We start from the raw sequence: 55,958 nt of genomic DNA, 5'->3' as shown, positions 1-55,958 counted from the left end.
GACCCACCGGCTGCAGGGCCACGACGCCCTCGCCTTCCTGCGCACGCGCCACGGCTTCGGCGACGGCAGCGACCTCGGCCGCATCCAGGCGCAGCAGGCGTTCCTCGGATCGCTCGCGCGATCGGTCAAGGACGCGGGCACGCTGACGAACCCCGTCGCGCTCTCCTCGCTCGCCGACGCAGCGGCGCAGGCCGTCACGGTCGACCAGGCGATCGCCGACCCCGGCAGCCTCATCGCGCTCGCAGGCACTCTCGCCGACATCGACCTCGATCGCCTGGTGATGGTGCAGCTGCCCGTCGCGCCGTGGGCGCCGGATCCGAACCGCGTCGCGCCGCTCGCCGACGAGAGCGCCGCGCTCTTCGCGGCGCTGCGCGACGACCGACCCGTGACGATCGCGAGCGAGTCGCCCGAGGAGCCCGCCGACGAGGCGACGTCGACGACGGCGCCGGAGCCCGAGACGAGCGCGCCGGCCACGAGCGAGGCACCCGGGCTCGAGCTCGACGACACCGCGGTCGCGCAGAGCGCCGACGTCGTCCACTGCGCCGGCTGAGCCGCACGGCCCGCGCCGCCGTCGGCGTGGACGACCTGGCAGGGTGGTGGGGTGTCGCGGCACGATCCGCGCGACGCCCACCCGACGCCGCCGACCTCCCCAGGAGGGCTCTCATGCCTGCCATCCGCACCCTCGTCGACCTCCTGCGAGGCGCCCTGATCGGCGTCGTGGAGGTCATCCCGGGGGTGAGCGGCGGCACGGTGGCGCTGCTCATCGGCGTCTACGAGCGACTGCTCGCCTCCGCGTCGTCGCTCGTGCGCGGCGTCGTGCACGCTGTGGTGGACCCCGTTCGCGGGCGCGGCCTCGCCCGGGCGCGCGGCCACCTCGCGCAGGTGTCGTGGCGCGTCGTGGTGCCGGTCGGGCTCGGGATGGTGCTCGCGCTCGTGACCGCCGCGCGGGTCGTCGAGCCGCTGCTCGACGAGCACCCCACGACGTCGCGCGCGCTCTTCGCGGGCCTCATCGTCGCCTCCCTCGTCGTGCCCGCGCGCATGCTGGGCGCGCGATGGCGAGCACGCGACGTCGCCGTGGCCGTCGCGGCCGCCGTCGGCGGCTTCCTCCTCACCGGCCTGCCCCCGGCGACCGTCGTAGATCCCTCGCCGTTCGCGATCCTCGGCTCGGCTGCGCTCGCGGTCTGCGCGCTCGTGCTTCCCGGCGTCTCCGGCTCGTTCGTCCTCCTGTCGACGGGCATGTACCAGCCGGCGCTCGCCGCCCTCAACGGCGGCGACGTGCCGACGATCGCGCTGTTCATGGCCGGCGGCGTGCTCGGGCTCGCCGTGTTCGTGCACGTCCTGCGGTGGCTGCTCGCGTCGCATCGGCGTGTGACCCTCGCCGTCATGACGGGCCTGATGGCCGGTTCGCTGCGCGCGCTGTGGCCGTGGCAGTCGGACGATCGCGACCTGCTCGCGCCGTCGGGCGACGTCGCCATCGTCGTCGCCTGGTTCGTCGTCGGCCTCGTGCTCGTCGGGGCCGTGCTCGCGATCGAGCACGCCGTCGTGCGTCGACGACGCTCCGCCGCGGGCGCCGAGCGGCCGGCCGACGCCTAGCCGCCGGCTGCGGCGTCGAGCGCGTCGACCTGGAGGGCGACGTCGGCGACGGCCGCCTCGTCCCGGCCCCGGGGAGGTCCTCTCCGCCGGCGCCATGACGACGAGGGTCACGCGCCGCGATCGTCACGGGTGACAGCGGCGCGCATCCGGCGTAGTGTGAGGTCTGCTCAGTTCATCGCGACGCCACGTCGCCCTACGTGAGGCCATCCGATGGACGCAGCAGTCCGCGCTCGAACCCCGTTCCCTCCCCTGCGAGCGACGATCGCGCTGAGCCTCGCGACGATCGCCGCCCTGGCGGGCGTGATCATGGCACCTGCGACGCCGGCGATGGCGGTCGGCACCGTCGACGTGTCCAACACCGAGACGACGGGGGCCGCGCTGAACACTGTGCCCGGCCATCTCGTGCAGCAGTCGTTCGTGGCAGGACGCACCGGACGGCTCACGAGCGTCCGCATCCTCGTCACGCGCGCGACCGCTCCGCTGACCGTCTCCGTCCACGGCGCCGGCGGCCAGCTCGCGCAGCCCGTCACCGTCCCGCCGTTGGCGGACGACTGGGTCGACACCTGGGTCGAGATCCCACTCCCCGAGGCCCCGCTCGTGGAGGCAGGACTCCCCTACCGGCTGGAGATCGCGTCGACCGGCTTCACATCCTTCCCGCTCAACGATCGGTACGCGGCGGGCGCCCTGAACTGGCCGGATTGGATGGACCTCCTGTTCGAGACGTTGGTCGAGTCCGCCCCGGCGGCCCCGTCGGACGTGCACGCATCCGTCATCCATGGCACGGACGGCGGCGTGCTGGAGGTGACGTGGTCCGACCCGGTCGGCATCGGTCGCGGCGACGTCATCCAGCTGCGTGCGACGCAGACCGGCTCGCTCACGACCGTGCCCGCCGGCGTCGGCTCGACGCAGATCGACCATCCCGGCATGGTCGCGGGTCAGACGGTCTCCGTCGACGTGCGCGCCGTGACGGCGCTCGGCCAGACGAGTCCGTGGACGACGGTGTCGACGATCTGGAGCACGTCGGCCGACGCCCCATCCGGGCTCACCGCGTCGCCGGCAGGGGACCGTCGCGTCGCGCTCGTCTGGACCGCACCGCCGTGGGACGGGGCATCGGCCATCACCGGGTACGTCGCACAGGTCCGCGCGGTCGGGACCCAGGACTGGGTCGACGCTCCGCTGACGGACGTCGACGGCACGACGGGCGCGCTGACCGGTCTCGAGCCGCTCGTGCCGCAGGAGGTGCGCGTCGCCGCGGTGAACCAGCACGGCGCGGGGGCATGGAGCGCGGAGGCAGCGGTCGTGCCGCAGACGGTGGCGGGCGCGCCGACATGGGCGAGCGCGACCGCGCTCGACGGGGCCGTGGCGCTCGCGCTCGATGCGCCCACCGTCACGGGCGGCGGCACCACGCTCGGCTACGTCGTCGAGCACCGGGCGACCGGGTCCGAGACGTGGTCCGTCCCGTCCGAGCTCGCCGTCGTCGGCGACGACGTCGTCGTCTCCGATCTCGAGAACGGCGTCTCCTACGACTTCCGTGCGTCGCTGACGACGTCCGTCGGAGCCGGAGCGTGGTCAGAGGTCGTCGCGATCGCGCCCCGCACGACGGCCGGCGCGCCGACGGCGCTCGCCGCGCAGCCGGGGCCCGGCTCGATCGCGTTGTCGTGGTCGGCGCCGACGTCCGACGGCGGCGCTCCGATCACCGCCTACCGCGTGCGCTACGGCGTCGACGGCACGTGGGTCGAGGACGGGATGGGCGTCACGGTCTCCGGCACGAGCGCGGTCATCACGGGCCTCCCCGACGGCGTGGCGGTGGAGGTCGAGGTCGCCGCGATCAACGCCGCCGGCCTCGGGTCGCCCGCGACGGCCATCGCCACGCCGTTCTCGCCCGCGTCGGCCCCGACGGACATGACGGCGACGCCCTTCGACGGCGGCGTGGACGTGACGTGGCGTGCGCCCGCGGACGACGGCGGAGCCGCGATCGCCGGGTACGTCGTCGAGCATCGCGCCGGCGATGGGCCGTGGTCGACCGACGGCGTGCTCGTCGGCGCCGACGGCGCGACGATCGACGGGCTGGCGAACGGCACCCCCGTCGAGGTCCGCGTCGCCGCGACGAACGGCGCCATCGGCGCATGGGCGTCGATCGTCGCGACGCCGTTCGTGCTCGATCCCAGCATCGTCGGCCCGTCGGGCATCCCGCTCGGTGGCACGACGCTGCGGATGGGCGACGAGATCACCGTGACCGCGGAGCGCCTGCCCGCGGGAGCGGTCGTCGAGCTGCTGCTCCAGCCGGCGTCCGAGTCGGAGACGGACGGATCGCTCATGGCTGCGGTCGCGTCGCCGAGCGCGCTCGGTGCCGCGGCGATCGATGCCGGTGGCCTGTCGATCGGTCGGGCCGAGGTGGACGCGGACGGGACGCTCTCGCTGGCCGGCGCCCTGCCGTCCGACCTCGCTCCGGGCTCCTACGTGCTCGTCGTCGACCTGAGCGACGGCGACGTCCGCGCATCGGTGTCGAGCGCGCCGTTCGCGGTCGAGGCCGCGCCGGCGCCCCCGCAGCCGCAGGAGCCCAGCATCCCCGCTCCCCCGCCCGCGCAGGCGCCCGCCCCGACCGCCCCCGCACCCACGGCGGTCGCGGGCGCAGCGCACGACGCGCTGCCGCAGACCGGCGCGGAGCCCCTCGCGCTGCTCGTCATGCTGGGCGTGGCTCTCGCCGCCGCAGGTGGGCTCGTGCGACGACGCGCCGCGCGCTGAGCCGCGCATCGGCGCGGCGGCGCGGCCTGGCCGTGCTCGATCGACGGGTCGGTGACGGGCGGACATCGCGTGCCCTGGGTCGGTCGCCGCGCGCGCGGGCCGTCGCGTCGTGCACCGACCGATGCCGCGTCGTGAGAGGACGTGCGGGGAATGGCCCCTCGGCAGACGGGATCGCCTCCGCGCCGCACGCCGACCCTGCCGCTACACCTCGAGCGTGGCGAACGCCTCGTCGGGGTTGCCGAACCGGTGCGCCGTGATCGACACGGCCTGCTCGCGCAGGAAGGGCATGAGCTCCAGCCGCCCCTCCACCGTGATCGGCGCGTCGTAGACCGCGATCGTCGGGTTGCCGGCGAGCAGCGGTCGCAGGCCCGCGTCCGTGCCGCACAGTCGGATGCGCCGCGTCGGCTCGCCCGATCGCACGAGGCCGTCGTCGACCTCGCGGCCGCGCTCGTCGAGCGCGGGCGGGGCGACGGGTGCGACGGCGGCGCCCGACCGCAGCCGCTCGTGGAAGGCGGCGTCGGGCTCGACGACGATCTCCTCGACCCGCAGGGCCGGCGCGGGTGCCGTGACGAGCCGCTCGAGGCCCGGCGGCAACGGCTGCGAGGAGGAGATGCGCACCGTCGCGCGTGCACGAGCGGCGGCCGCGAGCACGCGCACGAGCTGCCCCATCGTGCCGTCGTCGGCGAGGCGCACGAGCGTCTGCGTCGGTCGATGGCGCAGCACGTTGCGCTCGACGCCGAGCGACGACACGTCGAGCGACAGGCCGAGCTCGGCCTCCCAGGCGCGCTGGTCGCTGTTCGCGCCGGCGCGGATGCGATCGAACTCGAGGAAGTCGAGCTGCGGCGTCGCCGACTCGATGAGGTTCGACACCCGCGGGTGCAGCCCTGCGAGCTTCACGTTGGCGCGCGGCGGCTGGAACACCGGCTCCCAGTCGACGAGCGTCGACAGGTAGGAGGGTCCGCCTGCCTTCGCTCCCGGTCCGACCTGCGACAAGCGCCAGCCGCCGAAGGGCTGCCTGCGCACGATGGCGCCCGTGATGCCGCGGTTCACGTACAGGTTGCCCGCCTGCACGCGCCGCAGCCACTCGTCCACCTCGTCGACGTCGAGCGAGTGGATGCCGGCGGTGAGGCCGAAGTCGGTGCCGTTCTGCACCTCGATCGCCTCGTCGAGCGTGCGAACGCCGATGAGCGACAGATGCGGGCCGAAGAGCTCGGTCCTGTGGGTGAAGGAGCCGGGCTGCACGCCGACGCGCACCCCGGGGCTCCACAGCCGGCCCTCCGCGTCGAGCTGCCGCGGCTCGACGAGCCACGACTCCCCCTCGCCGAGCGTCGTCAGCGCCGTGAGGAGGCGACCCTGCGCGGGCTCGATGACGGGTCCGACATGCGTGCGCGGATCCATGGGCGACCCGACCCGCAGCGTCTGCACCGCGTCGACGAGCTGCCTGCGGAACCGCTCGGAGGTGGCCACCGACCCGACGAGGATGCCGAGCGACGCGGCCGAGCACTTCTGCCCCGCGTGGCCGAACGCGCTGCGCACGAGGTCGCCGACGGCGAGGTCGAGGTCGGCGGACGGCGTGACGACGATGCCGTTCTTGCCGCTCGTCTCGGCGAGCAGCGGCAGGTCGGGGCGCCACGACGAGAAGAGCGCGGCGGTCTCGGACGAGCCGGTGAGGATGAGCCTGCCGACGGCCGGATGCGCGACGAGGTGCTTCGAGACCTCGCCCTCGACCATGTCGCACAGCACGAGCACGTCGCGCGGCACGCCCGCCTCCCAGAGGGCCTCGAGGAGCACGGCCGCCGAGCGGCGCGCCTGCGGCGCGGGCTTCACGATGACCGACGAGCCGGTCGCGAGCGCCGCCGTGATGCCGCCGCACGGGATCGCGACGGGGAAGTTCCACGGCGGGGTGACGACCGTGAGGGCGACCGGCACGGGCCTGGCGTCCTCCGTCTGCTCGAGCCGGATCGCCTGGTCGGCGTAGTACCGGGCGAAGTCGATCGCCTCGGACACCTCGGGGTCGCCCTCGGCGATCGTCTTGCCGGTCTCGGAGGCCATGACCTCGAGCAGCCGACCGCGGTACGCGCCGAGCGTCACGGCGGCGTCGCGCAGGATGCGCGCGCGTGCCTCGGCGCCCTGCGCCGACCACGCGGCGGAAGCCTCGACGGCCTTCTGGATGCGGCGCTCGAGCGTCGGCACGTCCTCGATGCGGTTCAGCTCGAGCGTGCGCTCGCCGAGCGTCGACGACGCCGCGCGCTCGAGCACCTGCCTCGCCCACGCGCGATTGGGCGCGAGCGACGGATCCGTGTCGGGCTCGTTGTCGAAGCCGTCCTCCGGCACGGGGCCGACGGCGACGGCGAGGTCGCCGCCGCGGTCCTGCCTGCGGTTCGGGGCCGGCGCATCCATGCCCTCGTCGTGGAGGATCGCGACGGATGCGAGGAAGCGGTCGCGCTCGCGCGTGAACACCTCGAGGTCGGTGCCGAGCTCGAACATGCCGGACATGAAGTTGTCGCCCGAGCCGTTCTCCTCGAGCCGACGCACGAGGTAGGCGACGGCGGCGTCGAACTCCCGCGGGCGGACGACGGGCGTATAGAGCAGCACCTCGGGCACGTCGCCGCGGATGGCGTCGATGTGCTCGGCGGCCATGCCGAGCAGCATCTCCACGTCGATCGCGCGGATGGTGCCCGTGCGCTGCGCGACCTCGACGGCGAAGGCGAGGTCGAAGAGGTTGTGGCCAGCGACGCCGATGCGCACGGCGCGCGTGCGCTCGGGCGTCAGCGCGGCGAGCAGCACGCGCTTGTAGTTGGCGTCGGTCGCGGCCTTGGACGGCAGCACCGTGAGCGGCCAGCCGTGCACGGCGGCGTCCACGCGCTCCATCGCGAGGTTCGCGCCCTTCACGACGCGCACCTTGATGGGCGCGCCGCCGGCGTCGACGCGCTGCTGCGCCCACGCGGTGAGCCGGTCGAGGGCGCCGAGCGCGTCGGGCAGGTACGCCTGCAGCACGATGCCGGCGTGGAGCCCGCGCAGCTCGGGCTGCTCGAGGATGCGCTGGAAGACCGCGATCGTGAGGTCGAGGTCGCGGTACTCCTCCATGTCGAGGTTGATGAACGCGGGCGCCGGGCCGTTCGGCCCCTGCTTCGTCGCGGCCATGCGGTACAGCGGCAGCAGCCGCTCGACGACGGAGGCGACGGTCTCGTCGAACGCCCACGGCTGCAGCTGGGGCGCCATGCTCGAGACCTTGATCGAGACGTAGTCGACGTCGTCGCGCTGCAGCAGCTCGATGGTGCCGCGCAGCCGCTGCTCGGCCTCCTGCTCGCCGAGCACCGCCTCGCCGAGCAGGTTGACGTTGAGGCGCGTGCCGTCGGCCCGCAGCCGCGCGAACGACTTCGTGAGGCGCTCGGGCGTCGCGTCGAGCACGAGGTGCGACACGAGCGAGCGCATGGCGCGCTTCGCGATGGGGATGACGGCGCCGGGCGCGAGCACGCCGAAGCCGCCGCCCATCGTGACGCCGAGCTTGAGGTACCAGTCGAGGAAGTCCGGCAGCTCGCGGCTGAGCCGATCGAACGCGCGAGCGCTCACCGCGGGATCCTCTGGGCGTACGACGCGGTCGACGAAGCCGATGGCGAAGTCGAGGCCGCGCTCGTCGGCGAGCAGCCCCGCGAGTCGCTCGGCGGAGCGGTCGCGCCTGCGGGGGCGGTCGCCCTCGCGCGCGAGCCAGCCGCGCACGCGATGGATGGCCGCCTGCGCGAGCTCGTCGTCCGTGTCGGGCGCCGAGGGGTGCAGGATCGCGGCGCGCGCGGCCGCCTTCGCGTCGAGGGGTGCGGCGGGCGGCTGCTGCGGCGGCACGGACGGTGCCGGGCCCGTCGGGATCGGTGCGGCGGGCATGGTCCCGTGGGGCGTCGCCGCGGCGGACGCGACGTCCGGCGGCAGCGGCGGCAGCCCTCCCGTGCCCGCATGCGGCGGGACGATGCCCGGTGCATGGCCCGCGACGGGCTGCGCGATCGCGGCCTCCTCGACGACCGACCACTCGGCGTCGCGCTCGTCGACGTCCATCTCGGCGGCCGTGGGCTGCGGCTCGGCCGCGGCGCGCTCGGCATCGTGCTGGGCGGCGACCCATCCCTCGGGCGGCGCGACCGACTGACGCGGGTTGCCGGGCTCGACCTCGAGGATGGGGTCGACCTCGAGCGGCTCGACCTGCTGCGTGCGCGCGATGGCCTCCCACCCCGGTGCGGAGCCGTGCGCGTGGTCCGACGCCGAGAGCATCCACCCGCGCGGCTCCTCGTCCGCACCGGCGTCGGATGCGCCCTCGGCGAGCGGGTCGGCGTGCGGCTGCGACTGGGACGACATGTCGGGCTCGTCCTGCGGCTGCGACTCGGCGGGCAGCTCGACCTCGAAGGGCGGCAGGCTCGCCTCGTCCTGCGACAGCATCCAGCCCGATCGCTCGCCGTCGTCGGCCGGCTCCACCGCAGCGGCGGCCTCGTCGGCCCCGGCCGCCTGTGCGGGTGCGTCGACGACCTGCCAGTCGTGCGCGGGCGCGGATGCGGCGCCGTCCGCCTCCGGCTCCGGGGACGCGGCGCGCGCCGCCTCGCCCGCTGCCGTCCACGGATCGGCGGCCTCGGCGTCCGGCGCGGGCTGCGGCTGCGCAGGCAGGACCTGCGTCGGCGGGTCGACCGGCTCGGGCTCCGCGACCCAGAAGGGCTCCTCGGGTGCCGCGTGCGGCGCGGAGGAGGTCTCGACGGCCGGCTCGGCATCGACGCTCGTCGCGGGCGTCACGACGGTCGGCGCCGACGACGGCGTCACGGGTGCGTCGACGTCGACGACGTCCGTCTCGCCCGTGCGCGGCGCGTGCTGCTCGTCGAGCACCTCGACGTCGTCGCCGAAGAGCGCGTCGAGGTCGTCGATGCCCTGCTCGTCGGCCGAGCCGACCGGCTCGCCGCCGTGCTCGTCCGGCCCTGACCGGGCCGCGGAGCCCTCGTCGACCTCGGCATCCGCCTCCGCCGCGCCCGCCCGGAGGATGTCGTCGAAGTCGGGCGCGTCGCCGCGCTGGGCATCCGTCATGCGCCCATCGTACGCAGCGCTCCTTGGCCGCTCCCATGCCTTGCGGCGGCGCGCCGCCGGCCCCGACCCCGGCCGCGAAGCCGCCGCGCGCGATCGCCTCGGGGACGGCGGCGCGTCGCACCGGCTAGCGTCGCCGCATGAGCCGCGCCACCTCCCGCAACCCTCGCGTCGCCGTCGTCGGCGGCGGCCACAACGCGCTCGCCGCCGCCGCGTACCTCGCGCGCGCGGGCGTCGACGTCACGGTGCTCGAGCGGCTCGATCGCGTGGGCGGCGCCGCGGTCTCGGCGCAGGCGTTCGCGGGCGTCGACGCGCGCCTCTCGCGCTACTCGTACCTCGTGAGCCTGCTGCCGCGGCGCATCCTCGACGACCTCGGCCTGCGCGTGCCGCTCGCTCGGCGACGGTACTCGTCGTACACGCCCATCCCGGGCTCCGACGTCGGGCTGCTCGTCGACGAGCAGGATGCCGCGGCCACCCGCGCGTCGTTCGCCGCGATCGGCGCCGCCGACGATGCCGATCGGTTCGCGGCGCTCTACCGCCGCACGGCGCTCGTCGCGCAGGCGGTGTTCCCCACGATGACCGAACGGCTCCCCCTGCGCACCGACGTCCAGGCGCGAGCGGGCGCGGCATCAGCGTGGGCGGAGCTCGTCGACGCGCCGATCGCGCAGGCGATCGAGGATGCCGTGGCGCACGACCTCGTGCGCGGCGTCGTCGCGACCGACGCCCTCATCGGCACGTTCGACGACCTGCGCTCGGGGCTCGCCGGGAACCGCTGCATGCTCTACCACGTCATCGGCGGCGGCACGGGCGACTGGGACGTGCCGATCGGGGGCATGGGCCGCGTCTCGGGCGGGCTCGCCGCCGCCGCCCTCGCCGCCGGCGCGCGCATCCGCACCGGGGCCACGGTCACGGCCGTGACGCCCGACGGCGACGTGACGTGGATCGAGGGCGACGAGGAGCACGCGAGCGGCTTCGACCTCGTGCTCTCGGGCGTCGCGCCCGCGGTGCTCGCCGGCCTCCTCGGCGAGGAGGGACGCAGGCCCGAGGGCGCGCAGGTGAAGGTCAACATGGTGCTCTCCCGCCTGCCTCGGCTGCGGGGCGGCATCGCGCCCGAGGCGGCGTTCGGCGGCACCCTCCACGTGCAGGAGTCGTGGACGCAGCTCGAGGCCGCCCATCGCGTCGCGGTCGGCGGCGAGGTGCCCGAGCCGCTGCCGTGCGAGATCTACTGCCACACGCTCTCGGATCCGAGCATCCTCGGTGCGGACCTCGCCGCCTCCGGCGCGCACACGCTCACGGTCTTCGGCCTGCAGACGCCGGATCGGCTGCTCGGCGAGGCGAGGCCGGGCACGCCCGAGCACGACGCGCTGCGCGACCGTCTCGAGCAGGCGGTGCTGCGCTCGCTCGACGCCGTGCTCGCCGAGCCGATCGCGCCGCTGCTGCTGCCCGACGCCGACGGTCGCCCGTGCATCGAGACGCGCACGACGCGCGACGTCGAGGAGGCGTTGTCGATGCCGGGCGGGAGCATCTTCCACGGCGAGCTGTCGTGGCCGTGGCTCGACGAGGCGCCCGGGTCGATCGCTCAGGCGTGGGGCGTCGAGACCGCGCACGAGCGCATCCTCATGGCCGGCTCCGGCGCCCGGCGCGGCGGCGCGGTGTCCGGCATCGGCGGCCACAACGCGGCGCACGCGGCGCTCGAGCTGCTGCGCGTGTGAGGGCTCAGGCCCAGACGCTCGGGTGGTCGGCCTTCGCACCCGGGAGGGCCGACCAGTCGGCCCACGTGCGCACCTCGTCCGGCACCGGGTGGTTCGCCTCGAAGTCGTAGCCGCACGCCGCGCTCACGACGCTCATGCGCACCGCGCCGACGCCGCGCTGCACGAAGCGGCCGCGGACGATGGCGCGCGCCATGACCTGCCCGTCCGACACGAAGCGCTGCTCGATGAAGCAGCTGCGCTCGTCGGCGCCCACGAGCCTCGACTCGAGCGTGAAGCGCTGCAGGAAGCCGATGGAGCGGCGGTAGGCGATCGACTGCTGACCGACGACGGCGTGGATGCCGGCCTTCGTCAGGTGCGCGGCGATGCCCGTGCGCTTCGTGAGGTCGATGCGTCCGAGGTCCATGAACGACAGGTAGCGGCCGTTGTTCATGTGGCCGAGCAGGTCGATGTCGACGAGCTGCACGCGATGCTCGACGCGGCTGACGTCGTCGATCGCGAGCCGCGGTGCACGGTTGCCGCGGACGAGCATGGCGTACAGGAAGCGCAGGAGCATGTGCATGCATCCATCCTCGCGGGCGATCGAGGCGCCGGCGACGAGCGGCGCTGGCGCGCAGCGCCTCGCGGGCGTGCTCGAGCCCTTCCTAGCCGCGCGTCTCGTCCATCGAGCGCCACCGGTCGGGCGTCACGCGCAGCACGACGATGCTCGGATCGCTCTCGAGCCACCAGCGGGCGAACTCCGCGCCGCGCTCCGCGCCGAGGCTGCGATGCGACATCGAGCGCACGAGCGCCGGCAGGTCGACCGTCTCGTCGAGCTCGACCCGCCCCTCGCCCGCGACGAACCGGTAGGGCGCGTCCGTCGTCAGCGCCGTCACCCACGCACGGCCCGCGCCCAGCATGATCCGCGCCTTCTCGGACGCGCGCGGCGTCACCATGAGCACGCTCTCGCCCTCCACCCGGATCCAGATGGGCACCGACACGCTCTCGCCGTCGTGCGAGGCCGAGACGACGGCGACCGTCTGCTCGGACAGGAACCGCCAGCGATCGGCGAGCGGCATGGTGAGTGCGGACACGTGACCTCCTGTGCTCGTGCGCGAGCGCCGAGGGTCCGTCGCCCGCATCCTGCGCCAACGCACCGGTCGCCGCGCTCCTTCCCGCGGCACGCGCAGGTGCCGCCCGTATCCTGAGCGCATGGGTGCTCTCGAGGTGCGGGTGGCGACGCGAGACGACGTCGAGGCGCTCGTCGCGCTGCTGCAGCGCTGGGGCGCCGACGACGACCCGGACGAGAAGGTCGTGCGCTACCGCGAGCGGCTCGCGTCGAACGTCGAGCACCCGGCGCACCACGTGGTCGTGGCGCTCGTCGACGGGGAGGTCGCGGGCTACGCCGCCGCCCAGGACTACGGCCCCGCCCTGCACCAGGATCGCTCGATCGCGCGCATGCACGACCTCTGGGTGTCGCCCGCGGCACGCGGCCGCGGCGCCGGCACGGCGCTCTTCGAGACCGTGCGGGACTGGGCCGAGCGCGAGGCGCGCATCGGCATGCTGCAGTGGCAGGCGGGCACCGTGGCCGTGGGGTTCTACCGCACGCTCGGGCTCGAGGCGGAGGATGCCGACGCCGGTCGCGGCGACTTCGCGCTCGCCGTGCACCTCCCCGGCCGCGACGACGCCTGACCGGCTCGGCGGGTCGACGCGCCTGCCGTCAGCGGCGGCGCAGCACCACGAGGACGACGACGCCCGCGATCGCGGCGACGACGCCTCCGGCGACGGCGAGGAAGGGCGCGGGGTCCTCGTCGAAGCGCCGACGCGTGCGGTCGACGACCTTCGCCGGGTTCATGCGGTCCTCGATCTCCTCGAGGTGGCGCCGCAGCTCCTCGCGCTGGCGCTCGACGTCGCGCTGATCGGTCATCGCGGGGCTCCATCCGTGCGGGGCGCGCTGCCGGGCGTCGGCAGGTCGTCGAGCGGCGACGTGCCGTCGCCTGCGTGGCCGAGGCCGCGCACCATGTTGACGTCGTCCTTGATCGAGTCGAGGGTGTCGAGGTCCGTGAGGGCCGCGCCGCGCTTCAGCATCGGCAGCCCGACGAGCACGAGGATCAGGATGACGACGAGGAGGCAGGCCGCGGTGAGCAGCGCCGACGCCCAGTCGGGCACGAGCAGCTGCCACAGCGCGTTCACGGCCGCGAGCAGCCACGCGAGCATGAAGACGGCCATGACGCCCGCGACGGCGAGGAGCGCGCCGCCGACGCCGAGCTTCGCGACCTTGCCCTTGACCTCCGCCTGCAGGTTCTCGAGCTCGGCGCGGAAGAGGCCGACCACGAGCGTCGGCACCTCGGCGAGGAGCTCGGGGAGCGACTTGCGCTCCGACATCACGAGTCCTTCGCGCGACGCGTGGCCTTGCGGATCGCCTTCGAGGCCGCGTCGGTGGCGGCGTCGACGACCTTCGGCGTCTGCGTCTCGACGAACTGCTGGACCTCGGCGCGCGGCTTCGCGACGGCGCTCGAGTTCCAGAGCTTGTCGGCGGCGGACGCGATCTGCTCGTACCGCTGCCTGCCGGCCTTCGCGCCGAGCACGTAGCCGACGCCGATACCCACCACGAAGATGATCTTGCCGCGCATCACGTCTCCCGTCGTCCGTGCGCCGAGAGCATGCGGTGCTCCTCGACGCGACCAACCCTAGCGACCGTCGGCTGCGCCTCGCCTGGGCGATCGTGCCCCCTTGACCTCCCGCCGACGAGGGGGCACGCGCGCGTCACCAGATGATGACGCGCGCCTCGGGCGAGAGCCACAGCGCATCCCCCTCGCGCACCCCGAACGCGTCGTAGAACGCGTCCATGTTGCGCACGATCTGGTTCGTGCGGTGCTCGTTGGGCGCATGCGGATCGATGGACACGAGGCGGATGGCCTCCTCCGGACGGATCTTCAGCTGCCACGCCTGCGCCCACGACAGGAAGAAGCGCTGCGCGCCCGTCAGCCCGTCGAGCACGGGCGCCTCGGCGCCGTCGAGGTGCCGCTGGTACGCCTTCCACGCGATCCCGAGCCCACCGAGGTCGCCGATGTTCTCGCCGATCGTGAGCGCGCCGTTCACGTGATGGTCGGGCGCAGCCGACGGCGCGAGGGCGTCGTACTGGGCGATGAGCACGCTCGTGCGCTCCTCGAACCGGGCCCTGTCGGCCTCCGTCCACCAGTCGCGCAGGCGCCCGTCGCCGTCGTAGCGCGACCCCTGGTCGTCGAAGCCGTGACCGATCTCGTGGCCGATGACGGCACCGATGGCGCCGTAGTTCGCCGCGGGGTCGGCCTCGTGGTCGAAGAACGGCGGCTGCAGGATCGCGGCCGGGAAGACGATCTCGTTGAAGCCGGGGTTGTAGTACGCGTTGACGGTCTGCGGGCCCATGAACCACTCGTCGCGGTCGATCGGCCTGCCGATCTTGCCGAGCTCGCGGTCGTGCTCGTGCGCCGACGCGGCCTGCACGTTCGCCACGAGGTCGTCGCCCACCTCGAGCGCGTCGTACGAGCGCCACCGCACCGGGAAGCCGATCTTCGGCGTGAAGCGCTCGAGCTTCTCGAGCGCCGCCGCCCTCGTGTCGGGCCCCATCCACTCGAGGGTCTCGATCGAGCCGCGGTAGGCGGCGACCAGGTTCTCGACGAGCTCGTCCATCGCGGCGCGCGCATGCGGCGGGAAGTGCCGCTCGACGTAGACCTTGCCCACGACGTCGCCGAGCGCGCCCTCGACGAGCGCCACGCCCCGCTTCCAGCGGGCGCGCTGCTCGGGCGCGCCCGTGAGGGTCGTGCCGTAGAACGCGAAGGCGTCCGCCGAGATGCGCGTCGTCAGGTACGGCGCCCACGCCCGGACGATGCCGGCGCGCAGCCACGAGCGCCACGCCTCGAGCCGCTCGGGCACGAGCAGCTCGGCGACGCCCTCGAGGTACGACGGCTGGTGCACGACGACCTCGTCGTAGATGCCCTCCGGCGCCTCGACGGCCTCGAACCACGGCGCGAGCCAGCCGTACGTCTCGGCGAACGGCTGCAGGTTGTAGGTGCGGACGCTGTCGCGCGAGGCGACGCGGTCCCAATGGTGGCGCGCCATCGCCGTCTCGAGCCCGAGCACGGCGGCGGCCTCGCTCGCCGCATCCGGACGCTCGGCGTGCCCGAGCATCGTCTCGAGGTGCCGCAGGTACGCCTCGCGCGTCTGCGCGTGCGACTCCTCCCGGTAGTACGACTCGTCGGGGAGGCCGAGCCCGCCCTGCACGACGTTGACCACGTATCGGTCGGGGTCGCCCGGGTCGTTGTCGACGTACTGCCCGAACAGGCCGGGGCCGCCGATGCGCTCCATGCCCGCCAGCACGCGCAGCAGGTCGTCGGTCGAGGCGATGCCGTCCGCCTGCGCGAGCAGCGGACGGATGGGATCGATGCCGCGCGCGTCGATGGCCGCCTCGTCCATGAAGGAGGCGAAGAGGTCGCCGACCTTGCGCTGCTCGGTGCCGGGCTCCGCGTCCATCGACTCCTCGATGATCGTCCGCACCGCCTGCTCCGCCTCCTCGGCGAGCACCGCGAACGACCCCCAGCGGGCCTTGTCCGCCGGGATCTCGGTGCGTGCGAGCCACTTCGCGTGCACGTGCTGGAAGAGGTCGTCCTGGGGACGGATCTCCGGGCTGAGCTCGGCGATGTCGATGCCGGATCGGGCAGCAGTCATGGCCCGAGTCTAGGAGCGGCTGCCTGGCAGCCAGGCGGCGCTCGCGAGGTCGCTCTCGAGGATGCGTCGCATCGACGCGTGACGAATCGCCGACTCGTGACGTCTCCATGGTGAAGGCCCACCGAACGAGAGGAATCCGACCATGGCCCAGGACACCACGACCACCACCACCGCCGGCACGACCACGGTCGTCGACCCGGTCGTCGCGAAGATCGCCGGCATCGCCGCGCGCGAGGTCCCCGGCGTCCACGACCTCGGTGGCGGCGCCGCCCGCCTCGTCGGCTCGGTGCGCGACGCCATCGGCCAGCGCGACCAGGGCCAGGGCATCAAGGTCGAGGTCGGCGAGAAGCAGGTCGCGGCCGACGTGACCATCGTCGTCGAGTACCCGGTCCACATCCAGACGGTCGCGAGCGACGTGCGCCACGCCGTCGCCCGCGCGATCACGGAGCTCGTGGGCATGGAGGCCGCCGAGGTCAACGTCACCGTGACCGACGTGCACATCCCGAGCGACGACGACGACGAGGACGAGGAGCCGCGCGTCGCGTGACGCCCCGGCCGCACTCGGCGCGATGAGCGGCGAGGCACGGCATCATGCCGTGCCTCGCCGCTCGCGTCGATCCCGACGTCGCCCCTGGCGCGCAGCCCTCGCATCCGGCCAGGCTCGCCCACGAGCACGGCTGCAAGCCCCGCAGCGACACGACCATCCGAGAGGACCGCATCACCATGACCGACTCCACCCGACGCAGCGCCGAGGACATGCTCGAGCGCGGCCGCGATGCCGTCGAGCGCGGGGCGCGCGACGCCCGCGACGCGATCGACGAGGTCCGCGGCTCGTCGTCGTTCGACGACGCCGTCCGCTCGATCGGCCGACGCATCCGCACGCTCCGCCGCGAGCAGCCGTACGTCTTCGCCGCCGGCATCGCCGTCTCGGCGATCGTCCTCGCGGGGCTCGTGGCGCGCGCGCAGCGCTAGCAGGCAAGCCGATGGCCGCCGTCCGACGCGATGCGTCGGGCGGCGGCCATCGTCGTGCTGAGGGGGCGTCAGGCGCGGGCCGCCGCGCTCTCCCCCTCGACAAGCGCGTCCAGCTCGGCCTCCACGTCCTCGGACGCGGCGAGCGCGACGTCGTCGCTGCCGCCGTCCTTCGCGAAGACCGCCGCGACGGACGTCAGGAGCGCGTAGGCGCCGATGAAGACGCAGAGGATCCACGGGCTGCCGCCGCCGAGCTCGACGAAGACGACCGCGAGCAGCGGCGTGAGGCCGTTCGAGAAGATCGAGCCCACCTGGTAGCCGAGCGAGACGCCCGAGTACCGCAGATCCGTCGGGAACTGCTCGGCGAACCACGCGGCCTGCGGGCCGTAGATCGCATCGTGCAGCACGTTCATGCCGACGAGGAAGACGAGCCAGACGAGCGCGAGCGGCCCGTGGTCGAGGAAGGCGAAGAACGGCCACACGGCGACGCCGATGCCGATCGCCGCGCCGATCGCGATCCGCCGGCGGCCCCACCGGTCCGAGAGCCAGCCCCACAGCGGCGTCGAGACGAGGCTGATCGCGCCGACGACGAGCAGCGACTGGATGCCGACGGCCGAGTCGCCGCGCGCGTTCGTGAGGTAGGTGAGGGAGTAGACCGTGAGGATCGAGAACCACGCCGGCTGCACGAGGCGCAGGCCGATCGTCACGAGCACGCCGCGCGGGTGCCGCCGCAGCACCTCGACGACGGGCAGGCGACGCACGGCGCCCGCCTCCTTGATCTTCGCGAACTCCGGCGCGTCCTCGACGCCGAGGCGGATCACGAGGCCGATGACGACGAGCACGGCGGAGGCGAGGAACGGGATGCGCCACGCCCACTCCTGGAACGCCTGCGTGCCGAGGATGCCCTGCACGCCCCAGATCGACGCCGTCGCGAGCAGCAGACCGCCCGCCGAGCCCATCTGCGTGAAGGAGCCGAAGAAGCCGCGGCGGCCCGCCGGCGCATGCTCGACCGACAGCAGCGCCGAGCCGCCCCACTCCGCGCCGGCCGACAGGCCCTGCGCGAGCCGCAGCACGACGAGGGCGACGACGGCCCAGATGCCGATCTGCGCGTACGTCGGCAGCAGGCCGATGAGCAGCGTCGCGACGCCCATGAGCAGCAGCGAGCCCACGAGCAGCTGCTTCCGGCCGATGCGATCGCCGAGATGCCCGGCGACGATGCCGCCGAGCGGACGCGCGAGGAAGCCGACGCCGTAGGTCGCGAACGACGCGATGAGGGCGACGGCCGGCGTGGTCTCGGGGAAGAAGGTCGTGCCGAACACGAGCGCGGCCGCCTGCGCGTAGAGGTAGAAGTCGTACCACTCGATGGTGGTGCCGACGAGGGATGCGGCGAGCACGCGGCGGCGGCGCTGCTCGACGGTGCGCTCTGGCGCGGTGCTGGTCGTCTGGGACATGGGGGCTCCTGGGACTCGGGTGGACGCCACCGAACCGGCTCGCGCCGCGAAGCGCAACGCGCCGCCGTCACACGTCGTCACGCGTCGTCACGCGCCGTCACGCGTCGTGCGCGCCGCGCCGCGTCGGCGCAGCATGGCTGGGTCGCGCCGGCGAGCGGCGCGAGGAGGAGGAGCCGTGCCCGATCGCCCGCCGCTGCGGTACGCAGCGTTCGTCATGGACACCGTCTCGCACATCCAGCACGGGCTGTGGCGGCATCCGGACGCGCAGCAGCACCGGTTCGACGAGCTCGACCTGTGGGTCGACCTGGCGAGGACGCTCGAGCGCGGCGGCTTCGACGCCATGTTCTTCGCCGACGTCGTCGGGCTGTACGGTCCGGCGGGCGGCGACTACGCGCTCAACGCACGCGAGGGGCTGCAGGTGCCCAACGGCGACCCGTCGGTGCTCGTGTCCGCGCTCGCCGCCGCGACCGAGCACCTCGGCTTCGCGTTCACGTCGTCGGTGCTGCAGGCGCACCCGTTCGAGTTCGCCCGTCGCGTCTCGACGCTCGACCACCTCACGAAGGGCCGCGTCGGCTGGAACGTCGTGACGAGCGCCCTCGACGGCGCCGCCCGCAACTTCGGCAGCGACCGGCTCGAGGAGCACGACGAGCGCTACGCGTGGGCGCAGGAGTACGTCGACGTCGTCACGAAGCTGTGGGAGGGCTCGTGGGACGACGACGCCTGGCGCGCCGACAAGGCAGCGGGCGTCGTGTCGGACGCCGCGGGCATCCACCGCATCGACCACGTCGGGAAGCGGTACTCCGTCGCCGGCCCGCACCTGTCGAGGCCCTCGCCGCAGCGCACGCCCGTGCTCTTCCAGGCGGGCTCGTCGCCGGCCGGACGCGCCTTCGCCGCGCGCAACGCCGAGGCGCAGTTCATCCTGTCGTCGACGCCCGAGAGGACCGCCGAGCTCATCGCGTCGACCCGCGATCAGGTCGAGGCCGCCGGTCGCGCGCGCGACGACATCCGCTTCTTCCTCGGCCTCGCGTTCGTGATCGGCTCGACGGAGGAGGAGGCGCGGCGGAGGTCCGCCGAGATCGACGAATGGCTGTCGCCCGACGGCTTCCTCGTGCACTCGAACCTCGGCTTCGATCCCGACACGGGGGAGCAGCTCGACCCCGACACCCCGCTGTCGCAGGTGCGGACGCAGACGAACCAGTCGCACCTGCAGTGGCTGCAGGAGGCCGCAGGCGACCGCGAGCCGACGATCCGCGACCTCGCGGCGCTGTCCGCGCGCATCCGTTCGCGCGTCGTCGGCACGCCCGAGCAGATCGCCGACCAGCTGGATACGTGGCAGGAAGCGGGCGTCGATGGCGTCAACGTCATCAACTGGACGATCCCCGGCTCGTTCGAGGAGCTCGCCGACCACGTCATGCCCGTGCTGCGCGAGCGCGGGCTCGCCGAGCCGCATCCCGAGACGCCCGGCACGCTGCGCTCCCGGCTCTTCGGGCACGACCAGCTGCCCGACTCGCACCCGGCGCGGCAGTGGCGTGGAGCGTTCTCGTGAGCGTGGCCGGCGGCCTCGTGGCCGACTCGATCACGGACCGGTTCGCCGATCTCCTCGAGGAGATCCGTGCCGGCGCGGTGAAGCGGGAGCTCGATCGCGAGCTGCCCGTCGACCTCGTGCGTCGGCTGGCCGACGCGGGCGTGGGACGCGTGCGGCTGCCCGTCGCCGACGGCGGCCTCGGCGCGTCGATCGCCGAGTCGGTCACGCTCACGATCGCCGTGTCCGCCGCGGACGCGAACCTCGGGCATCTGCTGCGCTCGCACGCGGGATTCGTCGAGCTCGTGCAGCGACGCGCGCCCGGCCCCGAGCGCGATGCGTGGGTGTCGCGCATCGCGTCCGGCGCGCTCGTGGGCAACGCGACGAGCGAGCTCACCGGCACGACGCTCGCGGACATCTCGACCCGTGTGACACGGACGGACGACGGCTCGTGGCGGCTCGACGGTCGCAAGTTCTACTCCACCGGCACGCTCTACTCGGACTGGGTCTACCTCGCGGCCGCCGACGGCGACGCGCGCGTGACGTTCGCGATCCCGACGGACGCGCCGGGCGTCGAGATCCGCGACGACTGGGACGGCTTCGGCCAGCGCGCCACTGCATCGGGCACGACGGTGTTCGACGCCGTGCCCGTCGACCCGGCGTCGTTCGCGACGTACGGCGTCGGCCCGCTCACGCACATCCAGGCGTTCTACCAGCTGCATCTCGTGGCCGTGCTCGCGGGCATCGCCGAGGCCGTGGTGCGCGACGCCGGCGACTTCGTCCGGCCTCGCACCCGCTCGTACGTCCACGCGAACGCCGCTCGGCCCGCCGACGATCCGCAGGTGCTCGAGGTCGTCGGGCGGCTGTCGTCGACGGCGTTCGCCGTGCGCGCCGCCGTGCTCGAGGCCGCGCGGCTGCTCGACGTCGCCGCCGCGTCGGCGCCCGCGGGCGAGGCGCTCGACGCGCGGCTGCTCGAGGAGGCCGAGATCGCCGTCTACCAGGCGCAGGTGCTCGCCACCGATGCCGTGCCCGACGCCGCGACGCGGCTGTTCGAGGTCGGGGGCGCGTCGGCGACCGAGCGGACGCGCGCGCTCGACCGGCACTGGCGCAACGCGCGCACCGTCGCATCCCACAACCCCGCCGTGTTCAAGGCGCGCACGATCGGCGCGTGGGAGGTGTCGGGCACGGGTCCGCTCGGCGTGTGGCACCGATACGAGCGCGTGGGCCCGACGCCGTTCTGAGTCGCTCCGGCGGCGGGTCACGGTCCACCGCACGACCGAGCGGGCCCTCCCAACCGCTCCCTGAGGTGCGAGAGACCCTTTCGAGGCTCGCTTCGCTCGCACCTCAAGGGCCGGTACTGGGACCGTCCCACGCAGCCGGTCGAGGAGCGCGCGAGCCGCCAGGCGAGCACGCGTCACGAGACCACGCGACCGCCGCTCCCGCACAGCCATGCGCCTGTTCGCGCCGAGCAGGCGGGTCACGAGGTCTCGTGACGGCTGCAGCCTGCGGCTGCGGCCTCCTCGACCAGCTGGAGGTGGCGCATCTCGATGCGGTCGACCCTTCGAGGCTCGCTTCGCTCGCACCTCAGGGGCCGGGGCTCGGGCTGCCCCACGCAGCTGGTCGAGGAGCGCGCGAGCCACCAGGCGAGCACGCGTCACGAGACCACGCAACCACCGCTCCCGCCCGGCCACGCGCGTGGTCGCGCCGAGCGGGTACGTCACGTGGTCTCGTGACGGCTGCAGCCTGCGGCTGCGGCCTCCTCGACCAGCTGATGGGGGAGGCATGTCGATGCGGTGACCCGTTCGAGGCTCGCTTCGCTCGCACCTCGAGGGCCGGTAGTGCGGCAGTCGCCCCTGTCAGCCGGTCGAGGAGCGCGCGAGCCGCCAGGCGAGCACGCGTCACGAGACCACGCGACCGCCGCTCCCACTCGGCCACGCGCGCGGTCGCGCCGAGCAGGCGAGTCACGAGGTCTCGTGACGGCTGCAGCCTTCGGCTGCGGCCTCCTCGACCAGCTGGTGGAAGGCACGCCGATACTCGGGACCCTTTCGAGGCTCGCTCCGCTCGCACCTCGAGGGCCGGCAGTGCGGCAGTCGTGCCCTGTCAGCCGGTCGAGGAGCGCGCGAGCCGCCAGGCGAGCACGCGTCACGAGACCACGCGACCACCGCACCCGCCCGGCCACGCGCGTGGTCGCGCCGAGCAGGCGAGTCACGTGGTCTCGTGACGGCTGCGGCCTGCGGTTGCGGCCTCCTCGACCGGCTCGTGGAGAGGCGCGGTCAGATCGGAGCCGGACTCCCCCACCACCGCGTCCAGCTGCCGTCGCAGGTCGGGCATAGCCTCGATCCGTGAGCCAGGCGACCGCATCCACCCGTGCGGAGCGCCGGCGACTCGATCGCGACATCGTCGCGCTCGCGCTGCCCGCGCTCGGCGCGCTCGTCGCCGAGCCCGCCTTCCTCCTCGTCGACACCGCGCTCGTCGGGCACCTCGGTGCCGCGCAGCTCGCCGGGGTCGGAGTCGGCGGCGCGGTGCTGCAGACGGCCGTCGGCCTCCTCATCTTCCTCGCCTACGGCACGACGCCCGCCGTCGCGCGCCTCCTCGGCGCCGGCGACCGGCCCGGCGCCATCCGCGCCGGCATCGACGGCATCTGGCTCGCGATCCTCGTGGGGCTCGCGCTCGTCGCCGCCGTCCCGCTCGCGCATCCGCTCGTCGCGCTCTTCGGCGCCGCCGGCGACGTGACCGACCACGCGGCCACCTACCTGGGCATCTCGATCCTCGGCCTGCCCGCCATGCTCGTCGTCCTCGCGGCGACGGGCCTGCTTCGCGGGCTGCAGGACACCCGCACGCCGCTCGTCGTCGCCGGCGCGGGCTTCACCGCCAACGCGATCCTCAACGCCATCCTCATCTACGGCGCCGGGCTCGGCGTCGCAGGCTCGGCGATCGGCACCGTGCTCGCGCAGTGGGGCATGGCCGCGTTCTTCCTGGCGTTCGCGGTGCGCGAGGCGCGGCGCGAACGCGTGTCGCTGCGCCCCTCGCTCGCCGCGGTCGGCCGCGTCGCGAGCGTCGGCGTCTGGCTCCTGCTGCGCACGGTGTCGCTGCGCGTTGCCCTCATCGCGACGACGGTGGTGGCGACGCGGCTCGGCACCGACGTGCTCGCAGCGACCCAGGTGGCGTTCGCGCTGTTCTCGACGCTCGCGTTCGCGCTCGACGCGCTCGCGATCGCCGGGCAAGCCATGGTCGGCAAGGCGCTCGGGGCCGGCGACGCCGCGCTCGTGCGGCGCATCACGGGCCGCCTCGTGCGCTGGGGCGTCGTGGGTGGCGCCGCGCTCGGCGGTCTGCTGCTCGCGTTCGCGTGGCTCGTCGGCGGCGCGTTCACCTCCGATCCGGCGGTCATCGCCCTCCTGCCGTGGGCGCTCGTGCCGCTCGCCCTCGCGCAGCCGATCGCGGGCTTCGTCTTCGTGCTCGACGGCGTGCTCATCGGCGCCGGCGACGTGCGCTACCTCGCGTGGACGGGCATCGCGAACCTCGCCATCTGCCTCCCGCTGCTGCTCGTCGCGCTCCTGCCCGCCGTGCCGGGCGGCGCACCGGCGCTCGCCGCGGTCTGGCTCGCATTCTCGTTCGGGTACCTCGGCGCGCGTGCGCTCACCCTCGGCCTCCGCGCTCGCACGGATGCGTGGATGGTGCTCGGCGCCCGACGCTGACGCGCGGGCGCCGCGGGCCGCGCGGCGTCACACCGCCGCGTCGCGGCGGCGGAAGACGACGAGCGCGAGCGCGAGGGCGACGGCTGAGCCGGCGAGCATCCACCACGACGCCGACCAGTCGGGATGCGCGGCAAGCGGATCCGGGAGGTGGAAGAAGGGACTGACGTCCTGCAGCCAGTCCCAGCCGTCGCCGAAGAGCGGCGCGAGCTCGCCCAGCAGCATCGGCACGACGAGCAGCAGCCAGCCGAGCCATGCGCCGACCCCGGGCAGCAGCGCGACGAGCACGGCGCCCAGCGCGAGGTAGACCCCGAGCACCGGGAGCGTCGAGGCCGCGATGGCGACGACGGTGCCGGTGCGCGCCGCATCCGCCGACGCGAGCGACGCCGACGCGGCGGCGGCGAACGCCGTCATGACCAGCACGCCAGCGACGAGGGCGACGCCGAGCGTCGCGCCGAACCAGCCGAGCCGCGACGTCCTCGTGGCGAGTACCTGCTCGCCGTGCGCGAGCTCCTCGACGCGCATCCGCGTCGCGCCCTGCAGCACGGCCGCGCACGCGACGAGCGCGACGATGCCGGCGAGCGCGTGCACGAACGCGTCGATCGTGTCGCCGGACGATCCGCCCAGCGCCTGCACGAACGCCTCGAGCGTGGGGTTCGACGCGAGGGCGTCCGCCGCGTCGGGCGCGATGCGACCGATGAAGAGGCCGACGACGAGCGCGGCGACGATCCAGCCGATGGCGGCGCCGCGATGCAGGCGCACGGCGAGCCCGATCGGCGTGCCGAGCAGGGCGCCCGCTGCGCGTCGCCCACCCCGCTCGCGCACGAGCGAGGCGCCGAGCTCGCGCCGCAGCTCGAGCCCGACGACGACTACGACGAGCACCGCGAGCAGCGGGGCGAAGAGCGCGAGGGGTATCCACGACGGCGCCCAGCCGCCGGAGTCGGCGAACGGATGCGTCTGCGTGATCCAGCCGATCGGCGACGCCCACGCTGGCCATGCGGAGGCGACGTGCGCCAGATCCGAGCCGACGTCGGCGAGCGCGTCGCCGATGCCGCGCACGACGAAGGCGGCGCCGGCGATCGCGGCGGCGAGGCCGTTGGCGCCGCGGGACGTCGGCATGGTCTGCGCCGCGAGCAGGCCGACGAGGAGGAAGGTCAGCCCCGTGAGCAGCACGCCGAGCGCGACCAGCGCCGAGCCCTCGACCGGCAGCCCGATCGCGAGCGATCCGGCTGCGAGGGCCGCCGCCACGACCGCGACCTCGATCGCCCCGGCGACGATCGTGGCGGTCAGCGGCGCGAGGCGACCCGTCGGCGTCGAGCGCACGAGCTCGGTGCGCCCCGCATCCTCGTCCGCCCGCGTGTGCCGGACGGCGAGGAACGTGGCCATGAGCGCGATGGCGATGCCGAGGTAGGCGAGGGTCGAGACGACCATGACGGCGCCGAGGCTCGTGCCGGCTGGAGCACCGCGGAGCATCCGGAGGCTGGGGTCGGAGGCGATGAGCCCGACGAGGCTCGTGCGCGCCCGCTCGTCGAACGACGCACCGAGTCCCGCGCCGACCGCGGCCCACAGCCCGCCGAAGACGACGACCCAGATCGCGAGCGTGAGGCGGTCGCGGCGCAGGCGGATCGCGACGAGGTAGCCGATGCCGCGTAGCATCTCAGCGCTCCGGGCGAGCGTGGCGGCCGTGGTCGTGATCTGCCCGTGCCGCACCCGTCGAGGCTCGCTCCGCTCGCGTATCGCGCGGTCGGGAGGGCTCGTCGGCGTCGCCAGGCGCGTCGCCCGACGCGGAGGCGTCGTCGACGGGGCCGTAGTGCCGCAGGAACAGCTGCTCGAGGCTCGGCGGCTGCATCGTGAGACCCGGCAGGCTCCGCTGCGCCGCCCAGGCGAGGAAGCGCGGCGCGGCCTCGGGTGAGAGCGATCCGACCACGCGCCCACCGCGCACCGCGACGTCCTCGACGCCCGGCGCCTCGATGCGCGACGCATCCGCATCCGCATCGCCGACCTCCCACGAGACCTGGCTGTGCGAGAGATGCCGCAGTTCGGCGAGCGATCCCGCCTCGACGATGTGGCCGGCGCGGATGATCGACACGCGCGAGCACAGCTGCTCGACCTCGGAGAGGATGTGGCTCGACAGCAGCACCGTCGCCCCCGCGTCGGCGACGCGGCGCACCTCGGTGCGGAAGACCTCCTCCATGAGCGGGTCGAGTCCGCTCGTCGGCTCGTCGAGCACGTAGAGGTCGGCGGGCGTCGCGAACGCCGCGACGAGCGCGACCTTCTGCCGATTGCCCTTCGAGTACGCCTTGCCCTTCTTGCGCGGGTCGAGGTCGAAGGCCTCGAGCAGCCGCGCGCGATCGCGGGCGGGTGGGCGCTGGCCGCGCATGCGGGTGAGCACGTCGATCGCCTCGCCGCCCGTGAGGCTCGGCCACAGCGTCACGTCGCCGGGCACGTACGCGAGCCGCTCGTGGATGCGCGTGGCGTCGCGCCACGGGTCCATCCCGAGCACGCTCGCCTCGCCGCCGGACGCGCGCAGGAGCCCGAGGAGGATGCGGATGGTCGTCGACTTCCCCGCCCCGTTCGGCCCGAGGAATCCGTGGATCTCGCCCTGCTCGACGGACAGGTCGACCCCGTCGAGCGCCGTGGTGCGGCCGAAGCGCTTCTGCAGGCCGCTCGTCGCGATGACGCTCATGGGCGCGATGCTACGCCTGCGACGCCGCGGCGCAAGGGGCGATCCGATGGGTTCCCGCAGGGTCTCCCCGCAGCCGGTCGAGGGGCGCGCAAGCGCGAGCGAGCGAGCGTCCCGAGAACCCCGGGATCCGCCCCTCAGACGCCGGCGTCGAGCATCGCGCGGGTGCGGTCGCAGAGCTCCTTCGCCTCCGCGAGCCCCGCTCCGGTCTCGGCCCGCGTCTGCTTGATCGCCTCGATCTGCCGACCCTCGCGGAGGAGGTCGACGACCGCGGGCGAGACGGGATACGGCCACGGCGGCGTCGCCGGCGCGGCGATCGTGCCGTTGGGCGCCTGGTACCCCTGCTGCACGAACAGCCAGTCGAGCTGCTGCTCGAGCGTCGCGATCCGCTGCTGCAGCGGCGCGACCGCGGCGGCGACCGCCGCATCCATCTCGCTCGTCATGCCGCCCACGCTACGTCCGCTCGATGGGAGGATGGTGGGATGCGTGAGACGGTGCGGTGGCGGAACGCGGTGTTCGCCGTCTTCTTCGCGATGGGCTTCGGCTTCGCGTCGCTCGCAGCCCGGTTCCCGACCGCGCGCGACGCGCTCGACATCTCCGTCGACCAGCTCGGCCTCGCGCTGCTGGGCATCTCGATCGGGTCGATCGCGGGGCTGTCGACCGCGAGCCACGTCGTCGCGCGGCTCGGCACGCGCGCCGTCGTGTCGGTCGGGGTCGTCGTCGTCGGCGTCGGGCTCGCGATCGCTGGCTGGGGCGTCGAGGCGCGCTCGATGGCGGTGCTCGTCGTCGGGCTCGTCGTCACGGGACTCGCGAACGGCATCACCGACGTCGCGATGAACCTCTCGGGCGCCGCGAACGAGCGCGCCCTCGCGAAGCCGATCATGCCGATCTTCCACGCCTTCTTCTCGTTCGGCACCGTCGCCGGCGCCGGCTTCGGCGCGCTCGGCGAGGCGACCGGGCTCGGGATGGGGCCGCAGATGACGATCGTGCTCGTCGCGATCGGCGCGCTGTCGGTCGTCGTTCGACCGCGTCTCGTGGAGCAGCCCATCCAGCCCGAGGATCACGTCGGCTTCCGCGAGCGCCTGTCGGTGTGGACGGATGCGCGCACGTGGCTCATCGGCGGCCTCGTGCTCGGCATGGCCCTCACGGAGGGCTCGGCGAACGACTGGCTCGCGCTGCTGATGGTCGACGGCCACGACTTCGACCCCGTCGGCGCCGCGCTCGCGTTCGCGCTCTTCCTCACCGCGATGACGGCGGGCCGCCTCGCCGGCGTGCCGCTCATCGAGCGCTTCGGCCGCGTCGCGATGCTGCGCGCGACCGGCGCGCTCGCCGCCGTCGGCCTCGTGCTCGTCATCGTCGTCGACGACCAGGTCGTCGCCCTCGTCGGCACGGCGCTGTGGGGTCTCGGCGCCTCCCTCGGCTTCCCGATCGGCATGTCCGCCGCCGCCGACGACGCCCGCATGGCGACGGCCCGCGTCGGCGCCGTCGCGACGATCGGCTACGTCGCCTTCCTCGCCGGACCGCCCATGCTGGGCTTCCTCGGCGAGCATCTGGGCCTGCGCGACGCCATGTGGGTCGTGCTCGCCTTCGTCCTCCTCTCGCTCGCGACCTCGGCCGTCGCGCGCGAGCCGCGCACCGCATCCGGTGCACCCGATCCCGCCGCGGAGGTCCGCCCATGAGGCTCGTCGTCGCGACCTGCTCCGTCGACTACACGGGGCGGCTCACCGCCCATCTGCCGCTCGCCACGCGCGTGCTGATGCTGAAGGCCGACGGGTCGCTGCTCGTGCACTCCGACGGCGGCTCGTACAAGCCGCTCAACTGGATGTCGCCGCCGTGCACGATCGAGACGTCGGCGCCGAGCCCGGACCAGGCCGAGGCGGGCGTCACCGAGCTGTGGACCGTCACGCACCAGAAGACCGGCGACGCGCTCGTCGTGCGGCTGCACGAGGTGCACAGCGACTCCTCGCACGAGCTGGGCGTCGACCCGGGGCTCACGAAGGACGGCGTCGAGTCGCACCTGCAGGCGCTGCTCGCCGACCAGATCGAGCTGCTCGGCGAGGGCTACGAGCTCTGGCGCCGCGAGTACATGACGCCGATCGGACCCGTCGACATCCTGGCGCGCAACGAGGCGGGCGCGACGATCGCGGTCGAGATCAAGCGGCGCGGCGGCATCGACGGCGTCGAGCAGCTCACCCGATACCTCGAGCTCATGAACCGCGACCCGCGCATCGCACCCGTGTCCGGGATCTTCGCGGCCCAGGAGATCGCGCCGCAGGCGCGCACGCTCGCCGAGGACCGCGGCATCCGCTGCGTCGTGCTCGACTACGACGCGATGAAGGGCATCCAGAGCAAGCGGCCGACGCTCTTCTGACGCGCCTCGGCCCTGGGCCGTTCGCGTTTCGCAGGCGATCCCGGATCTCGAGGGGGATCTTCCCTTTGGAGGCGGAATCGCCTGCAGAACGCGCAGCGCCCGCGCGGAGTCGTTGCGTTTCGCAGGCGATCCCGGGCCTCGAGGGGGATCTTCCCTCCAGACGCGGAATCGCCTGCAGAACGCGCAGCGCCCGCGCGGGGTGGTTGCGTTTCGCAGGCGATCCCGGGTGGCGGAGGGGTATCTTCCCCCTGCCCACCGGCATCGCCTGCAGAACGCGCAGCGCCCGCGCGAAGTCGTTGCGTCTCGCAGGTGATCCCGGGCCTCGAGGGGGATCTTCCCTCCAGACGCGGAATCGCCTGCAGAACGCGCAGCGCCCGCACGGGGTGGTTGCGTTTCGCAGGCGATCAGGGGTGGCGAAGGGGTATCTTCCCCCTACCCACCGGCATCGCCTGCGAGACGCACAGCGGCTCGCAGACCGGCCGCTGGTGCGGCCGTCGGCGCGGCGGGTCAGTCGCGCGACGAGTACGGCTGCACGTGGTCCGGGATGTCGACCGGGCCCGTGCGCGGCGTCTCGTCGGAGCGCGACGAGTACGGCTCGACGTGGTCGGGCGTCGGATCGGGCGCGGCGCCGCCGCCGAAGTCGTGGTCCTCGAACGGAGGACGCGCGTCGGCGGAGGCGGGCTCGGTCTGGGTCTGGGTCTGGGTCTGCGTGGCGTCGTCGGCACTCATGGACGCGACGCTACGCCCGCCGCCGGCCGAGCGCCCCGGGGGTTGACGGGCGCGGCCCGGTGCGGCTCGGAACGCGGCGTCGGCCACGGAGCACCGCGGCCGGTCGAGCGACGCCGATCGCGCCGGTCGACGACCCACGGGGGTGAGATGTGCACGCAAGCGAGGCGGCACGCGCACGTGTGCGATGGTCATCCGCTGGCGCGCACATCTCCCCGAGCCTGGCCGTGAGCGTGGTCCGAGCGTCCGCGCCGCGATGACGACCGCGACCGATCCGCCGGCCGCGCTCGGCCCCGCCGCGCTCAGGCCGGCCGGGCTGCAGCGGCGGCGCGGGCCGCAGCGGGGAGCGCCGCGAGCACGCGCTCGATCGCCGCGTCGTCGTGCGACGCCGTGACGAACCACGACTCGAACAGGCTCGGCGGCAGCGCGACGCCGCCGTCGAGCATCGCGTGGAAGAAGGGCGCGTGGCGGAAGACGGCCTGCGCCTTCGCGTCGTCGTACGTGCGCGGCGCGGACGCGGCGAACGCGAGCGAGAACAGGCTGCCGACCCGCGGGATCACGTGCTCGACGCCCTCGGCGGCGAGCGCATCCGACAGCCCGGCCGTGATCGCGTCCGCCACGGCGTCGAGGCGCGCGTAGACGGCGTCGTCGGCCAGGCGCAGCTGCGTGAGGCCCGCGGCGACGGCGAGCGGGTTCCCCGACAGCGTGCCCGCCTGGTAGACGGGGCCGAGCGGGGCGAGGAGCTCCATGACCTCGCGGCGTCCGCCGAGCGCCGCGAGCGGCATGCCGCCGCCGACGACCTTGCCGAACGTGAGGATGTCGGGCGCCTCGTCGCCCGCCGTGCCCTCGATGCCCCACATGCCCGAGGGGTGCACGCGGAAGCCCGTGAGCACCTCGTCGCTGATGAGCAGCGCGCCATGCGCATGCGCCGTGCGCGCGAGGAAGGCGTGGAAGCCCGGACGCGGCGCGATGAGGCCGATGTTCGCGGGCGCCGCCTCGACGATGATCGCCGCGATGCGGTCGCCGTGCTCGGCGAATGCGGCCTCGACGGCCGCCTCGTCGTCGTACGGCAGCACGATCGTCGTCGCCGCGACGGCGTCGGGGATGCCCGACGACCCGGGCATCGCGAGCGTCGCAAGGCCCGAGCCCGCCGCGACGAGCAGCGCATCCGAGTGCCCGTGGTAGTGCCCGTCGAACTTCACGAGCAGGTCGCGACCCGTCGCGCCGCGCGCGAGGCGGATGGCCGTCATTGTCGCCTCCGTGCCCGTGGACACGAGGCGCACGCGCTCGGCGATGGGCACGCGACGCGTGATCTCCTCGGCGAGCTCGACCTCGGCGCCGGTCGGCGCGCCGAACGACAGGCCGCGCGACGCCGCCTGCTGCACCGCATCCACGATCGCCGGATGCGCGTGGCCGAGCAGCGCCGGACCCCACGACGCGACGAGGTCGACGCGCTCGACGCCCTCGACGTCGGTCACGTACGCACCCCGGGCGCTGCGGATGAACCGCGGCGTGCCGCCGACGGAGCCGAACGCGCGCACCGGCGAGTTCACGCCGCCGGGGATCGCGGCCCTCGCGCGGTCGAAGAGGGCGTCGTTGGTGGTCTCGGTCGTGTCGGTGGCGGTCGTGTCGGTCATGCTCGGTCCCTGCTCGTCTGCTGCGTCGTCGTGATGTGCGTTTCGCAGGCGATTCGGCCTCTCGAGGGGTATCTTCCCTCGAACCCCCATGATCGCCTGCGAAACGCGAGAAGGATGCGGTCGGCGGGGGCGGTCAGCGCAGCGACACGGCCAGCTCGACCGCCCAGTAGGTGAGCACGGCATCCGCACCCGCGCGCACGATCGACGTGACCGACTCCGCGATGGCCCGGTCGCGGTCGATCCAGCCGTTCGCGGCCGCCGCCTCGACCATCGCGTACTCGCCGGAGACCTGGTACGCCCACACGGGCACCTGCGCCTCGTCGGCGACGTCGCGCAGCACGTCGAGGTAGAAGGACGCGGGCTTCACCATGAGCACGTCGGCGCCCTCGGCCTCGTCGAGGGTCGCCTCGCGCAGTCCCTCGCGCGCGTTGGCCGGATCCTGCTGGTAGGTGCGCCGGTCGCCCTGCAGGCTCGAGCCGACGGCCTCGCGGAAGGGACCGTACAGGGCGGATGCGTACTTCGCCGCGTAGGCGAGGATCGCTGCGTCCTCGTAGCCTGCGTCGTCGAGCGCGTCGCGCACGAACGCGACCTGGCCGTCCATCATGCCGCTGAGGCCGACCATCTCCGAGCCCGCGTCGACCTGCGCGATCGCCATCTCGGCGTAGCGCTCGAGCGTCGCGTCGTTGTCGATGCCGCCCCACTCGTCGAGCACGCCGCAGTGGCCGTGGTCGGTGAACTCGTCGAGGCACAGGTCGGTCTGGATGACCGTGTCGTCGCCGAAGCGCTCGTCGAGCGCCGCGGTCGCCCGGTTGAGGATGCCGTCCGGGTCGATGCCCGCCGAGCCCGTCGCATCCTTGTCCTCCTCCTTCGGCACGCCGAAGAGCATGACGCCGCCGACGCCCGCCTGGATCGCCTCCTCGACGGCGCGGCTCGCGGAGTCGATCGTGTGCTGCACGACGCCCGGCATGCTGCCGATGGGGCGCGGCTCGTCGATGCCGTCGGCCACGAACATCGGCAGGATGAGCTGGCTCGGGTGGATGCGGGTCTCGGCCACCAGCCTTCGCAGGGCGGGGGTGCGTCGGAGCCTGCGCGGACGGATCGTGGGACTCACCCATCCAGGGTACGGCGGTCAGCGACGGCTGCGGCGGTGTTCGCGCTCGGCGCGAGCGCCACGAGCGCTCCTCCCGAGCCGCGGCATCGGCGACGCACGGTGGCGGTGGCCACGAACGGCAGGACGGTGGCCACGAAGGGTCGCCCTTCGTGGCCGATGCCGACCCTTCGCGGCCAGTCGTCGACCCTTCGCGGCCAGTCGTCGACCCTTTGTGGCCAGTCGGGCGGATGCCGACGGGCGGGCGTCGGCGGCGCACGGCATGCTGGGCGCATGGTGCGGAGGCTCACGGGCGACGAGCGGCGGCTGCTCGGCATGCGCGTGCGCGCGCAGCTGCTCGACGAGCCGGCACCCTCCCCCGCCGACGCCGTCGGGTGGATGCTCGCGATGCAGGCGCAGGACTGGTTCGGCGCGCTGTGGGCGGTCGCGCAGCGCAGCGCTCCCGGCACGACGACGGCCGACGTCGAGGCGGCGCAGGCGGGCGGCGCGATCGTGCGCTCGTGGCCGATGCGCGGCACGCTGCACTGGACGCGTGCCGAGGACATCCGCTGGCTCGCGACCCTCACCGCCGATCGCGTGGACCGACGCGACGCGACGCGCATGCGCTCGCTCGGACTCGACGAGGAGGCCCTCGTGCGATCCCGAGCCGTGGTCGAGCGCGCGCTCGCCGATGGGCCCGCGTCACGGCAGGCGCTGCTCGACGCGCTCGTCGCGGCAGGTCAGCCGGTCGACGCGCAGCGCGGGCCGCACATCCTCGGCTGGCTCGCCCGTCACGGTCACGTCGTCATGACGAGCCGCACCGACTACGCCCTGCACGACGCATGGGTCGCGACCCCGCGTGCGCTCGACGGCGACGAGGCGCTCGAGGAGCTCGCGCGGCGCTACCTCCTGAGCCACGGACCCGCCACGGTGCACGACCTGGCCTGGTGGGCGGGGCTCACGGTGGCGGATGCGCGACGCGGCGTCGACGCGGTGCGCGACGAGCTCGACGCGTGGGAGGTCGCGGGCACGACCTACCTGCACGCGCCCGGGCTCGAGCCTGCGGCCGGCGTGCTGCTCGTCGCGCCCTTCGACGAGCTCGTGCTCGGCTACGCCGATCGGTCGATCACGCTGCGCGGTGAGCCGCTCGAGCGCATCGTGCCCGGCGCCAACGGCATGTTCCTGCCGGCCGTCGTGGTCGACGGCGCCGTCGTCGGCACCTGGCGCCGCACGACGACGGCCTCGAGCATCCGCGTCGCGGTGGAGCCGTGGACGCCCGTGCCCGCGCGTCAGGGCCCCGCGCTGCGACGCGCGGTGCGCGCCTACGGCACGGCCAACGGGATGCCCGCAGCGCTCGACTGAGGCGCCCTGGCCGCGGCGATCGATCGCGGTCGCCGGCGTCGCGCTCGAGGCGAGCGGCATCGGCCGTCGGCCCGGTCGCGACCGGTCGTGCCCGCGCCGGCACGGGAGGATGGGGCATGGCCTCGTTCACGAAGCACGTCCGCTGGGGCGCCGACGCCGCCGCGTGGGAGGTCGCGAGCCTGCGCTGGCTCGTCGACGCCGAGCAGCACGGCGGTGCACGCGTCGCGCGCGTGCTCGCCCACGACGGCGCGACGATCGCGCTCGAGCGCCTCGAGCCCGCCGCTCCCACTCGCGCGCACGCCGAGGCGTTCGGGCAGGCGCTCGCCGCCACGCACGCGGCAGGTGCCCCGGCATGGTGCGCGCCGCCGCCCGGCTGCGAGGGCGAGGGATGGATCGGTCGTCAGCGCCAGCCCATGACGCCTGCGGCGTCGTGGGCCGACTCGTTCGCGCACCAGCGCATCCTGCCGTTCGTGCGCGCCGCGGTCGACGCCGGCCACCTCGATCCCGATGGCGCCGCGGTCGTGGAGCGCGTGTGCGGCCGGCTCGTCGACGGCGCCTTCGACGACGACCGCTCCCCCGCGCGCATCCACGGCGACCTGTGGAGCGGCAACGTGCTCTGGACGGCGGACGGCGCCGTCCTCATCGACCCGGCCGCTCAGGGCGGGCATCCGCTCACCGACCTGGCGATGCTCGCGCTCTTCGGGCTGCCGCATCTCGACGTCGTGCTCGACGCCCACGCGGAGGCGGCGGAGCTCGAGGGCGAGTGGCGCGACCTCCTCGGGCTGCACCAGCTGCATCCGCTCGCCGTGCACGCCGTCAGCCACGGCCCGTCGTACGGCGCCGAGCTCGTCGCGGTCGCCCGCCGCTACGTCTGACGACCGCGCGGCTCGACGCGGCACCGACCACCCCGCTCAGGACAGGCCGAGCTCCGGCCCCGTGAGGCGCTGCTGGCGCTCACGGAGGTCGTCGATCGCGAGATCCGCCCCGACGACGTCGGTGAACGGGTCGTCCGCAGGCCCGACCGCGAGCGCGATGCCCGAGCCGACGAGCAGGTCGCAGGACTCCGCGCCGCCGCCGGACACGATCGGGATCGACACGACGTCGACGGTGCCGTGCGTCGCGAGCGACTTCGCATAGGCGAGCAGCTCGATCGCGACGCGGTCCGACGACGTCACCGCCTGGCCGGCGTACAGGATCGATCGCATCGCGCCCTCCTCGCTCCCATCCGCCCTCGCATCCACGGTCCTCCCGCGCAGCACGGGCCCGCAAGCCCCCTGCGTGGGGCTTGCGGGCTCGTGCTGCGCGTGCGACGCGCCGGACGCTTGGCTCAGCGGCCGTCGCGACCGGCGAGCGCTCGGATCGCGGACGCATCCTCGTCGAGCGCGTCGTCGACGAGCACGACCGGCTCGGCCGGTGCGTCGCCGGCGGCGGTCGGCAGCACCTGCTCGTCCGCCGCCTCGGCGGCGGCGACGCCCTCGGCGATGCGGTGGCCGGAGGCGGCGAGCAGCACGATGGCGCCGACGATCGCCGCCACGGCGATCCAGAACGGCACGTGGATGCTCACCGCGGTGCCGACGACGCCCGCGACGAACGGCGCCAGCCCGCCGCCGAAGAAGCGCACGAACGAGTACGACGCGCTCGCGACCGGCCGCTCGACGGGCGCGACCTGCATGACCGCCTGCGTGACGAGCGTGTTGTTGAGGCCCGAGCAGATGCCCGACACGATCACGGTCGCGACGAGCACGGCGGCGACGTCGGTCCAGATCGCCATCGCGACGAGGTCGAGCGCCATGAGCACGAAGGCGCCCACGAGCACGGGCACGAGCCCGAAGCGGCGTTCGAGCCGCGGCGCGACGACGACGGCGAAGAGCGCCACGAGGAGTCCCCAGCCGAAGAAGATCATGCCGAGCGAGATCGCGTCGAAGCCGAGCAGCAGCGGCGCGTAGGCGAGCACGGTGAAGAACGCCCAGTTGTAGAGCAGGGCGACGAGGCTCAGCACGAGCAGGCCGCGGTGCCGCAGGGCCTTGAGCGGCGCGGACAGGGGCAGCCGACGCGCGGTCGTCGGCGCGTTCGGCACGAAGAGGATGGTGCCGACGAGGCCGACGAGCATGAGGATCGAGACGCCGAGGAAGGGCCACTGCCAGCCGGCGGAGCCGAGGATGCCGCCGAGCAGCGGGCCGACGGCGATGCCGATGCCCATCGCGGCCTCGTAGATGGCGATGGCGCCGGGCACGCCGCCCGTGGCGCTGCCGACGATGACGGCGAGGCTCGTCGCGATGAAGAGCGCGTTGCCGAGCCCCCATCCGGCGCGGAACCCGACCATCGCGTCGATCGTCGGCGAGAGGCTGGCGAGCGCGGCGAACGCGACGATGACGACGAGGCCGAGGATGAGCGTGCGCTTGCCGCCGATGCGGCTCGACACCCAGCCGGTGCCGAGCATCGCGACGGCGGTGACGAGCAGGTAGCTCGTGAAGAGCAGCTCGACCTGCGCGTGGCTCGCATGCATCTGCTCGCCGATCGCGGGCAGGATCGGGTCGACGAAGCCGATGCCCATGAACGAGATGACGCATGCGAACGCGACGGCCCACACCGCCTTCGGCTGACGGAGGATGCTCGCCGTCGGGTGGGCTGCGTGGGACGGCGGGCGCGGAGCGGCTGCTGCGATGGACGTGTCGGTGGGCATGGGTTCGACCTCTCTCGTGACGGGTGGTGCGACGGCGTCGCGAGAGGCGCCGGGGCGGGGCGGATGCGCGGGACTACCGCGGGGTCTGGAGCGCGCGCGATGACGGGGCGGGGTTCGCGGCGAGGTGCTCGAGCGCGGGCAGCGCCGCGGCGAGGGCGGCGCGCTCGTCGGCGTCGACCTCCTCGAGCACGGCGGCGAGGGCGTCGGCGCGCGCGGCGCGGCGCTCGGCGCTCAGAGCGGCACCCGCATCCGTGGCCGCGACGAGCACGGCGCGGCCGTCGCTCGGATCGTGACGACGCTCGACGAGGCCCTCGCGCTCGAGGCGACGCACGAGCTGCGTCATCGCGGGCTGCGTGACGTGCTCGGCGTCGGCGAGCGCAGTGAGGCGCGTGGGGCCCTCGGTCGCGAGCACGTACAGCGTCGACGCGGCGATGGACGAGAGCCCGCCGGGCAGATCGGCGCCGCGCACGCGACGAGCGATGCGCTCGAGCGCGGCACTCAGCCGTGCGACGTCCTGCAGCTCCATGCGTCCATTGTATAACATCCTTATGCATCCCGTCCAGACGAGCGAGGTTCGCGGCCGGTCGGGCGTCGGTCAGCGCACCGTGCGCAGCGTGCGGGATGCGACGCGCACCTCCACGCGCTGCCCCCACGCGAGGGCGAGTCGGTCGGCTTCGATGCCGTCGCCGAACGCCACGAGGGCATCCGACTCGACGCGCAGCGCGAGCACCGCCTCCTCCGCCAGGCGCCCGGCCACGAGGTCCGCCCCCGTCGACGGGCTCGGCCACGGCTCGCGGGCGAACCACGCGAGCGCGCGCTCGGTCGGGCGAGGCAGCGCGAGCCCGGGCGCCTGGATGCGGGCGATCGACCGGCACCAGCCGCTCGCCCCCGTGCCGCTCGAGACGATGACGCCCGACGACGACTGCCGCTCCACGCGGCCCCCCGCCTCGAGCGCGTAGCGCGCCGACTGATGGCCGGGCTGGCCGACGAAGACCTCGTTGAGCGCGACGAGCGACTGCCCGTCGTCGGTGCGCACCTCGACCATCGTGCGCTCGTCGAACGCCGCCTCGCCGGCCGCTGCGGCGCGGATGAGGCGCGCCGCATCCGCGGGCGCGTGCGGCACGAGCACGCCCGCGTTGGCACCCGGCAGCGGATCGATGCCGACGACGGGCTGGCTCGCGAGGTACTTCGCGACGTTCGCGACGAGACCGTCCTGCCCCACGACCACGACGACGTCGGCGGGCTCGAAGACGAAGCGGGCGAGCTCGGCGCGCTCGACGGATGCGCGCCGCCAGTCGGCGGGGATCGCGGCGGCGACGGCGTCGAGGGCGGCGGTCGTGGCCGCGTGCCGCTGCTCGACCGGCTCGAGGGACTGGCCGCGGGTCTGCAGGAAGAAGCCCGCCTGCCCGATCGTGCCGTGCGCGGCGACGAGCTCGTCGCGCTCGGTCGCGCGGCGCACGACGACGACGCGAGGGGCGGGCATCTCAGCGCCCCGTCGTCGCGGCGGCCGGAGCGGCCCCGCCGCCCAGCAGCCCGCCGAGCACGTCGGTGAGCAGGTCCGGCGTCACCGTGAGCCGCTCGATGCTCGGCAGGTTCGCCGCGAGCTGCTGCAGCGCGAGCGCCGTGAGCACCTCGGGGGCGACGTCGCGGTAGGCGTCGAGCCGCGCGCGCTCCGCGGCGGCCTTCGCCTCGCCGAGGGCGCGATCGGCGTCGGCCCTGGCCTCCGCGACCGTGCGCACCTTCGCCGCGTCCGCATCCGCCGCGATCGCCCCCGCGGCCGCCGCCTCCTCCGCCTCCCGGCGCGCGTTGGCCCCGCGCCTGGCGATGAGGTCCTCCTGCCGCCGCGCGAGCTCGATCTGGTTCGCCAGCTCGTTCTCGCCGATCGCGGCCTCGCGCTCGACGGCGAGGGCGCGGCGGGCGAAGGTCGCCTTGTCGGCGTCCTCCTGGATGCGCTCGCGCGCGGGAGTCTGCATGGCGCGCTCGACGTCGGGCTCGGGGCGCAGGAGCCCGAAGCGCACGCCGACGACCTCGAGCCCGACGTCGGCGATGCGCGCGTCGCCGCGCAGCGCATCGGTGACCCGACCGCCGAGCGCCGTCGGATCCGCGCGCAGCGCCTGCTCGAGCGACTCGGGCGCCAGCAGGGCGACGACGGCGGCGGCCGTCGCGCCGTGCAGCATCGCGGCGATCGTCTCGAGCGGCTGCTCGAGCCATGCGCCCGAGGCGAGGTCGATGGAGAAGTCGATGCGCCGCGCGGCGAGCTCGGGATCGGCGACGCGGAAGGTCACGGTCGCGGGGGCCGTGAGCTGCTGCAGGTCGGCCGTGCGCAGCGTCACGAGCACCGGCAGCTCGCGATCGTCGAGCGGCACCTCGCTGATCGTCGCGTCGATCGCGCGGAACCAGAACGCCTGCCCGGCGCCGGCGTGCTGCACGAGGCCCTTCGCGCGGTGCTCCGCGTAGGCGGTCGGCCCGGTGCTGCAGTGCCGCAGGAACGGGATGCGGGTGATGGTGGCCATGACATCCTCCTTCGTGATTGTCGTCACCACGACGATAACTCTCCAGCCGATTGTCGTCAAGGTGACGAGATCGCTAGGCTGCCGCCGTGGACTCCCTGCCGATCACGAGCGTCGCCGTCGACCTCGTCGTGCTCACCATCCGCGAGCGCGCGCTGCACGTGCTGCTCGTCGAGCGCGGCATCGCGCCGTTCGCCGGCACGTGGGCGCTGCCGGGCGGGTTCGTGCTGCCCGACGAGGACCTCGCCGACGCCGCCGACCGCGAGCTCGCCGAGGAGACGGGCATGCGCGAGGGCATCCACCTCGAGCAGCTGCGCACCTACGGCGCCCCCGGGCGCGACCCGCGGGGACGCGTCGTGAGCGTCGCGTGGCTCGCCCTCGCCCCGGATCTCGGCGAGCCGGCCGCCGGATCCGACGCCGCGGGCGCGCGCTGGTGGCCCATGGATGCGGTGCGCGCGGGCGACGTGCCCCTCGCCTTCGACCACGCCGAGATCGTCGCCGACGGCCTCGAGCGCGCCCGCGCGAAGCTCGAGTACTCGTCGCTCGCGACGGCGTTCTGCCCGCCGGAGTTCACGGTCGCGCAGCTGCGCGCGGTCTACGAGGCGGTGTGGGGCATGCCGATCGACCCGCGGAACTTCCACCGCAAGGTCACCGGCACGCCGGGCTTCGTCGAGCCCACGGGCGCCACGGTCGCCGAGGGTGCGGGTCGCCCCGCCCGCCTGTTCCGCCGCGGCCCGGTCGACACGCTGCATCCCCCGCTCGTCCGCGCGGAGTCCTGACTCGCGCCCCCAGGCTCCGCAGAGATCTCAGGTTTTCGGCCCTTTCTGACCTCACAAAGGGCCGAAAACCTCACATCTGCGACTCAGTGGGGGCGGCGGGCGACCAGCAGCACGTGGGTGTCGGGCCAGGGGACGGGGTCGCCCGACGAGTCGAGCAGCGTGGCGTCGGGGTCGAAGCGGTGCTCGACCATCCACTCGTTGCGCCACGGGCCCGATCGCTCGTCGACCTCGAGGCCCGCATCCTCGACGAGCGCCACCCAGTCCGACCACGACAGCGCGCAGAAGCGCTCGTGCATCTCCGAGAGCCAGTTGCCCGTGTAGTGCACCTTCGTCATGAGCTCCATCGCGTCGCCCTGGGCGAGGGCGATCGTGCGCTCGTCGACGACCTCGTACGGCCACGGGCTGCCGGATGCGGCGCGGAAGTCCTGCGCGAACTGCGCGACGCGCGAGCCCACGGGCAGCGCATCCAGCACCGCCGCGACCTCCTCGTTCGATCCCTGCAGGTGCTGGGCCGGCGTGCGCACGTCGCCGTCGGCGAAGCGCAGCAGCACCCGTCGGTCGAGCTCGGCGGGGCCGCAGACGTCGGAGTTGATCCACACGCCGCCCGGCTGCGTCTGCGCCGCGATCGTCCGTGCGAAGCGCTCGAGCGATGGGATGCCGTCGCCGTAGGAGACGATCTCGTGCGTGAGCGCGAACGTCAGCGTCGTCGCGATCGACCGGTCGGGGAAGAGCGGGCCCGCCATGATGTTGCGCCGGTAGAAGTACGTGCTCGGGTTCTCGAAGACCCCCTGCGAGAGCTTGTGCACGCATTCGGCGAACAGCGGCGCCGCGACCTCGATGCCGATGAGGTCGGACTCCGCGAGCGCCGGCTCGCGCGCGGCGAGCTCGAGCATGCCGCCCGTCGCGCATCCGACGTCGACGATGCGACCCGGCACGACGAACGGCCGCGCCTGCGCCCACTTGCGCGGCGCCGCCGACTCGAACGAGCGCATGTACGAGCGGTAGTCGCGGGTGTCCGTGAGCCCGCCCTCGTCGCCCACGACGGGATCGGCCGCGACCATCCGCGCGAGCTCGTCGAGGCCGTAGCGATCGACGACGTCGAGGCTCGCGGGATGCACGCCGCGCCGCCAGCGGTCGTCGCCGGGCCGCGACGTCGCGAGCTCGTCGAGGTGCGACCACGGGGGCCGGGCGTCGGATGCGGCCTCGAGCGGCGCGATGCGGTAGCCGAGCGCGCGGTACATCGCCGCGACCGCCTCCGTCGAGCACGCGACGATCGCCGTCTGCGGCGTCGGCACGAGGCGCGACGCCGTGGCGTGCTCGATCGCCTTGAGCGTGAGCTCGGCGAACCGATCGGTCGGCGGCACGTCGACGACGGGCACGACGACCGAGGGGATGCGCTCGACGTGCGCGAGGATCTCGATCGCCGCCTCGCGCCGGTTGCCGGGGAAGGGGTTGCGGCGCGTCGACGACTGGTTGGCGCTCGTCACGGCCCAGACGACGACGGTGTGCGGCGCCATGGCGATCGGCACGCCGTCCTCGTCGCGCTCCTCTCCGGTGAGGATGCGCCGCAGCGCGCGCACCTGGAAGCGCGTGAGCAGGTGGTGGCGCCCGGGGAGGATGACCATCGAGGGCGCCGATGCGGGATGCGGCACGACGATGGCCTCGTCGGCGCCCACCGTCGCCGCCTCCCCGGAGTGCGGTGCGGGAACGAGGGGCACGACGGTCGACGGGGCGGCCGCGGGGTCGGCGGCCGCTCGGTCGTGGCCCCTCACGCCCTCGACGCCTTGGCGGCCTTCGCCGCCGCCTTGGCGGCCTGCTTCGTGGCGCGGACGCGCTGCAGCGAGTCGGCGTCGACGATGTCGGCGACCGAGCGGTACGCGCCCTCCTCGCCGTAGGCGCCCGCGGCATCCCGCCACCCCGCGCCGTCGAAGCCGCGCTGCTTGCCGAGCAGCGCGAGGAAGATGCGCGCCTTCTGGTCGCCGAACCCGGGCAGCGCCTTGAGGCGGCGCAGCACCTCGGCCCCGTCGGGTGCCCCGCGCGTCCAGATCGCGGCGGCGTCGCCATCCCACTCGTCCACGATCGCCCGCGCGAGGTCCTGCACGCGCGTCGCCATCGAGCCGGGGAAGCGGTGCACGGCGGGCTTCTCGGCCATGACCTCGGCGAACGCGTCGGCGTCCATGCCGGCGATGCGCTGCGGGTCGAGGTCGCCGAGGCGATCGTGGAGCTTCGCGGGTCCGGCGAACGCCGTCTCCATCGTGATCTGCTGGTCGAGCAGCATGCCGGTGAGCAGCGCGAACGGGTCGTCGGAGAGCAGGCGATCGGCGGCGTCGTCGCCCGTGATGTGGAGCGCGGAGGTCATGCTCTCAGCATCCCGCATCCATGCGGCTCGCGGCAGCCGCTTGCCTCGGCGCCTTCGTTGCGAGGTACGCATCTCGCGCGCAGGTACGCCGATCGCAGTACCTCGCGACGAGGTGCGTACCTCGCAACGCGAGATGGGTACCTCGCTGCGAGACGGGTACCTCGGAACCGCGGCGACGAGGGCGTCGTCAGATGCCGAAGAGCGCCTTGCCGAAGACGATGAGCACGATGCCCATCGCGGCGAGCAGCACGCACACGCCCATCGCCGTCCAGCCGAGCACGCGGTTGCGCGGCGCTGACTGCTCGAGCTGGCGCGCGCCGAGCGCGTAGATCGTGGGGATGCCGGCGCCGAGCAGCAGCCCGACCGTGAGCACCGCGACGATGGAGACGAGCAGGGCGGAGAGGTCGAACATCACGCACCGTCCTTCGAGCGGCGGCGCTTGCGGGGCTTCGCGACGGGTGCGATGCCGGACGCGACCGTCGACAGCTCGCGGTCGATCGCCTTCTTGCGCTCGCGCTTGACCTGCTTGCGCTCCTCCTTGGGCAGCGCATCCCAGTCGTCGCCGACGTTCGCGTGGTCGACGTGGCTCTGCCGCGACCGCAGCCACATCGCCGCGCACGCGACGATGAGCACGGCCGTGATGACGACGGCGCCCCACAGGTGCCCGAACAGGCCGGCGATGAGGAAGCACACGGCGCCCACCGCGCCGGCGGCTGGCAGCGTCACGATCCACGCGAGCAGCATGCGCCGCGCGACCGACCAGCGCACGGTCGCGTCGGTGCGCGCCATGCCCGAGCCGATGACGGAGCCGGATGCGACGTGCGTCGTCGACAGCGGCAGGCCGAGGTGGCTGGAGGTGAGGATGATCGACGCGCTCGAGAAGTCCGCCGACATGCCCTGCCGGGGCGAGATGTCGACGATGCCCTTGCCGAGGGTGCGGATGACGCGCCAGCCGCCCATGTACGTGCCGGCGGCGATCGCGAGCGCGCAGACGACCCGGATCCACAGCGGCATGTCGGCGTCGGGGTCGAGCGACCCGTGCGCGACGAGGGCGAGGAAGATGACGCCCATCGTCTTCTGCGCGTCGTTCGTGCCGTGCGCGAGCGACATGAGCGACGCGGCGCCGATCTGGCCCCATCGGAAGCCGCGCTGCTCCGTGCGCGTCGAGATGCGTCGCGTGACGCGGTGCACGAGCCACGTGCCGGTGAAGGCGACGAGTCCGGCGATGACGGGCGCGAGGAGCGCGGGGATGAGGATCTTCTGCGCCACGCCGCCCCACAGCACGCCCGTGAGGCCGAGCGCGGCGATCGTCGCGCCGATGAGGCCGCCGAAGAGCGAGTGGCTCGACGACGACGGGAGGCCGAACAGCCACGTCAGGACGTTCCAGATGATGGCGCCCGTGAGCCCGCACAGCACGATGAGCATCAGCGACTCGCCGTCGACGCCCGTGAGGTCGACGATGCCGGAGCCGACGGTGCGTGCGACCTCGATCGACAGCATGGCGCCGACGAGGTTGAGGGACGCCGACAGCGCGACCGCGACCTTGGGCTTCAAGGCGCCGGTCGCGACCGAGGGGGCCATGGCGTTCGCCGTGTCATGGAAGCCGTTCGTGAAGTCGAACGCCAGCGCCACGAGGACGACGATCACGAGGATCGCGAGCTCCTGCATCGACCTCGATCATTCACCATCCGTTCACCGTCTGTCGACCTGAGGCGACGGATCGGCTGGCCATCGGAGGGCTGGGACCAGCCGAGGGAGGGTCGGCAGGCGGACGCGCAGGGGCCGCGTCCCGCGCGCACGTGCTCGCCGGGGCCGCGGTCGCAGCGCCCGCATCCGTCGATCGGCGTCCGTCCCGCGATGGATGCGCCGTCCAGCGCGCGTGCGTAGCGTCGCGGCATGGACATCCAGGCGACCATCCCCGAGACCGTGCTCCTGCTCGCCCTCGACGACGAGACGGGCAAGCCCGTGCTCGACTCGACCACGCTGCTGCAGACCCTCGGCGGCGCCGGCCTCGCCGAGCTCGTCGTGCGCGGCCGCCTGCGCCTCGCCGAGGAGGGCGAGCCGGGCGGCACGAAGCCCGGCCGGTTCGTGGCGTCGACGTCGGTCGTCGAGCCCGAGCTCGAGGCGTTCGTCGAGCACGCCGAGGGGCGGAAGTCCTCGGATGCGCTCGCGCGGGTCGTGGGATGGGGCGGCTCGCGCTCGGTCGCGTCGCGGCTGCGCGCCGAGCTGCTCGGCGAGCTCGTGGCCGAGGGGGCGTTGACGCACGCGGAGACGCGCTGGCTCGGCATCGCGTGGTCCGAGCGGTGGGAGCGCGGCGCCCGCACCGAGCGCGAGGACGCGATGCAGGCCCGCGCGCGGGCGCTGCTGCAGGACGGGCAGCCGACGCCCGCCGACGAGCGGCTCGTCGCCGCGCTCGCGATCCTGCACGGCGCGAAGGCGCTGCCGAAGGTCTTCGCCGACCTCGACGCGACGGCGCTGCGGGCTCGCGCCGACGACCTCGCGCGCGGATCGTGGTCGAGCGAGGTCGTGCGCAAGGCCATCGAGGCGATGCAGGTGGCGATGATGGTCGCGACGACGGTGCCGATCGTCACCGCGACGTCGAGCTGACCCTCGGCTCAGAAGCACCCGTCGTCGTCGATGGGCATGCGGGCTCCTTCGCTCGGGTGGCGCGGGCGGGATCGCCCGCACTCGAGGCGACGCAGGCGAGCCCACTGGGTCGGTCGATCCCGTGGACGCTTCCGGCTCCGCCCTGCGCGAACCGGCCCCGGATCCCAGGCTCCGGCCAAGGTTCGCGGCCGACGATGGAGGCATGACCACGACTCGTCGCCGTTCCAACGCCGCGGCCTGGATCGCCTTCTGGACCGGGCTCGCAGGGCTGCTGCTCATGCCCATCCCGCTTTTCATCGGCCTCATCCTCGGCGGCGGCCTCTCGCTCGTCGCCGCGGTGTTCGCCGTCATCGGCCTGCTCAAGGGCCTCGCGCGCGGCGGCGCGGGCATCGCGCCGGTCGTCTTCGCCGCGATCTTCATCGCGCTCACGTGGGGCGGCATCTCGATCGGCGGCGGCACGGTCTGGTAGCGGCCCGGCGCCGCCGGCTGTCGCGTCGCGCTCCACCGCGCGACCGAGATGCCAGGATCGCGGCATGGGCGAGACGGATGCGCGGCACGAGCCGCATGACGAGGGCGTGCTGGGCAGGCTCAACTGGCTGCGCGCGGGCGTGCTGGGCGCGAACGACGGGATCGTGTCGGTCGCGGCGGTGCTCGTGGGCGTCGCGGGCGTCACGACGCAGACGGGCCCGCTCGTGACGGCGGGGGCTGCCGCGCTCGTCGGCGGTGCGATCTCGATGGCGCTCGGCGAGTACGTGTCGGTGTCGTCGCAGCGCGACAGCGAGCGCGCCCTCATCGCGCTCGAGCGGCGCGAGCTGGAGGAGGACCCGGAGGGCGAGCTCGCCGAGCTCGTGGGCCTCTGGGAGCAGCGCGGCCTCGACCACGAGACCGCGACGCTCGTCGCGACGCGGCAGACCGAGCACGACGCCCTGCAGGCGCATCTCTCGATGGAGCTCGGCATCGACGAGGAGACCGTGACGAGCCCGTGGCAGGCGGCCGCCGCATCCTTCCTTGCCTTCTCCGTGGGCGGCATCCTGCCACTCGCGGCGATCCTGCTCGCGCCCGTCGACGTGCGCGTGTGGGTCGCGATCGCGGTGGTGCTCGTCGCGCTCGGCGTCACGGGCGCGCTCGGCGCGCGCCTCGGTCGTGCGCCATGGCAGCGGGCCACGGTGCGCGTCGTCGTCGGCGGCGGCATCGCCCTCGCCGTGACCTACGGCATCGGCTCGCTGCTGGGCGTCGCCGGCGTCGGCTGACGCTCGATGCCGATCGAGCCTGACGCGACGAGTCGAGTGCGGAGTAGCATGCTCCCGTCAGGCTGCGACGAGGCAGCCGGCGCTCGGAAAAGGGGCGCTGATCCGCACCGCCGCATGGCGCGCGGCGAGACACATACGGAATCCATCCGTCCCTGCTCTCGAGAGGCCCCGCCATGCCCATCGTCTCCGCGCACGTCGCCCACGCGCTCGCCGCCCACGCCGACACCGTCTTCGGCGTCATGGGCAACGGCAACGCCTATCTGCTCGACGCCGTCGAGCGCGACACCGACATGACGTTCGTCGCCGTGCGGCACGAGGCGGGCGGCGTCGTCGCCGCGGACGTGCACCAGCGCGCGTCGGGCCGCCTCGCCGTCGCCACCGCGACCTACGGCGCGGGCTTCACGAACACGCTGACGCCGCTCGCCGAGGCCGTGCAGGCGCGCGTACCGCTCGTGCTCGTCGTCGGTGACGAGCCCACGACGGGCGCGCGGCCGTGGGACGTCGACCAGGTCGCGCTCGCCGCCGCCGTCGGCGCGCGCACCTGGGTCGTCGGCCTCGCCGACCCTGCAGGCACGACCCTCGACGCCATCGAGCACGCGCTCGCGCACCGCACCGCCGTCGTCGTGGCGCTCCCCTACGACATCGCCGCCGCGGACGCCGGCCCCCTGCACTCGCTGCGCGAGCTCGCGCTGCCGTCGCGCGTGCCGCCGACGGCATCCGAGGTCGACGCGGTCGCGCACCTGCTCGCCGGCGCCGAGCGCCCCGTGATCCTCGCGGGCCGCGGCGCGTGGCTCGCGGGCGCCGGCGCTGCGATCGACGCCGTGGCGGATGCGGTCGGCGCACTCACGACCGCGAGCGCCCTGGGCCGCGGACTCGTGGCGCGCGACGAGCACGACCTCGGCGTCGCGGGCGGCTTCGGCGCCGAGGCGGCGATGGCGCTCGTGCACGAGGCGGACGTCGCGCTCGTCGTCGGCGCATCCCTCAACCAGTTCACGATGCGCTTCGGGGAGCTGTTCGGCGAGGATGCGCACGTCGTGCAGGTCGACGTGTCGACCTCGGCGACGAACGCGCGCGTCGACACGTTCGTCCACGGGGACGCCCGCCTGACGCTCGAGGCGATCGCCGCGGCGCTCGACGGGATCGGCGAGCCCGCGGCCGGATGGCGCGCGTCGGTCGACGCCGTCGCGGCCCGCCGCCAGGAGCGCGGCGACGGCATCGCCGCCGACGGTCGGCTCGACCCGCGCACCGCCGCGGCGCGCATCGGCGAGCTGCTGCCCGCGGACCGCGTCGTCGTGACCGACGGCGGCCACTTCCTCGGCTGGGCGAACATGCACTGGCCCGTCGCGGCGCCCGACCGGCACCACATGGTCGGCACCGCGTACCAGTCGATCGGGCTCGGGTTCCCGTCGGTGCCCGGCGCCGCCGTCGCGCATCCGGACGCCACGATCGTGCTCGCGACCGGCGATGGTGGCGGTCTCATGGCGCTCGCCGACCTCGAGTCGGCGGTGCGCGTCGCGGGCGGCCGCGGCGTCGCGACGGTCTGGAACGACGCCGCCTACGCCGCCGAGACGACGCTGTACGGAGGCAAGGGCCTCGCCGAGCCGCCGATGCTGATCCCCGAGGTCGACTTCGCCAGCCTCGCGACGGCCGTGGGCGCGGAGGGCGTCGTCGTGCGCACGATGGACGACCTCGAGCGCCTCGGCACCTGGGCGCAGGAGGATCCCGCCACGCGCCGCTTCCTGCTGCTCGACCTGCGCATCTCGCGCGAGGTCGTCGCGCCGTACCAGGAGGAGATCATGCGCGTGAACCAGTCGCCGACCAGGGCGCAGATCGCCGCGGAGCCGGTGCCGGCCTGACCCCGTCGGTCCGCGCAGTACGTCCGCTCGGCGTCTAGGCGAGCGTGCGCCGGCGCGCGCCGACACCGCTCCCCGTTCCGTCTCGCAGGCGATCCCGCCTCTGGAGGGAGCATCCCCCTCCCGAGCCGAGATCACCTGCGAAACGCACGCGGCAACCGCTCTGACCGCCGTTCTGCAGGCGATCCGGGTGGGTCGAGGGAAGATGCCCCTCCACCACCCGGATCGCCTGCGAATCGCGCGCAGCGACAACCGGGACTTGCGTTTCGCAGGTGATCTCGGCTCTGGAGGGAGCATCGCCCTCGCGGTCCGGGATCGCCTGCGAAACGCGCGTGACAGCGACCGGGGACTTCCGTTTCGCAGGTGATCCCACCTCACGAGGGAGCATCCCCCTCCCGAGCCGAGATCGCCTGCGAAGGGACGCGGCAACGGCGCGGACCTTGCGAGACGCACCGCGGACGAGCCGGCGACGCGCGCCGCGCGTCAGTCGCGCAGCACCCGCAGGTGGGCCATCGACCCGTACTGCTCCTGCAGCAGCGCGAGCTGCTCCGGGTCGTGGAAGCGCGCGATGCCGCGGCCGTGGTCCTTCGCGACCTCGATCGCGAAGCGCACGGCCTGCTCGACGTCGTGCAGGTCGGTCGCGCCGGTCGCCGATCCGGGCACGGCGGTCTCCGCCACGATCGCCACGCCCACGACGGGTGCCGCCGTCGCAGTCGCCGGCTGCACGAGCGAGTTCACGTGGTAGACGCCGTTGCCGTACGGCGTGATGTCCTGCATCGTGATCGGCATCACGACGGGCGACCGGCCCGTCGATCGGCTCACCACGTCGAGCAGCGACTCCGACACCCGCAGGATCCAGCCGTCGACGATCGTCGGCGTGATGGCGATGCCCTTCGCGTTGCAGATGCGGTTGCCCTTCGTGGTGTCGATCGAGAGGATCGCGTCCATCTCGTCGGTCACCTCGTGCGCGTTGCTCGTCTGCTGCGCGACGACCGAGCCCATGAACGGCACGGGATCGTGCGGCTGGGTGGGGGCGTCGGGGTCGATGTGCGTCGCGACGATCACGTCGCCGGGCAGGCGCTCGCCACGTCGCGCCATGTCGAGCAGCTTCGCCGCGATCGTCACGGCTGCGAGCGCACCGTCGCCGTCGCTCACGAAGCCGATCTGCTCGGGCCGCGCGCCGAGGCCGCCGAGGCGTCCGAGGATGCCGAGCGTGGGCGCCGCGCCTCCTCGCGCCGTGCCGTCGGTGCCGGGGATGCGCACGCGCACGAAGTCCGTCTCGCCACCGTCGCCCGCGACGACGTCGACCTCGACGTCGACGCCCGGATCGATGGCGCGCAGGTGCGCCGCGACCGTCGCCCCGCGCACGGCGGGGTCGTCGAGCAGGTCGTAGGCGGCGATGAGATGGCTCCAGGACATCGGTGGATGGCTCCTCGTGGTGGGTCGCGGGCGCGACGGGATGGGATGCGCTCGGTCGTCGCATCCCAGATGGATGGGTGGATGGGGCGGGCGCGCGCTCAGCCGCACGCGACGGTCATGCAGTGACGCCGAGCGCCTCGGCAGCGAGCCGCGCGGCGACGGATCGTGCGACGACGACGGGCAGCCCCGTCTCATCGGCCACGGCGTCGCGCATGGCGGCGGTGTAGCCGAAGCAGTCCAGCGCGACGACGCGGGCGCCAGCGGCAGCGAGCTCTGCCGCGGCGGTGCGCAGCGTCGCCTCGTCGTCCGTGTAGGGCGACGCGATGGCCACGTGCACGGGCACGTCGTCGCCGAGCACGCGGGCGAACTTCGCGGTGGTGTCCGCCCGCTGCGCCTCGAGCGGCGCGACGATGCCGACGGGGCGGCCGATGGGCGCGACCGCCGCGAGCGCGTGCGCGATGATGCGGTCGGGCACGAAGAGCGGCACGTCGAGCGCGATCGCCGGGAACGGCCCCGTGCATGCCAGGAGCACCGCATCCGTCTCCCCCGCGACGCCGCGCAGCACGTCGGGCAGCCGCCGCATGACGGCTGCCTCGCCGATGATCGCCGAGCCGCCGTCGGCCAGCCGCGTCGTGAGCGTGTGGTCGCCCGCCTGCGGCGCGAACGACGCGATCGTGGCGGCGTCGCAGCCGTCGAGCACGCCGCGCTCGACGAGCTGCACGCCCGGCAGCAGCGCCTCGAGCTCCGGCGTCAGGTCGATGCGGGGCGTCTGGCCGATCGTGACGACCCCGAGCCGCATGCCCATCACGACTTCCACAGGATCGAGCCGACCGCGTTGACGGAGTCGCCGGCGATGAGGCCGGCGCCCACGAGCGCCGTCTCCTGCTCGCCTCGCTCGCCGCGGTAGCGGCGCCAGGCGACGCGCACGACGAGCGCGCCGAGCACGAGCCAGCCCGCGTTGGGCGTCGCGACGAGCAGGCCCGTCGCGAGCAGCACGCCCATCTGACGCCGCGGACCGCCGATGAGCTGCACGAGCGCGCCGGGGATCGCCCAGATGAGGATGTTCACGAGCGTCGCGGGATCCGTGAGGCCGGCCTGGATCGTCTCGGCGTAGACGAGGGACGTGGGCGGCAGCCTGCCGTCGTCGAACAGCGACGGCCACACGAGCGCGACGATGCCGATGGCGACGACGAAGCCGAGGATCGAGGCCTTGAGCTGCTCGCGCCGGCCGTCGAGCTCGAAGGCCGTGTACGGGCGGCGTTCGCGCCGCAGGATCCAGCCGGCCTTGAAGTCGTAGCCCATGTCCGCGAACGCGGGGCCCGTCGAGGCGCAGTAGCCGACGAGCAGCGCGAGCGGGATCGCCGGCAGCTGCAGCAGCAGGCCGAGGATGAGGAAGATGAGCGTGACCGCGAAGGCCGGGAACCAGCCGGCGTGCATCGCGGCGAGGCCCACGATGAGCTCGTGGACGAGCGCAGCGACGGCGGCGAAGAGCGCGAAGCCGAGCACGCCCCACCACGGCAGCTCCGCCCAGACCCCGCCGACGACCGCGAGCACGATGCCGCCGAGGAAGAAGAGGCCGAAGCCCGACGTGAGGGTGCGGCGCAGCACCCGGTCGGTGACGGTGGGTGCGAGCGAGGGGTCGAGGCTCGCCGCCTCGCGCTCCGCCTCGATGCGCTCGCGCTGCCGCCTCGTGGTCTTGCCGGCGAGGATGACGACGATCTGCCCGAGGGCCACGATCGCCGCGCCGACCATGACGCCGTGCGGCACGTAGAGCGAGCCGAGCGTCACGCCGAGCACGTCGGGCGCGTACTGCGCGGCGAGCAGGCCGAGCGCGAACATCACGAGCGCCCAGACGTTGCCGATCATGGCGATGCCGGCGGCCGACATGGGCAGGCCGAGGAGCGACGCGACGAATCCGACGACGCCGCCGCTCGCGAGCAGCAGCGCGTGCCTCCCGCCGCGGTCGCCGGCGCGGATGGTCTCGGCGGCGGCGACGCCGGGCGGCCACGCCGCGCTCGCGGGCAGCATGCTCGAGCCGTACGCGCGGTAGAGCACGAACACGTCGATGACGAGCCCGAGGCTCGCGCCGAGCAGCATGGGCCACACGAGGTCGGGGCGCCCGAAGAGGAACGGGATGGCCATCGGCGTGAGCAGCGAGTTCGCCGCCGCGAACGTCGCACCGGAGATCGACGACTGCACGAGGTTCTGGCGATTGACGTCGCGCATGCGGTGGAGGCCAGCGAAGCCGATGCGTCCGATGAGCATCGCGATGACCGCCCCGATGACGCTCGTGTTCGGCGAGACGCCGAGCGTCGTGATCATGTGGATGCCGATCACGGCGCCCAGCACGCTCACGAGCAGGATGATGACGGCCGTGCCGGGCGCGAACGCGCGGGGGTGGCGCTCGTCGGCGGCGACCTCGGTGCGGGTGTCGTCGGGTGCAGTCATGGTGGGTCCTTCGCAGGGGCTTCGAACGCGTCCCCGTCCTGGCACCATGCGCCCGGGTCGCGCGGACCTGCAACTCCATCCCACTATGTGGGAGTTACAGTCACATTACGGGCGCTTCGTCGCTATCGTGGCCGTCGTCGAGGAGGGCCGATGACACGAGGGCACGACGCATCACCGCTGCAGACGGTCGACCGCGCGCTCGAGGTGCTGCTCTCGTACAGCGCCACGCGGCGCGACTGGGGCGTGTCCGAGCTCGCCGACCACCTCGGGCTGCCGCGCTCCACGAGTCAGCGGCTGCTCGCCGCGCTCGCCGCCCGCGGGTTCCTCGTCGCCGATCCGACGACGCGGCGCTACAGCCTCGGGCCCGCCATGTGGCACATGGCCGCGCTGTGGGAGCGCTCGGGCGGGCTCGCCCGACTCGCCGAGACCGTGCTCGACGGCCTGGCGCGCGCCACGGGCCGCACGGCATCCTTCACCGTGCCCGACGGCTTCCACGTGCGCTGCATCGCCGCGATCGACGGCGAGCAGGGCCCGGTGCGCTCGCATCCGCTCGTCGGCGACCTCTACCCCGCGCACGCAGGTGCCACGTCCCGGGCCTACTTCGCCTTCCTCGACCCGCTCGTGCGCCGCAACATGCTCACGGGCCGTCCGTTCTCGCGCTTCACCGAGCTCACGGCCGTCGACGAGGTCGAGCTCGAGCGGCGCTTCGACGAGGCCGTGCGGCAGGGATGGGCCCGCTCCGAGGGCGAGTACGACGCGACGACGCGCGCGATCGCCGTGCCCGTGCGCATCGGCACGACGCCCGTCGGATCCATGTCGCTCGTCGAGCCGAAGGTGCTCGACTTCCCCGACGAGCTCGACGAGCACGTCGGCGCGCTGCAGGACGCGGCGGCGACGCTCGCGAACCTGCTCTCCAACCGCCAGCCTCCGCCCGCGCAGCGCGACTGGCGGCGCGGGCGCTCGCGCGTGGCGACGACCTGATGCATCCCGATCGAGAGGCGTCCATGCGACTGCTGCTGCTGTCCAACTCCACGAACCACGGCTCGGGCTATCTCGAGCACGCGATGGACGTCGTGCTCGAGCACCTCGGCGGCGCGGCGCTGACGTTCGTGCCGTACGCGCTCGCCGACCACGACGCCTACGAGGCGAAGGTCGCGGGCGCCCTCGCACCGCGCGGCGTCGCGGTTCGCGGCCTGCATCGCGCCGCGGATCCCGTGGCGGCGATCGCGGATGCCGAGGCCGTGTTCGTCGGTGGCGGCAACACGTTCCGACTGCTGCGCACGCTGCAGCGCCTGGGGCTCGTCGCCCCGCTCGTCGAGCGCGTGCGCGCCGGCATGCCGTACATGGGCGCGAGCGCGGGCACGAACGTCGCGGGCGCCAGCATCCGCACGACGAACGACATGCCGATCGTCGAGCCCGACGGCTTCGAGGCGCTCGGCCTCGTGCCGCTGCAGCTGAACCCGCACTACCTCGACGCCGACCCGACCTCGACGCACCAGGGCGAGACGCGCGAGCAGCGGCTCGCCGAGTTCCTCGAGGAGAACGACGCGACGGTGCTCGGCCTGCGCGAGGGCACATGGCTGTCGGTCGCCGGCGATGCCGCAGCGATCGGCGGCACCGCGGTGTCGCTCGCCGCACCCGGCCCCGCCATCGTGCTCTCGCGCGACGCGGCGCCGCGCGAGGTCGCCGGCGACGTGTCGTGGCTGCTCGACCAGCAGCCGCGGTTCGACGTCGGCGCCGGGGCGTAGGCCCGCGCTCGCGCGGCGACCTGCGCGTCGGCGCTCGCGTTCCGCAGGCGATCCCGGCCCACGAGGGAGCATCGCCCTCGTGAGCCGGGATCGCCTGCGATGCGCGGGGCCCGGGACGCAGGACCCGGGATCGCGCATCGCTCAGGCGCCGTCGCGCACGGCGCGCACGAAGCCCTGCACGTGCTCGGCGAGCGCGGCGATCCGACGCTCCATCGCCGCCTCCACGTCGAAGCCGACGGAGCGGGCGGTCGGCAGCGTGCGCACGTTGACGCTGCACTCGAACGCGGCGCAGACGAGCGTCGACATCGAGTCGCCCTTCCGGCCCGCCGCGCCTGCCCGGCGCGCGTTGAACGACACGACGTCGTTCGGCAGGGTGACGTCCTCGCACCACGAGCACTGCGGCCGCACGCGCGTGGCGGCCTCCGTGCGCTGGAGGGCGACGCCGAGGTGCTCGCCGTCGACCTGGGCGATCACGAAGCCGACGCGGGGTCGACGGGCGTCGCGCCAGCCGAGGTACTCGAGGCGCGACCAGTCGAGGTCGAGGTCCGGCAGGGGGATGCTCGTCCGCTCCTTCTTGGAGACGTTGACGAAGGAGGCGCGCACGAGCGCGCCGTCGATGGGCTGCATGACGATCCTGTTCGAGGAGGGTCCGCGGTCGCGGACCGTGGATGGGTGGATGCGCGAGCGGGAGGCTCGCGCGCGGGTCGCCGCACGCGGCGACGCGCGCCTACCCGAGGTCGGCGGGTGCGCCGCCGACGACCTCCATCCACCCGATGGGCATCGCGAGCGAGTCATGCATGCGCACGAGGCTACTCCTCGGCGCGCGGGGAGGTGGCGGGTGGAAGGATCGAGGCATGGCCGACGCGCGACCCAAGTACCAGCGCCTCGTCGACCGACTCCGCAGCACCATCGCCGACATGCCGGTCGGCGCGTCGGTGCCGAGCGAGCGAGCGCTGGCCGACGACGCCGGCGTCTCGCGCATGACGGCACGCAAGGCGCTCGACGCACTCGAGGCGGAGGGGCTGCTGCGGCGCGAGGTGGGCCGCGGCACCTTCGTCTCCCGGCCGGCGGTGAGCCTGCCGCTCATGCTGACGAGCTTCAGCGAGGACATGCGTGCGCGCGGCCTCGAGCCCTCGTCGCGGCTGCTCGACGCCTCCAGCCTCGCAGCGGACGCCGAGCTCGCCGCCGTGTTCGACGTCGCGGTCGGCGAGCCGCTCGTGCGCGTCGACCGGCTGCGGCTCGCGGACGGCGTGCCGTTCGCGATCGAGCGCAGCACGCTGCTCGAGAGCGCGGTGCCCGGCCTGCTCGACGCCGACCTCGCGCATGCGTCGCTCTACGAGCTGCTCGATCGCGAGCACGGCATCCGGTTCGACGCCGGCCGGCAGAGCATCCGCGCGGCGATCGTGCGCGCGGACGACGCGGCGATCCTCGAGCTCGGCTCGGGCGATGCGGTGCTCGAGCTCGTGCGCACGTCGATCGCGGCGGGCGTCGTCGTCGAGCACACCGTCTCGACCTACCCCGGCGACCGCTTCGAGCTGTCGGCGAGCATCGCCCCCGTCACGGCCGACGGCTCGGTGCGCAGCGCCCTTCGCGCCCGCTGACCCGCCGCACCCTCGCGGAGTCGAGGCCCTCGGCCTCAGGTGCGGTCGCATCCGGTCGACGCCCTCGACGCTGCGAAGGGGGTGCGCGGACGGCGCGGGGTCAGCGCAGCTCGGGGATGCGCGGGGACAGGGCGTCGAAGAGCGCCTGGTTCGCGCCGTCGGAGCCGACGACGTTCGCCGACCGCCAGCGCGGCGCCTCCGGCCAGCGGTCGTGCACCGCGCGCAGGATCGCCGTCCACAGCGCCGTCGTCACGAGGCTCGACGTGGGCGCCGTGACGGGCGCGTCGAACGGCCACGACGCGTCGCCGGCGCGCACCTGCGTGTCGAGCACGATGCTCGCGACGTCGACGAGCCGCACCGGCGCACGATCCGTCGGAGCAGCGGCGTTCGCGGCGCGCGACGTGAGCGCGATGACCGTCGCCCCCGCCTCGGCGCCGACCTGCGCGATCTCGACCGGGTAGGGATTCGCGCCCGAGTTCGAGATCACGAGCACGACGTCGCGCGCCTCGATGGCGGCGGCCTCGGCGACGCTGCGGCCGAGCCCGGGCTCGCGCTCCGCCGCCGTCGCCGACGACGCCCCGGCGAAGGGCAGCACCCGCTCGTGCCACAGCGGCTGCACGAACGCGAGGCCGCCTGCGCGGAAGAACGCCTCCATGACCGCGGCGAGCGAGTGGCCCGCCCCGGCCGGCCGCACGAGCCCGCCGGCCCGCCCGGTCGCGACGATCGCGTCCGCCGCGGCATGGATGTCGCCCTCCGCGTCGGCGACGACCGCCCGCAGCCCGTCGAGCACGTCGTCGATCACAGCCAGCCCTTCGCGCGCAGCGCATCCGCGATCCGCTGCTCGACGTGGCGTCGGTCGACGAACGAGTCGATCGGCACCATGACGGGTGCGAGGTCGCCGAGCTCGTCGAGGTACGTCGCCTGCGCCACGACGACGTCGGCCGTGGCGCTGCGGGCCGACGAGACGTCGGTGTGGTCGAGGCGCGCGGCGACCCCGAGGTCGGCGAGCGCCGCCTCGGCCGTCGTGCGCAGGATGAGGCTCGATCCCATGCCCGCGCCGCACACCGCGAGCACGCGCAGCTCGGCGGGCCTGGCCGCATCCGCCGCGGCGCTGCGCTGCGCGACGGCGGCACCGTCGCCGCCCGCGGGTGCTCCGTCGGCGCCGACGAGCACGGGCTCGGGCTCCTCGACCGACTCGAGCACCTCGCGGCCGCCGCCGCGACGGCCGAGCACGACGAGCACGACGACCGTGATCGCGAGCACGACGCCCGCGATGACCCACACGCCGCCGGCACCCAGCGGCGCGAGCAGCGAGCCGAGCCCGAGCAGGATCCAGCCGACGGCGTACCAGTCGGGGTCGGCGAGCGTGGCGAGCTCGGGCGCCGTCGAGCCGTACAGGCCCCAGCCGATCCACTGGCC

General features: G+C 74.1%; 51 protein-coding genes (2 of these 51 cut by a window edge). 22 read left to right on the top strand and 29 right to left on the bottom strand.

Annotation, left to right across the window (positions count from 1 at the left end):
* The 3 genes from C1N71_RS01305 to C1N71_RS01295 all read left to right on the top strand — a co-directional run.
* Positions 1-550, top strand: partial view of an LCP family protein gene (locus tag C1N71_RS01305; RefSeq protein WP_137754759.1) — the 3' end only. The gene continues 764 nt to the left of window position 1, outside the view; only the last 550 of its 1,314 coding nucleotides appear in the window; its start codon lies beyond the left edge, outside the window; it ends in the stop codon at positions 548-550.
* A gap of 113 nt (positions 551-663) precedes the next feature.
* Positions 664-1,593, top strand: coding sequence for a DUF368 domain-containing protein (locus C1N71_RS01300; RefSeq protein ID WP_137754758.1), 930 nt, complete (start codon positions 664-666; stop codon positions 1,591-1,593).
* Positions 1,594-1,803: 210 nt separating this feature from the next.
* Positions 1,804-4,338 (top strand): fibronectin type III domain-containing protein, encoded by a 2,535-nt coding sequence (locus C1N71_RS01295; protein WP_137754757.1) that lies wholly within the window; start codon positions 1,804-1,806, stop codon positions 4,336-4,338.
* Positions 4,339-4,539: 201 nt separating this feature from the next.
* Here the strand turns inward: C1N71_RS01295 and C1N71_RS01290 are convergent, their stop codons facing one another.
* On the bottom strand, positions 4,540-9,390 hold the full coding sequence (locus C1N71_RS01290) for a proline dehydrogenase family protein (protein WP_254678051.1): 4,851 nt from the start codon (positions 9,388-9,390) through the stop codon (positions 4,540-4,542).
* 137 nt (positions 9,391-9,527) lie between these two features.
* Between C1N71_RS01290 and C1N71_RS01285 the strand changes: the two genes are divergently transcribed.
* Positions 9,528-11,099 (top strand): phytoene desaturase family protein, encoded by a 1,572-nt coding sequence (locus tag C1N71_RS01285; protein ID WP_137754756.1) that lies wholly within the window; start codon positions 9,528-9,530, stop codon positions 11,097-11,099.
* Between the two features lie 4 nt (positions 11,100-11,103).
* Here C1N71_RS01285 and C1N71_RS01280 read toward each other — a convergent pair whose 3' ends face one another.
* Complete coding sequence (locus tag C1N71_RS01280) at positions 11,104-11,658, bottom strand: thioesterase family protein (protein ID WP_137754755.1); 555 nt, start codon at positions 11,656-11,658, stop codon at positions 11,104-11,106.
* Between the two features lie 82 nt (positions 11,659-11,740).
* Positions 11,741-12,169 (bottom strand): hypothetical protein, encoded by a 429-nt coding sequence (locus C1N71_RS01275; protein ID WP_137754754.1) that lies wholly within the window; start codon positions 12,167-12,169, stop codon positions 11,741-11,743.
* Positions 12,170-12,287: 118 nt separating this feature from the next.
* Here C1N71_RS01275 and C1N71_RS01270 point away from each other — a divergent pair, with 118 nt between their 5' ends.
* Complete coding sequence (locus C1N71_RS01270) at positions 12,288-12,767, top strand: GNAT family N-acetyltransferase (protein ID WP_137754753.1); 480 nt, start codon at positions 12,288-12,290, stop codon at positions 12,765-12,767.
* Positions 12,768-12,795: 28 nt separating this feature from the next.
* Here C1N71_RS01270 and C1N71_RS01265 read toward each other — a convergent pair whose 3' ends face one another.
* The 4 genes from C1N71_RS01265 to C1N71_RS01250 all read right to left on the bottom strand — a co-directional run bounded on the left by C1N71_RS01265 (position 12,796) and on the right by C1N71_RS01250 (position 15,782).
* Positions 12,796-13,002 carry a DUF3618 domain-containing protein gene (locus C1N71_RS01265; protein ID WP_137754752.1) on the bottom strand — a complete coding sequence of 69 codons (207 nt, stop codon included), beginning with the start codon at positions 13,000-13,002 and terminating at the stop codon, positions 12,796-12,798.
* Complete coding sequence (locus C1N71_RS01260; protein ID WP_137754751.1) at positions 12,999-13,460, bottom strand: phage holin family protein; 462 nt, start codon at positions 13,458-13,460, stop codon at positions 12,999-13,001. The genes C1N71_RS01265 and C1N71_RS01260 overlap by 4 nt, the downstream gene beginning before the upstream one ends.
* The gene (locus C1N71_RS01255) at positions 13,460-13,708 is read right to left on the bottom strand and encodes a hypothetical protein (RefSeq protein WP_137754750.1); all 249 of its coding nucleotides are present in this window, start codon (positions 13,706-13,708) and stop codon (positions 13,460-13,462) included. The genes C1N71_RS01260 and C1N71_RS01255 overlap by 1 nt, the downstream gene beginning before the upstream one ends.
* 133 nt (positions 13,709-13,841) lie before the next feature.
* The gene (locus tag C1N71_RS01250; RefSeq protein ID WP_137754749.1) at positions 13,842-15,782 is read right to left on the bottom strand and encodes a M13 family metallopeptidase; all 1,941 of its coding nucleotides are present in this window, start codon (positions 15,780-15,782) and stop codon (positions 13,842-13,844) included.
* A gap of 142 nt (positions 15,783-15,924) precedes the next feature.
* On the opposite strand from C1N71_RS01250, the gene C1N71_RS01245 reads away from it, so the two are divergent.
* Both C1N71_RS01245 and C1N71_RS01240 read left to right on the top strand, forming a co-directional pair.
* Positions 15,925-16,329, top strand: coding sequence for an Asp23/Gls24 family envelope stress response protein (locus C1N71_RS01245; RefSeq protein ID WP_137754748.1), 405 nt, complete (start codon positions 15,925-15,927; stop codon positions 16,327-16,329).
* 176 nt (positions 16,330-16,505) lie between these two features.
* The gene (locus C1N71_RS01240) at positions 16,506-16,754 is read left to right on the top strand and encodes a hypothetical protein (RefSeq protein ID WP_137754747.1); all 249 of its coding nucleotides are present in this window, start codon (positions 16,506-16,508) and stop codon (positions 16,752-16,754) included.
* 68 nt (positions 16,755-16,822) lie between these two features.
* Here the strand turns inward: C1N71_RS01240 and C1N71_RS01235 are convergent, their stop codons facing one another.
* Positions 16,823-18,202: an MFS transporter gene (locus C1N71_RS01235; protein WP_137754746.1), complete on the bottom strand. Its 1,380-nt coding sequence runs from the start codon at positions 18,200-18,202 to the stop codon at positions 16,823-16,825.
* Positions 18,203-18,377: 175 nt separating this feature from the next.
* Between C1N71_RS01235 and C1N71_RS01230 the strand changes: the two genes are divergently transcribed.
* The 3 genes from C1N71_RS01230 (at position 18,378) to C1N71_RS01220 (ending at position 23,419) form a co-directional block, all read left to right on the top strand.
* The gene (locus tag C1N71_RS01230; RefSeq protein WP_137754745.1) at positions 18,378-19,748 is read left to right on the top strand and encodes an LLM class flavin-dependent oxidoreductase; all 1,371 of its coding nucleotides are present in this window, start codon (positions 18,378-18,380) and stop codon (positions 19,746-19,748) included.
* Positions 19,745-20,965 (top strand): acyl-CoA dehydrogenase family protein, encoded by a 1,221-nt coding sequence (locus C1N71_RS01225; protein WP_137754744.1) that lies wholly within the window; start codon positions 19,745-19,747, stop codon positions 20,963-20,965. Before C1N71_RS01230 ends, C1N71_RS01225 begins: the two co-directional genes overlap by 4 nt.
* 1,101 nt (positions 20,966-22,066) lie before the next feature.
* Complete coding sequence (locus C1N71_RS01220) at positions 22,067-23,419, top strand: MATE family efflux transporter (RefSeq protein WP_137754743.1); 1,353 nt, start codon at positions 22,067-22,069, stop codon at positions 23,417-23,419.
* A gap of 27 nt (positions 23,420-23,446) precedes the next feature.
* On the opposite strand, the gene C1N71_RS01215 is transcribed toward C1N71_RS01220, so the two are convergent.
* The 3 genes from C1N71_RS01215 to C1N71_RS01205 all read right to left on the bottom strand — a co-directional run bounded on the left by C1N71_RS01215 (position 23,447) and on the right by C1N71_RS01205 (position 26,542).
* A complete protein-coding gene (locus C1N71_RS01215; RefSeq protein ID WP_137754742.1) occupies positions 23,447-25,072 on the bottom strand; it encodes an ABC transporter permease in 1,626 nt (541 codons plus the stop codon).
* Position 25,073: 1 nt separating this feature from the next.
* Positions 25,074-26,102, bottom strand: a complete 1,029-nt coding sequence (locus C1N71_RS01210) for an ABC transporter ATP-binding protein (RefSeq protein ID WP_137754741.1) — start codon at positions 26,100-26,102, stop codon at positions 25,074-25,076.
* Between the two features lie 134 nt (positions 26,103-26,236).
* Complete coding sequence (locus C1N71_RS01205; RefSeq protein ID WP_137754740.1) at positions 26,237-26,542, bottom strand: 50S ribosomal protein L12; 306 nt, start codon at positions 26,540-26,542, stop codon at positions 26,237-26,239.
* Between the two features lie 39 nt (positions 26,543-26,581).
* Here C1N71_RS01205 and C1N71_RS01200 point away from each other — a divergent pair, with 39 nt between their 5' ends.
* Together C1N71_RS01200 and nucS are read left to right on the top strand one after the other, a co-directional pair.
* Complete coding sequence (locus C1N71_RS01200; protein WP_137754739.1) at positions 26,582-27,778, top strand: MFS transporter; 1,197 nt, start codon at positions 26,582-26,584, stop codon at positions 27,776-27,778.
* Entirely contained in the window at positions 27,775-28,470 is a 696-nt protein-coding gene (gene nucS, locus C1N71_RS01195; RefSeq protein ID WP_137754738.1) for an endonuclease NucS, read from the top strand. Before C1N71_RS01200 ends, nucS begins: the two co-directional genes overlap by 4 nt.
* Before the next feature lie 507 nt (positions 28,471-28,977).
* Here nucS and C1N71_RS01190 read toward each other — a convergent pair.
* The 3 genes from C1N71_RS01190 to hemB all read right to left on the bottom strand — a co-directional run bounded on the left by C1N71_RS01190 (position 28,978) and on the right by hemB (position 31,944).
* The gene (locus C1N71_RS01190) at positions 28,978-29,199 is read right to left on the bottom strand and encodes a hypothetical protein (protein ID WP_137754737.1); all 222 of its coding nucleotides are present in this window, start codon (positions 29,197-29,199) and stop codon (positions 28,978-28,980) included.
* 299 nt (positions 29,200-29,498) lie between these two features.
* On the bottom strand, positions 29,499-30,833 hold the full coding sequence (gene hemL / locus C1N71_RS01185; protein ID WP_137754736.1) for a glutamate-1-semialdehyde 2,1-aminomutase: 1,335 nt from the start codon (positions 30,831-30,833) through the stop codon (positions 29,499-29,501).
* 133 nt (positions 30,834-30,966) lie between these two features.
* On the bottom strand, positions 30,967-31,944 hold the full coding sequence (gene hemB, locus C1N71_RS01180; RefSeq protein WP_137754735.1) for a porphobilinogen synthase: 978 nt from the start codon (positions 31,942-31,944) through the stop codon (positions 30,967-30,969).
* 270 nt (positions 31,945-32,214) lie between these two features.
* Here hemB and C1N71_RS01175 point away from each other — a divergent pair, with 270 nt between their 5' ends.
* On the top strand, positions 32,215-33,282 hold the full coding sequence (locus C1N71_RS01175) for a winged helix DNA-binding domain-containing protein (RefSeq protein ID WP_175414043.1): 1,068 nt from the start codon (positions 32,215-32,217) through the stop codon (positions 33,280-33,282).
* A 116-nt stretch (positions 33,283-33,398) separates the two neighbouring features.
* Positions 33,399-34,157, top strand: a complete 759-nt coding sequence (locus tag C1N71_RS01170) for a fructosamine kinase family protein (RefSeq protein WP_137754733.1) — start codon at positions 33,399-33,401, stop codon at positions 34,155-34,157.
* Positions 34,158-34,193: 36 nt separating this feature from the next.
* On the opposite strand, the gene C1N71_RS01165 is transcribed toward C1N71_RS01170, so the two are convergent.
* From C1N71_RS01165 to C1N71_RS01145, 5 genes are all read right to left on the bottom strand, one after another.
* Positions 34,194-34,487 (bottom strand): hypothetical protein, encoded by a 294-nt coding sequence (locus C1N71_RS01165; RefSeq protein ID WP_137754732.1) that lies wholly within the window; start codon positions 34,485-34,487, stop codon positions 34,194-34,196.
* A gap of 122 nt (positions 34,488-34,609) precedes the next feature.
* A complete protein-coding gene (locus C1N71_RS01160; protein WP_137754731.1) occupies positions 34,610-35,965 on the bottom strand; it encodes an MFS transporter in 1,356 nt (451 codons plus the stop codon).
* 73 nt (positions 35,966-36,038) lie between these two features.
* Positions 36,039-36,491: a MarR family winged helix-turn-helix transcriptional regulator gene (locus tag C1N71_RS01155; RefSeq protein ID WP_217496019.1), complete on the bottom strand. Its 453-nt coding sequence runs from the start codon at positions 36,489-36,491 to the stop codon at positions 36,039-36,041.
* A 69-nt stretch (positions 36,492-36,560) separates the two neighbouring features.
* Positions 36,561-37,448, bottom strand: coding sequence for an NAD(+)/NADH kinase (locus tag C1N71_RS01150; protein ID WP_137754729.1), 888 nt, complete (start codon positions 37,446-37,448; stop codon positions 36,561-36,563).
* A 1-nt stretch (position 37,449) separates the two neighbouring features.
* Positions 37,450-38,478, bottom strand: a complete 1,029-nt coding sequence (locus C1N71_RS01145) for an SPFH domain-containing protein (protein ID WP_137754728.1) — start codon at positions 38,476-38,478, stop codon at positions 37,450-37,452.
* 86 nt (positions 38,479-38,564) lie between these two features.
* Here C1N71_RS01145 and C1N71_RS01140 point away from each other — a divergent pair, with 86 nt between their 5' ends.
* Positions 38,565-39,254, top strand: a complete 690-nt coding sequence (locus C1N71_RS01140; protein ID WP_137754727.1) for an NUDIX hydrolase — start codon at positions 38,565-38,567, stop codon at positions 39,252-39,254.
* An 83-nt stretch (positions 39,255-39,337) separates the two neighbouring features.
* Here the strand turns inward: C1N71_RS01140 and C1N71_RS01135 are convergent, their stop codons facing one another.
* From C1N71_RS01135 to C1N71_RS01120, 4 genes are all read right to left on the bottom strand, one after another.
* Positions 39,338-41,026 (bottom strand): class I SAM-dependent methyltransferase, encoded by a 1,689-nt coding sequence (locus C1N71_RS01135; protein WP_254678050.1) that lies wholly within the window; start codon positions 41,024-41,026, stop codon positions 39,338-39,340.
* Positions 41,023-41,613: an HhH-GPD-type base excision DNA repair protein gene (locus C1N71_RS01130; RefSeq protein ID WP_137754726.1), complete on the bottom strand. Its 591-nt coding sequence runs from the start codon at positions 41,611-41,613 to the stop codon at positions 41,023-41,025. Before C1N71_RS01130 ends, C1N71_RS01135 begins: the two co-directional genes overlap by 4 nt.
* A 187-nt stretch (positions 41,614-41,800) precedes the next feature.
* Complete coding sequence (locus tag C1N71_RS01125) at positions 41,801-42,025, bottom strand: hypothetical protein (protein ID WP_137754725.1); 225 nt, start codon at positions 42,023-42,025, stop codon at positions 41,801-41,803.
* A complete protein-coding gene (locus C1N71_RS01120) occupies positions 42,025-43,281 on the bottom strand; it encodes an inorganic phosphate transporter (protein WP_137754724.1) in 1,257 nt (418 codons plus the stop codon). The genes C1N71_RS01125 and C1N71_RS01120 overlap by 1 nt, the downstream gene beginning before the upstream one ends.
* Before the next feature lie 228 nt (positions 43,282-43,509).
* Here C1N71_RS01120 and C1N71_RS01115 point away from each other — a divergent pair, with 228 nt between their 5' ends.
* The 4 genes from C1N71_RS01115 (at position 43,510) to C1N71_RS01100 (ending at position 47,326) form a co-directional block, all read left to right on the top strand.
* Positions 43,510-44,220 (top strand): GOLPH3/VPS74 family protein, encoded by a 711-nt coding sequence (locus C1N71_RS01115; RefSeq protein WP_137754723.1) that lies wholly within the window; start codon positions 43,510-43,512, stop codon positions 44,218-44,220.
* Between the two features lie 202 nt (positions 44,221-44,422).
* On the top strand, positions 44,423-44,689 hold the full coding sequence (locus tag C1N71_RS01110) for a hypothetical protein (RefSeq protein ID WP_137754722.1): 267 nt from the start codon (positions 44,423-44,425) through the stop codon (positions 44,687-44,689).
* Positions 44,690-44,753: 64 nt separating this feature from the next.
* Positions 44,754-45,470 carry a VIT1/CCC1 transporter family protein gene (locus C1N71_RS01105; protein WP_137754721.1) on the top strand — a complete coding sequence of 239 codons (717 nt, stop codon included), beginning with the start codon at positions 44,754-44,756 and terminating at the stop codon, positions 45,468-45,470.
* Positions 45,471-45,643: 173 nt separating this feature from the next.
* Entirely contained in the window at positions 45,644-47,326 is a 1,683-nt protein-coding gene (locus tag C1N71_RS01100; protein ID WP_137754720.1) for a thiamine pyrophosphate-binding protein, read from the top strand.
* Between the two features lie 480 nt (positions 47,327-47,806).
* On the opposite strand, the gene C1N71_RS01095 is transcribed toward C1N71_RS01100, so the two are convergent.
* The 3 genes from C1N71_RS01095 to C1N71_RS01085 all read right to left on the bottom strand — a co-directional run bounded on the left by C1N71_RS01095 (position 47,807) and on the right by C1N71_RS01085 (position 51,190).
* Complete coding sequence (locus tag C1N71_RS01095) at positions 47,807-48,742, bottom strand: DUF1177 domain-containing protein (RefSeq protein WP_137754719.1); 936 nt, start codon at positions 48,740-48,742, stop codon at positions 47,807-47,809.
* Positions 48,743-48,857: 115 nt separating this feature from the next.
* Positions 48,858-49,559, bottom strand: coding sequence for an AroM family protein (locus C1N71_RS01090; RefSeq protein ID WP_217496018.1), 702 nt, complete (start codon positions 49,557-49,559; stop codon positions 48,858-48,860).
* Positions 49,547-51,190: an OPT/YSL family transporter gene (locus C1N71_RS01085; RefSeq protein ID WP_137754718.1), complete on the bottom strand. Its 1,644-nt coding sequence runs from the start codon at positions 51,188-51,190 to the stop codon at positions 49,547-49,549. Before C1N71_RS01085 ends, C1N71_RS01090 begins: the two co-directional genes overlap by 13 nt.
* 150 nt (positions 51,191-51,340) lie before the next feature.
* Here C1N71_RS01085 and C1N71_RS01080 point away from each other — a divergent pair, with 150 nt between their 5' ends.
* Positions 51,341-52,171 (top strand): IclR family transcriptional regulator, encoded by an 831-nt coding sequence (locus tag C1N71_RS01080; protein WP_137754717.1) that lies wholly within the window; start codon positions 51,341-51,343, stop codon positions 52,169-52,171.
* A 23-nt stretch (positions 52,172-52,194) separates the two neighbouring features.
* Positions 52,195-52,938: a dipeptidase PepE gene (gene pepE / locus C1N71_RS01075; RefSeq protein ID WP_137754716.1), complete on the top strand. Its 744-nt coding sequence runs from the start codon at positions 52,195-52,197 to the stop codon at positions 52,936-52,938.
* 141 nt (positions 52,939-53,079) lie between these two features.
* Here pepE and C1N71_RS01070 read toward each other — a convergent pair whose 3' ends face one another.
* Complete coding sequence (locus C1N71_RS01070; RefSeq protein WP_137754715.1) at positions 53,080-53,565, bottom strand: FBP domain-containing protein; 486 nt, start codon at positions 53,563-53,565, stop codon at positions 53,080-53,082.
* A 227-nt stretch (positions 53,566-53,792) separates the two neighbouring features.
* Between C1N71_RS01070 and C1N71_RS01065 the strand changes: the two genes are divergently transcribed.
* Positions 53,793-54,539: a GntR family transcriptional regulator gene (locus C1N71_RS01065; RefSeq protein ID WP_175414042.1), complete on the top strand. Its 747-nt coding sequence runs from the start codon at positions 53,793-53,795 to the stop codon at positions 54,537-54,539.
* A gap of 100 nt (positions 54,540-54,639) precedes the next feature.
* Here C1N71_RS01065 and C1N71_RS01060 read toward each other — a convergent pair whose 3' ends face one another.
* Positions 54,640-55,341, bottom strand: coding sequence for a sugar isomerase domain-containing protein (locus C1N71_RS01060; protein ID WP_175414041.1), 702 nt, complete (start codon positions 55,339-55,341; stop codon positions 54,640-54,642).
* On the bottom strand, positions 55,338-55,958 hold the end of the coding sequence (locus tag C1N71_RS01055; protein WP_137754712.1) for a PTS transporter subunit IIC. 1,176 nt of this gene lie beyond the right edge of the window; the window shows 621 of its 1,797 coding nt (coding positions 1,177-1,797); its start codon lies off the right edge, out of view; the stop codon is at positions 55,338-55,340. The genes C1N71_RS01060 and C1N71_RS01055 overlap by 4 nt, the downstream gene beginning before the upstream one ends.

It is taken from the genome of Agrococcus sp. SGAir0287, from assembly GCF_005484985.1.
Taxonomy (GTDB): domain Bacteria; phylum Actinomycetota; class Actinomycetes; order Actinomycetales; family Microbacteriaceae; genus Agrococcus.
Note: the sequence above shows the minus strand (reverse complement) of the source record. Positions and strands in the feature narration are given on the sequence as shown.

Excerpts from the sequence above, each read along its gene's own strand:
- C1N71_RS01300 (WP_137754758.1), top strand. The coding sequence starts at position 664 with ATGCCTGCCATCCGCACCCTCGTCGACCTCCTGCGAGGCGCCCTGATC.
- C1N71_RS01295 (WP_137754757.1), top strand. The coding sequence starts at position 1,804 with ATGGACGCAGCAGTCCGCGCTCGAACCCCGTTCCCTCCCCTGCGAGCG.
- C1N71_RS01290 (WP_254678051.1), bottom strand. The coding sequence starts at position 9,390 with ATGACGGATGCCCAGCGCGGCGACGCGCCCGACTTCGACGACATCCTC.
- C1N71_RS01285 (WP_137754756.1), top strand. The coding sequence starts at position 9,528 with ATGAGCCGCGCCACCTCCCGCAACCCTCGCGTCGCCGTCGTCGGCGGC.
- C1N71_RS01280 (WP_137754755.1), bottom strand. The coding sequence starts at position 11,658 with ATGCACATGCTCCTGCGCTTCCTGTACGCCATGCTCGTCCGCGGCAAC.
- C1N71_RS01270 (WP_137754753.1), top strand. The coding sequence starts at position 12,288 with ATGGGTGCTCTCGAGGTGCGGGTGGCGACGCGAGACGACGTCGAGGCG.
- C1N71_RS01265 (WP_137754752.1), bottom strand. The coding sequence starts at position 13,002 with ATGACCGATCAGCGCGACGTCGAGCGCCAGCGCGAGGAGCTGCGGCGC.
- C1N71_RS01260 (WP_137754751.1), bottom strand. The coding sequence starts at position 13,460 with ATGTCGGAGCGCAAGTCGCTCCCCGAGCTCCTCGCCGAGGTGCCGACG.
- C1N71_RS01255 (WP_137754750.1), bottom strand. The coding sequence starts at position 13,708 with ATGCGCGGCAAGATCATCTTCGTGGTGGGTATCGGCGTCGGCTACGTG.
- C1N71_RS01250 (WP_137754749.1), bottom strand. The coding sequence starts at position 15,782 with ATGACTGCTGCCCGATCCGGCATCGACATCGCCGAGCTCAGCCCGGAG.
- C1N71_RS01245 (WP_137754748.1), top strand. The coding sequence starts at position 15,925 with ATGGCCCAGGACACCACGACCACCACCACCGCCGGCACGACCACGGTC.
- C1N71_RS01240 (WP_137754747.1), top strand. The coding sequence starts at position 16,506 with ATGACCGACTCCACCCGACGCAGCGCCGAGGACATGCTCGAGCGCGGC.
- C1N71_RS01235 (WP_137754746.1), bottom strand. The coding sequence starts at position 18,202 with ATGTCCCAGACGACCAGCACCGCGCCAGAGCGCACCGTCGAGCAGCGC.
- C1N71_RS01215 (WP_137754742.1), bottom strand. The coding sequence starts at position 25,072 with ATGCTACGCGGCATCGGCTACCTCGTCGCGATCCGCCTGCGCCGCGAC.
- C1N71_RS01210 (WP_137754741.1), bottom strand. The coding sequence starts at position 26,102 with ATGAGCGTCATCGCGACGAGCGGCCTGCAGAAGCGCTTCGGCCGCACC.
- C1N71_RS01205 (WP_137754740.1), bottom strand. The coding sequence starts at position 26,542 with ATGACGAGCGAGATGGATGCGGCGGTCGCCGCCGCGGTCGCGCCGCTG.
- C1N71_RS01200 (WP_137754739.1), top strand. The coding sequence starts at position 26,582 with ATGCGTGAGACGGTGCGGTGGCGGAACGCGGTGTTCGCCGTCTTCTTC.
- nucS (WP_137754738.1), top strand. The coding sequence starts at position 27,775 with ATGAGGCTCGTCGTCGCGACCTGCTCCGTCGACTACACGGGGCGGCTC.
- C1N71_RS01190 (WP_137754737.1), bottom strand. The coding sequence starts at position 29,199 with ATGAGTGCCGACGACGCCACGCAGACCCAGACCCAGACCCAGACCGAG.
- hemL (WP_137754736.1), bottom strand. The coding sequence starts at position 30,833 with ATGACCGACACGACCGCCACCGACACGACCGAGACCACCAACGACGCC.
- C1N71_RS01175 (WP_175414043.1), top strand. The coding sequence starts at position 32,215 with ATGGTGCGGAGGCTCACGGGCGACGAGCGGCGGCTGCTCGGCATGCGC.
- C1N71_RS01170 (WP_137754733.1), top strand. The coding sequence starts at position 33,399 with ATGGCCTCGTTCACGAAGCACGTCCGCTGGGGCGCCGACGCCGCCGCG.
- C1N71_RS01165 (WP_137754732.1), bottom strand. The coding sequence starts at position 34,487 with ATGCGATCGATCCTGTACGCCGGCCAGGCGGTGACGTCGTCGGACCGC.
- C1N71_RS01160 (WP_137754731.1), bottom strand. The coding sequence starts at position 35,965 with ATGCCCACCGACACGTCCATCGCAGCAGCCGCTCCGCGCCCGCCGTCC.
- C1N71_RS01155 (WP_217496019.1), bottom strand. The coding sequence starts at position 36,491 with ATGGAGCTGCAGGACGTCGCACGGCTGAGTGCCGCGCTCGAGCGCATC.
- C1N71_RS01150 (WP_137754729.1), bottom strand. The coding sequence starts at position 37,448 with ATGCCCGCCCCTCGCGTCGTCGTCGTGCGCCGCGCGACCGAGCGCGAC.
- C1N71_RS01145 (WP_137754728.1), bottom strand. The coding sequence starts at position 38,478 with ATGGCCACCATCACCCGCATCCCGTTCCTGCGGCACTGCAGCACCGGG.
- C1N71_RS01130 (WP_137754726.1), bottom strand. The coding sequence starts at position 41,613 with ATGACCTCCGCGCTCCACATCACGGGCGACGACGCCGCCGATCGCCTG.
- C1N71_RS01125 (WP_137754725.1), bottom strand. The coding sequence starts at position 42,025 with ATGTTCGACCTCTCCGCCCTGCTCGTCTCCATCGTCGCGGTGCTCACG.
- C1N71_RS01120 (WP_137754724.1), bottom strand. The coding sequence starts at position 43,281 with ATGCAGGAGCTCGCGATCCTCGTGATCGTCGTCCTCGTGGCGCTGGCG.
- C1N71_RS01115 (WP_137754723.1), top strand. The coding sequence starts at position 43,510 with ATGGACATCCAGGCGACCATCCCCGAGACCGTGCTCCTGCTCGCCCTC.
- C1N71_RS01110 (WP_137754722.1), top strand. The coding sequence starts at position 44,423 with ATGACCACGACTCGTCGCCGTTCCAACGCCGCGGCCTGGATCGCCTTC.
- C1N71_RS01105 (WP_137754721.1), top strand. The coding sequence starts at position 44,754 with ATGGGCGAGACGGATGCGCGGCACGAGCCGCATGACGAGGGCGTGCTG.
- C1N71_RS01100 (WP_137754720.1), top strand. The coding sequence starts at position 45,644 with ATGCCCATCGTCTCCGCGCACGTCGCCCACGCGCTCGCCGCCCACGCC.
- C1N71_RS01095 (WP_137754719.1), bottom strand. The coding sequence starts at position 48,742 with ATGTCCTGGAGCCATCTCATCGCCGCCTACGACCTGCTCGACGACCCC.
- C1N71_RS01085 (WP_137754718.1), bottom strand. The coding sequence starts at position 51,190 with ATGACTGCACCCGACGACACCCGCACCGAGGTCGCCGCCGACGAGCGC.
- C1N71_RS01080 (WP_137754717.1), top strand. The coding sequence starts at position 51,341 with ATGACACGAGGGCACGACGCATCACCGCTGCAGACGGTCGACCGCGCG.
- pepE (WP_137754716.1), top strand. The coding sequence starts at position 52,195 with ATGCGACTGCTGCTGCTGTCCAACTCCACGAACCACGGCTCGGGCTAT.
- C1N71_RS01070 (WP_137754715.1), bottom strand. The coding sequence starts at position 53,565 with ATGCAGCCCATCGACGGCGCGCTCGTGCGCGCCTCCTTCGTCAACGTC.
- C1N71_RS01065 (WP_175414042.1), top strand. The coding sequence starts at position 53,793 with ATGGCCGACGCGCGACCCAAGTACCAGCGCCTCGTCGACCGACTCCGC.